This is a genomic window from Blastopirellula retiformator (assembly GCF_007859755.1).
GTDB classification, from domain to species: domain Bacteria; phylum Planctomycetota; class Planctomycetia; order Pirellulales; family Pirellulaceae; genus Blastopirellula; species Blastopirellula retiformator.
In genome coordinates, this window is the sequence record NZ_SJPF01000001.1 from 1,723,401 (window position 1) to 1,769,121 (window position 45,721).

At 59.6% G+C, this 45,721-nt stretch carries 38 protein-coding genes (1 of these 38 running past the window's edge); 19 read left to right on the forward strand and 19 right to left on the reverse strand.

Going from position 1 to position 45,721, the window contains the following annotated elements; genetic code table 11:
• The 3 genes from xylA to Enr8_RS07220 form a co-directional block, all read right to left on the reverse strand.
• Nucleotides 1–452 carry the beginning of a xylose isomerase gene (gene xylA, locus Enr8_RS07210; RefSeq protein WP_146429890.1) on the reverse strand. 859 nt of this gene lie to the left of the window's left edge, so only the first 452 of its 1,311 coding nucleotides appear in the window; it begins with the start codon at nt 450–452; its stop codon lies beyond the left edge, outside the window.
• 207 nt (nt 453–659) lie between these two features.
• A complete protein-coding gene (locus tag Enr8_RS07215; RefSeq protein WP_146429891.1) occupies nt 660–1,481 on the reverse strand; it encodes an SDR family NAD(P)-dependent oxidoreductase in 822 nt (273 codons plus the stop codon).
• 121 nt (nt 1,482–1,602) lie between these two features.
• The gene (locus Enr8_RS07220) at nt 1,603–3,003 is read right to left on the reverse strand and encodes a Gfo/Idh/MocA family protein (RefSeq protein WP_146429892.1); all 1,401 of its coding nucleotides are present in this window, start codon (nt 3,001–3,003) and stop codon (nt 1,603–1,605) included.
• A 478-nt stretch (nt 3,004–3,481) separates the two neighbouring features.
• On the opposite strand from Enr8_RS07220, the gene pyk reads away from it, so the two are divergent.
• Nucleotides 3,482–4,954 (forward strand): pyruvate kinase, encoded by a 1,473-nt coding sequence (gene pyk, locus Enr8_RS07225; protein ID WP_146429893.1) that lies wholly within the window; start codon nt 3,482–3,484, stop codon nt 4,952–4,954.
• 9 nt (nt 4,955–4,963) lie between these two features.
• Here the strand turns inward: pyk and Enr8_RS07230 are convergent, their stop codons facing one another.
• Nucleotides 4,964–5,413, reverse strand: a complete 450-nt coding sequence (locus Enr8_RS07230) for a hypothetical protein (RefSeq protein WP_146429894.1) — start codon at nt 5,411–5,413, stop codon at nt 4,964–4,966.
• A gap of 334 nt (nt 5,414–5,747) precedes the next feature.
• Here Enr8_RS07230 and Enr8_RS07235 point away from each other — a divergent pair, with 334 nt between their 5' ends.
• The 16 genes from Enr8_RS07235 to Enr8_RS07310 all read left to right on the forward strand — a co-directional run bounded on the left by Enr8_RS07235 (nt 5,748) and on the right by Enr8_RS07310 (nt 27,463).
• Entirely contained in the window at nt 5,748–7,346 is a 1,599-nt protein-coding gene (locus Enr8_RS07235; protein WP_146429895.1) for an FMN-binding glutamate synthase family protein, read from the forward strand.
• 100 nt (nt 7,347–7,446) lie between these two features.
• Nucleotides 7,447–9,918, forward strand: a complete 2,472-nt coding sequence (locus Enr8_RS07240; RefSeq protein WP_146429896.1) for a ComEC/Rec2 family competence protein — start codon at nt 7,447–7,449, stop codon at nt 9,916–9,918.
• Between the two features lie 254 nt (nt 9,919–10,172).
• The gene (gene rpsO / locus Enr8_RS07245) at nt 10,173–10,442 is read left to right on the forward strand and encodes a 30S ribosomal protein S15 (protein ID WP_146430027.1); all 270 of its coding nucleotides are present in this window, start codon (nt 10,173–10,175) and stop codon (nt 10,440–10,442) included.
• A gap of 246 nt (nt 10,443–10,688) precedes the next feature.
• A complete protein-coding gene (gene pnp, locus Enr8_RS07250; protein ID WP_146429897.1) occupies nt 10,689–12,896 on the forward strand; it encodes a polyribonucleotide nucleotidyltransferase in 2,208 nt (735 codons plus the stop codon).
• A gap of 145 nt (nt 12,897–13,041) precedes the next feature.
• Nucleotides 13,042–13,782, forward strand: a complete 741-nt coding sequence (locus Enr8_RS07255; RefSeq protein ID WP_146429898.1) for a two-component system sensor histidine kinase NtrB — start codon at nt 13,042–13,044, stop codon at nt 13,780–13,782.
• A gap of 54 nt (nt 13,783–13,836) precedes the next feature.
• Complete coding sequence (locus Enr8_RS07260) at nt 13,837–15,312, forward strand: sigma-54-dependent transcriptional regulator (RefSeq protein ID WP_146429899.1); 1,476 nt, start codon at nt 13,837–13,839, stop codon at nt 15,310–15,312.
• A gap of 15 nt (nt 15,313–15,327) precedes the next feature.
• The gene (gene mutL, locus Enr8_RS07265) at nt 15,328–17,232 is read left to right on the forward strand and encodes a DNA mismatch repair endonuclease MutL (protein ID WP_146429900.1); all 1,905 of its coding nucleotides are present in this window, start codon (nt 15,328–15,330) and stop codon (nt 17,230–17,232) included.
• Nucleotides 17,233–17,319: 87 nt separating this feature from the next.
• Entirely contained in the window at nt 17,320–18,810 is a 1,491-nt protein-coding gene (gene aroE / locus Enr8_RS07270) for a shikimate dehydrogenase (protein ID WP_146429901.1), read from the forward strand.
• Between the two features lie 3 nt (nt 18,811–18,813).
• On the forward strand, nt 18,814–19,347 hold the full coding sequence (locus Enr8_RS07275; RefSeq protein WP_146429902.1) for a shikimate kinase: 534 nt from the start codon (nt 18,814–18,816) through the stop codon (nt 19,345–19,347).
• A 19-nt stretch (nt 19,348–19,366) separates the two neighbouring features.
• Nucleotides 19,367–20,653: a prepilin peptidase gene (locus Enr8_RS07280; protein WP_186767490.1), complete on the forward strand. Its 1,287-nt coding sequence runs from the start codon at nt 19,367–19,369 to the stop codon at nt 20,651–20,653.
• Nucleotides 20,654–20,796: 143 nt separating this feature from the next.
• Nucleotides 20,797–21,309, forward strand: coding sequence for a hypothetical protein (locus Enr8_RS07285; protein ID WP_146429903.1), 513 nt, complete (start codon nt 20,797–20,799; stop codon nt 21,307–21,309).
• Between the two features lie 90 nt (nt 21,310–21,399).
• Nucleotides 21,400–22,197 (forward strand): OmpA/MotB family protein, encoded by a 798-nt coding sequence (locus tag Enr8_RS07290; protein ID WP_146429904.1) that lies wholly within the window; start codon nt 21,400–21,402, stop codon nt 22,195–22,197.
• Nucleotides 22,198–22,354: 157 nt separating this feature from the next.
• Nucleotides 22,355–22,972, forward strand: a complete 618-nt coding sequence (gene hisH / locus Enr8_RS07295; RefSeq protein ID WP_146429905.1) for an imidazole glycerol phosphate synthase subunit HisH — start codon at nt 22,355–22,357, stop codon at nt 22,970–22,972.
• A gap of 155 nt (nt 22,973–23,127) precedes the next feature.
• Nucleotides 23,128–23,853 (forward strand): 1-(5-phosphoribosyl)-5-[(5-phosphoribosylamino)methylideneamino]imidazole-4-carboxamide isomerase, encoded by a 726-nt coding sequence (gene hisA / locus Enr8_RS07300; RefSeq protein WP_146429906.1) that lies wholly within the window; start codon nt 23,128–23,130, stop codon nt 23,851–23,853.
• A gap of 177 nt (nt 23,854–24,030) precedes the next feature.
• Nucleotides 24,031–26,133: an elongation factor G gene (locus tag Enr8_RS07305; RefSeq protein ID WP_146429907.1), complete on the forward strand. Its 2,103-nt coding sequence runs from the start codon at nt 24,031–24,033 to the stop codon at nt 26,131–26,133.
• 352 nt (nt 26,134–26,485) lie between these two features.
• A complete protein-coding gene (locus Enr8_RS07310; protein ID WP_146429908.1) occupies nt 26,486–27,463 on the forward strand; it encodes a serine O-acetyltransferase in 978 nt (325 codons plus the stop codon).
• 261 nt (nt 27,464–27,724) lie between these two features.
• Here the strand turns inward: Enr8_RS07310 and Enr8_RS07315 are convergent, their stop codons facing one another.
• The 13 genes from Enr8_RS07315 to Enr8_RS07375 form a co-directional block, all read right to left on the reverse strand.
• Nucleotides 27,725–30,418 carry a YfhO family protein gene (locus Enr8_RS07315; protein ID WP_146429909.1) on the reverse strand — a complete coding sequence of 898 codons (2,694 nt, stop codon included), beginning with the start codon at nt 30,416–30,418 and terminating at the stop codon, nt 27,725–27,727.
• Between the two features lie 22 nt (nt 30,419–30,440).
• Nucleotides 30,441–30,674: a hypothetical protein gene (locus Enr8_RS07320; RefSeq protein WP_146429910.1), complete on the reverse strand. Its 234-nt coding sequence runs from the start codon at nt 30,672–30,674 to the stop codon at nt 30,441–30,443.
• Entirely contained in the window at nt 30,671–31,231 is a 561-nt protein-coding gene (locus tag Enr8_RS07325) for an FHA domain-containing protein (RefSeq protein ID WP_186767491.1), read from the reverse strand. Before Enr8_RS07325 ends, Enr8_RS07320 begins: the two co-directional genes overlap by 4 nt.
• 208 nt (nt 31,232–31,439) lie before the next feature.
• Nucleotides 31,440–31,832 (reverse strand): ATP synthase F1 subunit epsilon, encoded by a 393-nt coding sequence (gene atpC, locus Enr8_RS07330; RefSeq protein WP_146429912.1) that lies wholly within the window; start codon nt 31,830–31,832, stop codon nt 31,440–31,442.
• Between the two features lie 3 nt (nt 31,833–31,835).
• On the reverse strand, nt 31,836–33,296 hold the full coding sequence (gene atpD, locus Enr8_RS07335) for a F0F1 ATP synthase subunit beta (RefSeq protein WP_146429913.1): 1,461 nt from the start codon (nt 33,294–33,296) through the stop codon (nt 31,836–31,838).
• Between the two features lie 60 nt (nt 33,297–33,356).
• Nucleotides 33,357–34,238, reverse strand: coding sequence for an ATP synthase F1 subunit gamma (gene atpG / locus Enr8_RS07340; RefSeq protein WP_146429914.1), 882 nt, complete (start codon nt 34,236–34,238; stop codon nt 33,357–33,359).
• A gap of 60 nt (nt 34,239–34,298) precedes the next feature.
• Nucleotides 34,299–35,825: a F0F1 ATP synthase subunit alpha gene (gene atpA, locus Enr8_RS07345; protein ID WP_146429915.1), complete on the reverse strand. Its 1,527-nt coding sequence runs from the start codon at nt 35,823–35,825 to the stop codon at nt 34,299–34,301.
• Nucleotides 35,826–35,893: 68 nt separating this feature from the next.
• Complete coding sequence (locus Enr8_RS07350; RefSeq protein ID WP_146429916.1) at nt 35,894–36,514, reverse strand: F0F1 ATP synthase subunit delta; 621 nt, start codon at nt 36,512–36,514, stop codon at nt 35,894–35,896.
• 18 nt (nt 36,515–36,532) lie between these two features.
• Nucleotides 36,533–37,282, reverse strand: a complete 750-nt coding sequence (locus Enr8_RS07355) for a F0F1 ATP synthase subunit B family protein (RefSeq protein ID WP_146429917.1) — start codon at nt 37,280–37,282, stop codon at nt 36,533–36,535.
• Between the two features lie 58 nt (nt 37,283–37,340).
• Complete coding sequence (gene atpE, locus Enr8_RS07360) at nt 37,341–37,571, reverse strand: ATP synthase F0 subunit C (RefSeq protein WP_105338511.1); 231 nt, start codon at nt 37,569–37,571, stop codon at nt 37,341–37,343.
• Nucleotides 37,572–37,691: 120 nt separating this feature from the next.
• On the reverse strand, nt 37,692–38,882 hold the full coding sequence (atpB, locus tag Enr8_RS07365; protein ID WP_146429918.1) for a F0F1 ATP synthase subunit A: 1,191 nt from the start codon (nt 38,880–38,882) through the stop codon (nt 37,692–37,694).
• A 6-nt stretch (nt 38,883–38,888) separates the two neighbouring features.
• Entirely contained in the window at nt 38,889–39,332 is a 444-nt protein-coding gene (locus tag Enr8_RS07370; protein ID WP_146429919.1) for a hypothetical protein, read from the reverse strand.
• Between the two features lie 59 nt (nt 39,333–39,391).
• A complete protein-coding gene (locus tag Enr8_RS07375) occupies nt 39,392–39,634 on the reverse strand; it encodes an AtpZ/AtpI family protein (protein WP_146429920.1) in 243 nt (80 codons plus the stop codon).
• Nucleotides 39,635–40,386: 752 nt separating this feature from the next.
• Between Enr8_RS07375 and Enr8_RS07380 the strand changes: the two genes are divergently transcribed.
• Together Enr8_RS07380 and Enr8_RS07385 are read left to right on the forward strand one after the other, a co-directional pair.
• Nucleotides 40,387–41,556 carry a DUF4912 domain-containing protein gene (locus Enr8_RS07380; protein ID WP_261342426.1) on the forward strand — a complete coding sequence of 390 codons (1,170 nt, stop codon included), beginning with the start codon at nt 40,387–40,389 and terminating at the stop codon, nt 41,554–41,556.
• 176 nt (nt 41,557–41,732) lie between these two features.
• Nucleotides 41,733–42,614, forward strand: coding sequence for a sugar phosphate isomerase/epimerase family protein (locus Enr8_RS07385; RefSeq protein ID WP_246119967.1), 882 nt, complete (start codon nt 41,733–41,735; stop codon nt 42,612–42,614).
• 115 nt (nt 42,615–42,729) lie between these two features.
• Here Enr8_RS07385 and larE read toward each other — a convergent pair whose 3' ends face one another.
• Nucleotides 42,730–43,560 (reverse strand): ATP-dependent sacrificial sulfur transferase LarE, encoded by an 831-nt coding sequence (larE, locus tag Enr8_RS07390; RefSeq protein WP_146429922.1) that lies wholly within the window; start codon nt 43,558–43,560, stop codon nt 42,730–42,732.
• Between the two features lie 147 nt (nt 43,561–43,707).
• Nucleotides 43,708–44,913 carry a 2,3-bisphosphoglycerate-independent phosphoglycerate mutase gene (locus Enr8_RS07395; RefSeq protein ID WP_146429923.1) on the reverse strand — a complete coding sequence of 402 codons (1,206 nt, stop codon included), beginning with the start codon at nt 44,911–44,913 and terminating at the stop codon, nt 43,708–43,710.
• Nucleotides 44,914–45,721 lie beyond the last annotated feature (808 nt).

Here is a 45,721-nt window from a genome sequence, read left to right on the forward strand (position 1 = left end):
TGCATGTACCGCGGATTGCTGAATAGGTTACAGGTGCCCCACAGCAGTTTTACGCCGGTCCGCTCTTGCTCTTCCTTCAGCGCGGCGGCGACCTGATCGAAGATCTTGTTGGTTTCGCTCAGCGAGGCGCCTTCCGGAGCGACGTCGCGATCATGAAACGCGTAGTACGGCGCCCCCAGCTTCTCAATGAACTCAAAAGCGACCCGCGTGCGCTTTACCGCGTTTTCGACGCTGTCGCTGCCGTCATCCCACGGACGAACGGCGGTGCCGGGTCCAAACGGGTCGGCGCCGGTTCCGCGAAACGTGTGCCAGTAGACGACGCTGAAGCGAAGGTGATCGCGCATCGTCTTGCCTTCGATCACTTCGTCTGGGTTATACCAGCGGTAGGCCAACGGGTTTTTCGAGTCAGGACCTTCGTACTGGATCTTGTCGACTTCGGGGAACGCAGACATGTCGGTGCTTCGCTCAAAGATGAAAAGGGCGGGGCGAGTGGTTAGCGTCACGCCAGAGGCGAAACGACGTAGATTTTCCACGCGACGAATCGACTAGAGTGGAAGTGTGCATCATAAAGCGCGATGTAGCGGCGTACAACCGACAGGGGTTCCGCGAACCTAAGATATTTTACAAACGCGATACAAGCACTTGCTTATTGAGCCCGGTTACTCACCGCGACGCCGAGACGAGAATTTGGCCTGCAACCAGTCTCCTAGGCGTGGAGAAATCTGGGCGACGGCAAACAGAATCCGCGCTTTCCAAGGGAGGATGAGATCTTGTTTACGTTGCTCACAACTTTGCAGGATCGAACTTGCCAACCTGTCGGGATCGAGCGCCTTCAGTTTCACCCCAGCGCCGGGCTTCCGCGCTTCCGCGGGCAGATTGTCCATCTGGTGGTCATAGCGGTTGCCGGCGTCCTCGCGAGCGATCGGGCCGGGGCAGACCAGCATCACGTGAACCCCATCGTCGGCCAGTTCTAAACGCAGCTGTTGCGTAAACCCGGCCAGAGCGAACTTGGTGGTGGCGTAAGGGCCGATAAAGCGAGCGGCCTGTTTCGAGGCGAGCGAGCCGATATTGACGATATGCCCCTGGCGACCAGTCAGCAGCGGGGCGAACGCCTGAACGCAACGAATCGCCGTCATCACGTTCAGTTCCCATTGGTGGCGAAAATCGGCCAGTTGGGTTTCGAGCAACTTGCCGCGGGATGAGACGCCAACATTGTTGACCAGCAGATCGATTCCGCCAAACCGCGACTCGATTTCCCGTTCGAGACGTTTGACGTCCTCGTCCGAGGTAACGTCGGCCGTCAGCGGGATCGCCTGGCCGGGCAGCGACGTTAGCTCTTCGGCGGCGGCCGACAGCGCCGCTTCCTCACGCGCGACCAGAACGACGGTCGCTCCCTGGCGGACAAGCTGACGGGCGATCGCCAGGCCTAAACCACGCGATGCGCCGGTGACCAGGGCGACTTTTTCATTCCAATACGGCATCCGGTCGCTGTTTCGCTAAGAGATTCTGGGAGGAGAAACCTTCGCGATGATAACGAAAAAGCCTCGGCAGGCAATTGCCCAACCGAGGCCCGGGGTGTTGCGAGAACGGGGCGTTCTCTCACTACGCAGTGACTTCGTATCCCTTGCGGGCTTCGCGAGCCAACCAGCCGTTGGCTTGCTCGTCTCCTACAATTTGCTCCGATTTTTCGTCCCACTTCACCGTCCGGTCGAACCGCAGCGCGATGTTGGCCAGATGACAGGTCGTCATGGCGCGATGGTGCGAGTAGACGTCGGAGATTGGCTCTTTCCGCGATTTGACGCATTCAAAGAAGTTCGTCATGTGGGCGTTGCCCCGGGCTGGGGTCGATCCCTTGTAGACCTTCTGTATCGCATCTTCCGGCAGCGGGTTCGTCTTGAACTCTTCGACCGGGGCGCCGACCAGCTTGCCGCGGTTAACCATGAAGCGGCCCTTGGTTCCCTCGAACATCACACCGTTGCCAAACCCGAGATCGTTGCACTCGTTGCGAATGACGACTTCGATATCGCGGGGGAAGGTCGCTTTGACGTGAAATTCGGTCGGCGTGTTGTAACGATCGTCCTGCGTCGGCATGCCGTCCTCGAACGGGGTCGGGAACTTCGCCATGATCGGCTCTAGGCTGAGCGGACCGCCGACGCCTTGTTGATCGAGACCCCACTGGGCGATGTCGACATGATGGGCCCCCCAGTCGGTCATCTTGCCGCCAGAGTATTCAAACCACCAGCGAAATTCGTAGTGGCAACGCGAGTTGCCCCAGCCTCCGCCCGGCTTAAAGCGATAGTCGACCAGCGGAGCTTGGCCCAGCCATTTTTCCCAGTTGAGCTGTTTGGGAACTTCGGCGATCGGAATCGGACCGCTGGTGGGCGAGCCGCCGATGGCGACATGCACTTTTTGGATGTCGCCAATGCGGCCCTCATTGATCAGGGCGATCGCCTTCAGGAAAAGCTGCCCCATTTCGCTGCGCTGTTGGGTGCCAACCTGGAAGACGCGGCCGGTCTCTTTGGCGACCTTGCAGATCTTTTTGCCTTCGTCGATCGTCAGCGTCAGCGGTTTTTCGCAGTAGACGTCCTTCCCGGCCTTCATCGCTTCGATCGCGATTTTTGAGTGCCAGTGGTCGGGCGTCACGATCGTCACAATCTCGACATCGTTGCGATCGAGGATCTTGCGGTAGTCTTCGTAGACGTCGACTTTCCGCTCGCGCCCCTGCTTCTTCATTTCGGCTTCGCACCGCTGACGAGCTTTGTCGGCGTGATCGGCGTCGACATCGCAGACAGCGACGACGTCGCCCAACTTCATCGCGTTGGGGCCCACAGCATTCCACCGCGAGCCAGTTCCGATGCAACCAACCAGCGGCCGATCATTGGCCGCGTCCGCTTTTTGTTCGTCGGCGATGACCGGACTGCTGGTCAGAAAATAAGGAACGCTCGCTCCGGCAGTGGCGATGGCGCTCTGTTTCAGAAAGTCGCGTCGGCTTGAGTTACTCACTTGGGAATCTCCGTAGGTGGTCGGATAGACGTAGGCTCATGAGTCTAAGCCGGGGCCGGGCGAGTCTCTAGTTTGGCGGGAAAGTCCTTGCGTCTGTTTGCGCATTTATGGCGAGGCTTCGCTCAGTCTAACCCTTCGGGAACCCGCAATCCAGTTCTTTGCAGGGAATGGCAGATAAAAGTTGTTGAAAAAGCAAATTTCCGCAATTTGCCTTCGTGAAAACGTGAAGCGATTTTCATTTTGAAACCCAGTGCCCTCATTGGGCCGGGGTGATGTAGAAACGGGACGCGTTAAGCCGGGACAATGATCGCCTAAATTCCGTTAACAGCGGGCAGGTGATACTATCCGCTAGTTATGCCGAGAAGAGGGGGATTACGGGGGCTGGAAGCGGCGGTATCCCTAGTCGTCACTTTCTTAGGAATGAACTAGAGTACATCGAATTGATAGGCAACGGTTTCGCATTTTGAAGGTCGTCGATATGTCCGCAGCCCGCTTACTTCCTCAGCGTGCCCGCACCAAAATTGTTGCGACGGTTGGTCCCGCGTGTAACACCCCCGAAATGCTGGAGCAGATGATGCTCGCAGGGGTCGATGTGTTCCGGCTGAACCTCGCTCACGGCGAACTGACCGAACATTCTCGCATCGTCACGACGATTCGCGAGATCAGCGAACGTCTGAAGAAGCCGGTCGCGGCGTTGGCCGACTTGTCGGGCCCGAAGATCCGGCTGGGCACGCTCGTCGAAGATCCGATCTACTGCCAAGAAGAGCAGATGTTCCGCTTCGTGCGCGGCGACGCCGCTAGTGATCCGTACGAACTGGTCTGCAATTACGAACCGCTGATTGACGAAGTCAAAGTTGGCGACGACGTGATGCTGGCCGACGGTACGATCACGATGGAGGTGGTCGAAAAGACCGACGACACGCTGACCTGTGTGGTCGTCGCTGGCGGCATCCTGCGGAGTCGCCAGGGCATCAACCTTCCGGGGACGAAGCTGGGCGTCGAGACGATCACGCCCCGAGATCGCGATCACGTTCGTTGGGCCGCCGAAACCGACCTCGACTACGTCAGCCTGAGCTTTGTTCGCGAAGCGGATGACATTCGCCAATTGCGCGATCTGCTGCAGGCGCACGAGTCGCGGGCCATGGTGATCGCCAAGATTGAAAAACGAGAAGCGCTGGAGAACCTCGAAGAAATCGTCGAGGTTTCCAATGGCGTGATGGTCGCTCGCGGCGATCTTGGCGTCGAAATCGACGTTGCGGAAGTCGCCGCCGCCCAAAAGCGAATTGTCAAAACCTGCACGCGAATCGGTCGTCCGGTGATCGTGGCGACGCAGATGCTCGACAGCATGACCAAGAACTCGCGTCCGACCCGTGCCGAAGCGACCGACGTTGCGAACGCGATTTTGGATGGCGCCGACGCTTGTATGTTGTCGCAGGAAACGGCGGTTGGCGAGCACCCGGTTACCGTCATCAAGATGATGAACCGCATCATGTTGGCGACCGAGAAGATGTTGTGCGACGACCTGTCGCAAATGCATCGCCCCGAAGAAATCGGTCTGGTTCATCCGGTCACGCAAGCGGTCGTTTCCGGCGCCACCCGTACTGCGGATCTGCTGAACGCCAAGCTGATGGTGATGGCGACCCGCACCGGCGGCACCGCCCTGACCAAGGCGAAGATTCGCGACTGCATTCCGACAATCGGCGTCAGCGACTCGAAAGCGGCCCTCCGCCGAATGTGTCTCTACTGGGGCATTATTCCGATCGAAGGGGCGCCGGTGCACAACGGCATCCAACTCCGCCGCTTTATCGACAAATGGGGCGCTGACTTTGGTTTGCTGAAGCCGAATGATCGCGTCATCTTTGTGACCGGCGGCGGCATCATGCAGTCGGCCGAGTACATCGTCGTGGTGCACAAGGTCGAAGCGCCCGAAGGTACCGGCACGTCCGAGTAGCCAAATCGTCTATCGGCGCGTCGTCGTCGAACTGGAATGTCGCATCGCCTGGCGCCAACTTTGAAACAGCTGCCAAGCGAAATGGAAAATCGTCAGACCGCCGATGCCGCCCAGCGCCGCGCCGCTGGCCAGGCAGAGGGCGAAGACGTTGGGTTTCCAGATCTCCTGGGGCGACCAATAGCTGCCGGCGATGACGACGGCGATCGCTCCCAAGATTGCCATGACGGCGGTAACCCCATAACCGAACCTGCTGATGCGGGTCGTCTCTCCCAGTTGCATTCGCGGCGCGTATTCGTCGTCTGACAGCGGATCTTCCTCGGCCTGGGGTAGAGGTTTGGGGCTGCCGGTCCCTCGCCGCTTGAGCCGCGTGCCGACATAATTGCCCGCGACATGGCCAAAAACGGTCAGCGAAAATAGGATCAAAGCCGCTGAGGCGATCGGGCTGACCAATTTCGCCACAGCAAAGGCCGCTCCGAGCAGCGCAATGACAATCCCTAGACCGCGGAGCGAAAACCGCGGCGGCGGCAAATCGGGTTCAGGATCAGTCGCCTGATCAGGAGGTGTACGCGGGCGGATCAAAAATTGGCCATTCCAACGAAGGTGAAAGCATGTCCGGAACTGCTATTGCCGGAATTCTTTCCGTTTGAGAGGTTTAGTGCGAGAAATTTTGTCGTAGAAGCCGCAGAATGTCGATTTTTACGAACAATCGCCGTCGCGATACGTCTAATCATTGTAAGGTTTTGCAGGTCGACGATTTTCGTCGTTGTCAGGCAAGTGAAGAGGCGAGAGAAAAATGTGGACCCTCACTATTTTGGGCGTGATTGTCGTCGTGGCCATTGCCATGACGGTTCATGACCTCTGGCAGACGAAACATGCAATTCTAAAGAATTTTCCGGTCATTGGTCACTTTCGCTACTGGCTTGAGGCGATCGGCCCCGAACTGCGCCAGTACATCGTGACCAGCAACAACGAAGAGCGGCCGTTCAGCCGTGACCAGCGAACCTGGGTCTACGCCTCGTCGAAGCGAGAAAACAACTACTTTGGCTTCGGCACCGATGATGATCTGGAGTCGTCGACCAACCATCTGATTATCAAGCACGCGGCGTTTCCGATTCACGATCCGCATCCTGGCGAGCGCGACTTCGATCAAGAGTTCCGCATTCCCTGTGCGAAAGTGATGGGCGCTTATCGCGGACGTCGTCATGCGTTTCGGCCGAAGAGCGTCGTCAACGTGTCGGGCATGAGCTTCGGTTCGCTCAGCGGTCCCGCGATTGAAGCGCTCAACATCGGCAGCAAGTTGGCTGGCTGTTGGCATAATACCGGCGAAGGGGGAATCAGCCCGTACCATCGTCGCGGCGGCGACTTGATGCTGCAGATCGGTACCGGCTACTTCGGCTGTCGTGATTCCAACGGCAACTTCGATCTCGGCAAGTTCAAAGAGGTCGTGGCCGCGAACCCGGTGCGCGCCGTCGAAATCAAGCTGAGCCAAGGCGCCAAGCCGGGGGTCGGCGGCTTCTTGCCTTCGGCCAAGATTACCGAAGAGATTTCGCGAATCCGCGGCATCCCCCGGGGTCGCGACTGCGCCAGTCCCTCGAACCACACCGCCTTTGGCGACGTCGACCAGATGCTCGACTTTGTCGAGATGTTGGCCGATGCGACCGGCGTGCCGGTTGGCATCAAGGCAGCCGTTGGTGAGATGCACTTCTGGACCGATCTGGCCGAACAGATGGCCCGCACGCATCGCGGCGTCGACTTCATCACGATCGACGGCGGCGAAGGGGGGACCGGCGCCGCACCGCTGGTCTTCGCCGATCACGTGGCGTTGCCGTTCAAGATTGGGTTTGGTCGCGTCTATCGCGAGTTTGTGAAATTTGACGTTCATCACCATGTGGTCTTTAACGGCTCGGGCAAGCTCGGCTTTCCCGAGACCGGCTTGTTTGCGATGGCGCTGGGCTGCGATACGATCTCGGTCGCGCGCGAAGCGATGCTCTCGATCGGCTGCATTCAAGCTCAGCGATGCCATACCGGACATTGCCCCGCCGGAGTCGCGACGCAAAACTGGTGGCTGAAGCGGGGGCTCGATCCGACGCTCAAGTCTTTCCGTGTGGCGAACTACGTGGCGACCTTGCGAAAAGAGCTGTTGCGTTTGAGCCGGGCCTGCGGCGCGGTTCATCCTTCGCTGGTGACGCTGGATCACTTTGACGTGCTGGACGATCGACTGCAGGCGATCGCGGCGACGACGCTGTTTGATCATCGGGCCGAATGGGGACTTCCCTCGGCGGAGGACCAGGCGACGATCCGGCAGATCATGACCGCTCCGCTGAGCGATCGCGATTCGCTGGTCAAGGTGAACGGCAAGCGGCATCGCACGCTCGTCGAATCGGGCGCATAAAAAGATCGCTGTTGAAATGCGGAATTCATTGGCGGCGCTCCCCGTCTTCCGACTACATTGAACGACTTCGTATCCCCCGCTTGGGCCACGGGACGTTCACGTGGAGTCGCCAGAAGTTTCGCCGCCGCGCCAGATCGAATTGAATCAACCGCTGGTGTTGATTGCGGCGGCGCTATGCGCGGGAATGGTGGCGGACCGGGTTTGTTCGTTCGGTCTCTCTTCGCCGCTGGCTCTGATGGCGACCGCGCTGGTGGCCTGGGTTTTCTGTTGGCGAAAGCGATGGGAGATCGCCGGCTCTTGTTGCGTGTTGATTGCGGTAGCGGCGTTTGGCGCTCGCCTGCATGACGCCGCCTGGAATCGGTTCGCCGCCAGCGACATTGCTATGAGCGTCACTGACGTCTCGCAGCCCTTGGCGATAGAAGGGGTCGCGCTTGACTATCCCACTGCGATTCCGGCGACGGCCCATAGTCCGCTACAGAACTTTCAGCAGGATGGCGCCGTTCGGTTGCGATTGCAGATTTCAGCGATTCGAGATGGTCGCAATTGGAGGCCCGCCGTCGGCAGAGCGTCGCTTCTGGTGCAGGCCGAATCGCTGGAGGTCGGGGCAGGGGAGCGGGTCCGCGTTTTTTGTCAGGCGATGCGAATCGAGCAACCGTCGAACCCCGGCGAGTTCGACTTCGCCGCGCATGGCCGCGCTGACCGGACCTTGGTCTCGCTGCGAACCAGCTATGGCGACTGCGTCGAGCGACTGGAAGTGTCGCAGTTTTCGCTCTGGAACCTGATGGCCGAAATCCGCCGGCGAGTCTCGCAGGACCTGGCGGCGCAGTTGTCTCCGCAAGCGGCGCCGTTGGCCAACGCCCTGTTGCTGGGGAACCGGACCGAGGTCGATCGCCGCTTGTCGGACGAATTTGTGCAGACGGGGCTGGTGCATTTGCTGGCGATCTCTGGGTTACATCTTGGGGTTTTGGTCGGCGTCGTTTATGGCGTGTTGCGGCTTTGTCTGTTTTCTCCGCGGACCATCGCGGCGTTCGTGATTCTGTTTGCGGTCAGCTACATGTTGTTGGTCGACATGCGGCCGCCGGTCGTACGAGCGACGGTTCTGGTCGTCGTGTTCTCGTTGGGCGTCCTGTCGGAGCGGCGCGTCTTGCCGTGGAATACGTTGGCGGCGGCGCTGATTGTGGTGATTGTTTGGAATCCAGCGGATCTTTTTCGCGTGGGGCCTCAACTGTCGTTCTTGGCGGTTGCGGTGTTGATTTGGATCGCGCCGTTGATGGACTACCGAATCGAGGATCCGCTCGATCGGCTGATTGCCGAGAGTCGCCCCTGGCCGGTGCGGATCATGCGCGGCGGGCTGCGCTGGGTCGGCGCCGCCTATCTGGCCGGGTTTGCCATTTGGATCGTCGCGTTGCCGCTGATCGCTGCCCGCTTTCATCTGATCTCGCCGGCAGCCCTCCTGTTTTCACCGCCGCTGATGTTGGTAACGTCGGTGGCGCTGGCTTCGGGGTTGGCGGTCAGTTTGATCGCCCCGTGGTCCAGTTGGTTGGCGGCGCCGGCGGCGGCTTTGTGCAACGGAAGTCTCGATTGGCTGGCGCGCGGCGTTGCGACGGCTGACGCGCTGCCGGCGGGCAGTTTCTGGGTCGGTGGTCCAGGCGACTGGTGGACGTATGGTTTTTACGTCCTGCTTGCCGTGACAGCCGTTGCGACGCGACAGTTAGACTGGCCATTGGTTCGCGGCGGCATCGCCATGGGCGGATGGTGTGCGGTCGGATTGCTGGCGGGGCTGGTTCCGCTGGGCGGTGGAAGCGGCGAAGAGCTGCGGTGCACGTTCGTCTCGGTCGGGCATGGAACGGCGGTCTTCGTCGAGTTTCCGGATGGCTCGAATCTGCTATACGATTGCGGCCGGCTTGGATCTCCGACTCGCGCAACCGAATCAACTTCCGCCTTGCTCTGGTCACGGGGCGTGACCCATATCGACGCGGTCCTCATTTCGCACGCCGACGGCGATCACTACAACGGCGTGCCGGGACTGATCGAGCGTTTCTCGGTTGGACAGGTTTACGTCTCGCCGGTGATGTTTGAGCGGGAGACCGAGGGGCTGCGATTTTTGCGCAACTCGTTAGAAGCGGCAGGAATTCCCCTGGCGACCTTGAAGGCGGGGGATCGCCTGGCGGTTGGTCCAGAAGCGAGCGTAACCGTTCTCCATCCGACGTCCCGGGGCGTTTTGGGAAGTGACAACGCGAATAGCCTGGTCCTGCTGCTGGAGGCGTTTGGCCAGCGGATCTTGTTGCCGGGCGATCTGGAGACCCCTGGAATGGAGGGTGTGTTGCGGGAAGAGCCGATTGACTGCGACTTGGTGATGGCCCCCCATCATGGTAGCGCCGGCAGCGAACCGGCCCTGTTTCTGGCCTGGTCGACGCCGGAAATCGTGGTGGTCAGCGGCTCTGTGGCGGATCGACGGTCCGGGTTGGCTAAACGAGTCGAATTTTCGGGGTCGATTTTGCATACGGCCGAGCAGGGCGCCATTGAGGTTCGGGCCGACCGAGCTGGACTTCGCGTGATCCCCTATAAATAGCGGTGTCGCTGTAAGTGCAAACGGCAGTAAGTCTTGCGGAATTTGCAGCTTTGGTGAAATGGGGGCCAATCGCATCTGCGGTTGCAAACGACGCTAGTACTGATACATTAACGGACTTATCCACACACAGTCGGCGAAAATAGACCGGACGTGCGTGTCGTCTGCCCCGGCCTCCCAGTCGTTTGGAGAGGTGTTGGTCGAGTTGACCGGGATAGACGCTCGTGTTGGCCAAGCTACGGAAACAGTCGCAACCGATGTCGATCACGAAAGAAAAGAAACAAGAGGTCATTCAAGGGTTCCAACGTTCCGGCGAAGATACCGGATCGCCAGAAGTGCAGATCGCGGTGTTGACGACGCGGATCAACAACCTGACCGAGCACATGCGGGCCCACAAGCACGACTACGCGACTCGCCGCGGGCTGCTGATGATGGTTAGCCGTCGTCGCCGCTTGCTCGATTACGTGAAGCGTCACGATCCGGAAAAGTACTTGGAACTGCTGGCGCAGCTCAACATCCGGAAGTAGTCGTTCGACTTACGACGAGACGGCTCGTCTTGTCATCGTTTTTGTTTCGCCAGGGCGCAGCAGCGGTCTGTCCGCCCGGCGAAGGCGCGCGTGTCGGCAGTTCGGCCGCGCGCTGAGGCCGAAGAAGAAGTAAATAGCTAAAAGCATTTTTGGAACAATGATTCTCGTCGCCCAAGGTCGTTCTTCTCATATGACCGAGCGGATAGTGCGCCGCGGGGATCGCAATGTATTGTTAGGAAACGGAAAGTGGAAACTACTCGCGTTGAAAAGCAAATTGGTAAACTGACCCTCTCCTTTGAGACGGGCTATCTAGCGAAACAAGCGGCGGGCGCCTGCCTCACGCAATACGGCGACACGACTGTCTTAACGGCCACGGTTTCCGGCCCTTCTCGACCCGGCACTGATTTCTTCCCCCTTACCTGCGATTATCGCGAGCGTACAGCGGCGGCCGGTAAGTTCCCAGGCGGCTTCATCAAGCGTGAAGGACGTCCGACCACCAAAGAAATTCTGACCTCGCGTCTGATCGATCGTCCGATCCGCCCGATGTTCCCGAAGGGTTTCCGCGACGAAGTCCAGGTCATGGCCACCGTCCTCTCCAGCGATCGTCAGAATGACGGCGACGTGCTGGCGATGAACGGCGCCTCGGCCGCGCTGGGCGTTTCGGGGTTGCCGTTCCAAGGTCCGCTGGCTGCGGTCCGTCTGGCCTACGTCAACGAAGAGTTCATCGTCTTCCCGACCCATGAAGAGCTGGAAGAAAGCGAACTCGACCTGATCATCTCGGGCAACAAGGAATCGGTCCTGATGATCGAAGGCTTCTCTCGCGAGATGCCGGAAGATCTGATGCTGAAGGCGATCGAAACCTGCCACGGCTACATCCGCGAAATCTGCGACCTGCAGATGGAGTTCTTCGAGAAGGCCGGCGTCAAGCCGTGCACTTGGGAAGAGCCCGCGCCGAACGCCGTCTATCAGCCGCTGGTCGATCGTTACTACAACGACTTCAAGTCGGCCAAGCAGACCGAAGGCAAGCAGAACCGCGCCGAAGCGGTCAAGGCGTTGAAGGAACGCGTCAAAGCGGAAATGATCCCCGATCCGGCTGCCGAAGGCGCCATCTGCGAAGACGACTTCAAAGAAGCCTGGCATGACCTGGAAGAACGCGTCGTCCGCGACCTGATCCTGTCGGGAACTCGCCCGGACGGTCGTGACGGCAACACCCTGCGTAACATTGAATGTCACGTTGACGTGCTGCCGCGCGTTCACGGTTCGGCTGTGTTCCAGCGTGGCGAAACGCAGTCGCTGGTCACGATCACCCTCGGCACCTCGCGTGACGAACAACGGGTCGACGGCCTGCAGGAAGAATACGCCAAGAAGTTCATGCTGGACTACAACTTCCCCTCGTTCTCGGTCGGCGAATGCCGCCCGATCCGTGGTCCGGGCCGTCGCGAGATCGGTCACGGCGCCTTGGCTGAACGCAGCGTGAAGCCGGTTTTGCCGGGGCCGGAAGAATTCCCCTACACGATCCGCGTGATCTCGGACATTCTGGAATCGAACGGTTCTAGCTCGATGGCCAGCGTCTGCGGCGCGACCCTCGGCTTGATGGCGGCCGGCGTGCCGATCAGCAACCCGGTGGCCGGCATCTCGGTCGGTCTGGTCCAAGAAGGGGACGACTTCATCTTGTTGACCGACATCCTCGGCGACGAAGATCACTTTGGCGACATGGACTTCAAGATCGCCGGTACGCAAAACGGCATCACCGGCATTCAGCTCGACCTGAAGATCAAGGGCATTAGCGCCGAGATCATCAAGGCGACCCTGGAGCAGTCGCGTGAAGCTCGTATCGAGATCCTGCGCACGATGCTGACCACGATTTCGGCGCCGAAAGACGAGCCGTCGGCGTGGGCTCCGCGTTTGATGTCCACCAAGATCAACCCCGAGAAGATCGGCCTACTGATCGGTCCCGGCGGCAAGACGATCCGCAGCATCCAGGAAGAAACTGGCGCCACGATCGACGTGCAAGAAGACGGTACCGTGTTGGTCGCCAGTGCGACGCTGGAATGGGCCGAAGCGGCCATGGCCCGCGTTCAGGCGATCACCGGCGAAGTCGAAGTCGGCAAGATCTATGAAGGTCGCGTGACCAGCGTGAAGGACTTCGGCGCCTTTGTCGAAATCCTGCCGGGTCGCGACGGTCTCTGCCACATCAGCGAACTGTCGAACGAATACGTCGGCAACGTCAACGACGTTGTCAAAGTCGGCGACATGCTGAAGGTCAAGGTTCTGCTGGTCGACGAACATGACCGCGTCAAGCTGAGCCATAAGGCGATCGACGCCCCGGCTGGCGACGACAATGGCGAACCGCAACCGGCCGGCGCTGGCGAAGGCGGCGGTGGTGATCGCGGCGGCCGTGGTGGTCGCGGCGGACGCGGCGGTCGCGGTGGACGTGGACGTCGTGACGACTAGTCGCAGCGTCTAGCGTCGCCCAGTCGACAACGGAATCATGGGCTAACGCCTGCAGATCATTCGCCCGGCTTCGCGCTTGCGTCGCCGGGCGTTTTCGTCGTATGTAACAGCGTTTCGCTTGATAAGGCTTGCGGAGTATCGACCGTTGGACGGCCAGACGACTTCTGCCGAAAACCAGACGATCAACCAGAGGTTGCTCGAGCAGTACAACGAGATCGCGCAATTGGCGGGCTCGCTGGCGCACGAGATCAAGAATCCTCTCTCGGTGATTCGCATGAACATGGATCTGCTCTCCGAAGAGCTCGATCCGCCGCAGACCTCGGCCGAACGCCGCGCCCTGCAAAAGACGAAGATCGTACAAGAGCAGTGCATGCGTTTGCAGAACCTGCTGGACGACTTTCTGCGTTTCGCCCGACTGCGGCAGTTGAACCTGTTGCCGGGCAGCCTGAACGAGCAGGTCGATCGCGTGCTCGATTTCGTCGCCACCCAGGCCGAGAAGCAAGGGATTGAGATCGTCCGCTATCTCGACCCCGACTTGCCGAGCATCAACCTGGACGCCGAGACCCTCTATTCGGCTCTCTTGAACCTCGTGATCAACGCGATTCAGGCAATGCCCGATGGCGGGACGCTGATGGTGCGCTCGCAGGAGACGCGGCATGGAGTCGCTCTCGGGCTGATTGATACCGGTTGCGGAATGAACGAGGAGACGGCGCTCCATATGTTCGACGCGTTCTATTCCACCAAGGATGGCGGCTCGGGCCTTGGTCTCCCCTTGGCTCGCAAGATTATCGACGCCCATCACGCGCGAATCGACGTGCAAAGCGAGATCGGCCGGGGAACGAAATTTACCCTGGAATTCCCGAAGCCGGCGCGGATTGGCCATTAGTCGACTGCCGCTTGGTTCTAGTGAGTTTCGCCCGCTTCCGTTAAATTAACAGGCATGTCTGGAGTTCCATCCAAGTCCGATTCGACGGAGATCGCGCCGATCAATTACGGTGCGTTTCGGGTCCTGATTGTCGACAACGACAAAGCGCACGCGATGACGATGTGCGAGAGCCTGGAGCGCGTCGGCTATCCCTGCACGGTCGCCACCAGCGGCCCGGAAGGGATTGAGCGGATCGAGCGGGACGATTTTGAGATAGTCATCACCGACCTAGTGATGAATGAGGTCGATGGCATCGGCGTCCTGAAGAAAGCGAAGAGCGACCTGCCGGAGTGTGAGGTGATCGTCGTCACCGGGCACGGCACGATTTCGATCGCTGTCGAAGCGATGCAGCAAGGCGCGTTCAACTTCCTCGAGAAGCCGCTGACGCCCGACAAGTTGCGCGCCGCCGTGGCTCGGGCTGCGGAGACGGTTCAGCTGCGGCAGACCAACATCGATCTCTTGCAGCGTCTGGACGAACGGTTTGGTTATGAAGGGCTGATCTTCGCCGATGCGCGGATGGGACACGTCATCGATCGCCTGAAACGCATCTCGCCAACCGACGCCAGCATCTTGATCCAGGGCGAGACAGGCGTAGGTAAAGAGCTGGTCGCCCAAGCGATCCACCAGAACAGTCCGCGGAAGAACAAGCCGTTCGTACCGCTTAACTGCGCCGAGCTAAGCGAACATCTGCTTGAGAGCGAACTGTTTGGTCATGCCAAAGGCGCCTACACCGACGCCGCGACCGAGCGGGTCGGCCGGTTCGAATATGCCAACGGCGGCACGCTTTTCCTGGACGAAGTCGGCGACATGCCGATGGCGACGCAGGTGAAGTTGCTGCGGGTGCTGGAGTCGGGCGAGATCACCCGCGTCGGTGAGAATAAACCGATCAAGATCAACGTCCGCTTGCTCTCGGCGACCAACTGCAACCTGGAAGAGGCGATCAACCGCGGGGCGTTCCGCAGCGACCTTTATTATCGTCTGCGCATTGTGACGGTGATGGTGCCGCCGCTGCGAGAACGTCGCGACGATATCATTCCGCTGATGGATCACTTTCGCCGGCAGTTCGCCAAACGGCATGGCAAAGGGGTGAAGGGGATCGATAAGGCGGTCGTCAAACGCTTCTACCAATTCGACTGGCCGGGCAACGTGCGGCAGCTGCGGAACCTGGTCGAAAGCATGGTTGTGTTGGACCTGGACGGCGTGCTTGGGATCGATGACTTGCCGGAAGAGCTGATGGACGAAGCCGACTACGTGGTTCACCCGGTGGCGCTGCCGCCTCCGTCGTCCACCTCAACGGGGGTTTCGGCCGATGGGCACGTTGGCTTGCTGGATCTGGTCGGTCAGCCGATGAACGAGCTGGAAAAGCGGTTCATCGCCGAAACGCTGAAGTTTACCAATCAAAATCGCGAAGAGGCGGCCAAGATGTTGCAGATCGGCGAGCGGACGCTGTATCGCAAGATCAAGGAATACAATCTTCGCGGCGAGAATTAATCGCAGGGGGCTTGGATGCCGACGATACGACAATTGCCGACGAGCGTGGTCAACAAGATCGCCGCGGGCGAGGTGATCGAACGCCCGGCCAGCGTCGTCAAAGAACTGATGGAGAACTCGGTCGACGCCGGTGCGACGCGGGTCGACGTGACGATCGAGCATGGCGGCAGCGAACTGGTGCGGATCACCGACAACGGCTGCGGCATCGCCGAAGAGCAGCTGCAGCTTTCGATCGCATCGCATGCGACCAGTAAGATCGTCGACGCTGACGATCTATTTCATGTCGGCACTTTGGGGTTCCGCGGCGAAGCGTTGGCGTCGATCGCCGAGGTGAGCCAGTTTCGGCTCCGCAGCCGCACGCCCGATTCCGACTCCGCTTCCGAGATGTACGTCAACGGCGGGCAACTGGTCGAAGTGACTCCCTGCGGCGCCGCGGTTGGGACGACGATCGAAGTCCGTAATCTGTTTTTCAATACGCCGGTTCGCAAGAAGTTCTTACGGACGACGCAGACCGAGTTCGGGCATCTCAGCGAAGCGTTCACCCGTATCGCGCTCGCCTTTCCGCATGTCCATTTCACGCTGAAGCATGGGGCCCGGCAGATTTACGACCTGCCGCCGAGCGACAATTGGCGCGAGCGTTTGGCTGCGTTTTTCGGCGATGAGATCGCGACCCACCTGATTCCGGTCAACAACGCTGACGACGCGATTCGCTTGACCGGCTACGTGGCCGATCCCAAGTTCAATCGCGCCAACAACAAGATGCAGTTCCTGTTTTTGAACGGGCGGCACATCAAAGATCGGGCGCTGCAGCACGCCTTGTCCGAGGCGTATCGCGGCTTGCTGCTGACTGGTCGATATCCGATCGCTTTCCTCCGCCTGCAAATGCCGCCGGAGATGGTCGACGTTAATGTCCATCCGACCAAATTGGAAGTTCGCTTTCAGGACAGCGGTCGCATCTACAGTCAGCTGTTGGGGACGCTACGGACCAAATTCCTGTCGACCGACCTGACCGCCACCTACAAGCCGATCGAATCCGACGACCTGCATGGCGCCGCCAGCGGTGGCGGAAACATCAACGGGCAAGACGTCGAGACGGCCGCCAAGATGCGGGAAGAGTTGGTCGCGTGGGCCAAGGGGCAATTGCCGTCCGATACCGAGTCGACCAGCGGGCAGCGTGAGGTCCAGGAGTCGCTCGATCTCGATTTTCGCTCAGCTCAGCGTCAGCCGCTGGAACTGAGTCGTTTTGACCGGGATGCCCTACAGAGCGGCCCCTCGGCTCGCGGCTATGCAGAGTCGGCGGTCGAATCGGCCCGCCTTGATGAGCCGCACGAAACCCCGGCAGGACCGACGCCCGGTCGCGCACTACAATTACATCGTCGCTATTTGGTGACAGAGACGCCGGAAGGGATGGTCGTGATCGATCAACATGCCCTGCACGAGCGGATCCTGTACGAAGAATTTCGAGAAAAGGCGCTCGCCGGCCGGCTGGAAACGCAGAACCTGCTGACGCCGGAAACGATGCACCTGTCGCCGTCGGAGTTCTCGGCCGTCATGGAAGCCCAAGAGACGCTGGCGAAACTGGGGTTCCAGGTCGAGTCCTTTGGGGGGGATACGATCCTGATTAGCAGCTACCCTGCGATTCTCGATCGGCGCAAACCAAGCGACACGTTGCGAGAAATGATCGATCATTTAGTAGGAGACGGAAAACGGCCCGATCGCCGAGATTTGCTGGACGAATTACTTCACATGATGTCCTGCAAAGCGGCCATTAAGTCGGGCGACCGCCTGTCGGCCGAAGAAATTGACGCGTTACTAGAACTGCGGCACCTGTGCCAAGACGCCCATCATTGCCCGCACGGGCGCCCCACTTCGCTGGTTTTTACGAAAGAAGAGCTTGATCGGCGCTTCGAGAGGATTTGATCCGAACTCGCGTCCAAGCCAGAATATAGGATTCGACAAATGCCGGTGGAACAGCCCCCTATCAAATCAGTAAGCACTTCTCCCTCTATGATCTGCGTCAGCATCGGCCGCGGCCGACATAAGCACGTTATCGCCGAGCATCGCCATCTGGTCGATCTGGGCGTCAAGCTAGTCGAGTTACGGCTCGACTACATCAACGGCACGATCAAGCTCAAGCGATTGCTCAATGATCGTCCCGGCCCGGTATTGGTAACCGTGCGGCGCGAACAGGATGGCGGACGCTGGGCGCCGGGGATGGAGTCGGAACGCCAGATGGTGCTGCGAACGGCAATCGTCGAAGGCGCCGACTACGTCGATATCGAAGAAGACATCGCCGCCAACATCCCGCGGTACGGCTCGACCAAGCGAATCATCAGCTACCACAACTTCCGCGAGACGCCGGCCGATATCGAAGAGATCCATGAGCGGATTCGCCAACTCGATCCCGATATCGTCAAGCTGGCGACGATGGCCAACTCGCCTCACGACAACATCCGCATGTTGCGCCTAGCGCAGCGGTCTGAAGTGCCGACCATCGCGCTCTGCATGGGCGACATGGGAACGCCGACGCGGATCCTCGGCGCCAAGTATGGCGTGCCGATCACGTACTCGACCTACTCCAACGAGCGGACGCTCGCTCCGGGGCAGATCGGCTTTCAGCAGATGCGCGAGATCTACGGCTACGAAGACATCAACGCCGATACCGAGATCTATGGCGTGATCGCCGATCCGATCGGGCATAGCTTAAGCCCGCAGTTGCATAACGCCTGTTTCCGCGAACAGGGGATGAATCGCTGCTACCTGCCGTTCCGCGTTCCCCGCGAACACCTGGCGACGTTCATTCAAGAAGATTGTCCAGCGCTAGATATCAAAGGTCTCAGCGTCACGATCCCGCACAAAGAGTCGATCGTCAAACTGCTAAAGAAGCCGGACGCCACTGTCGCCGGCATCGGCGCCGCCAATACGATCTTGTTTGGCGAAGAAGGTCCGGCCGGTTTCAACTCCGACTGCGACGCCGCCTTGGCGAGTCTGGCGACCGCATTTCCCAAACAGGAAGAGAACCCGCTGGCCAACCGTTCGGCCTTGGTGCTTGGCGCCGGCGGCGTCGCCAAGGCGATCGCCTGGGGACTAAAGAACCACGGGGTCGATGTGATCATCTCTAGCCGCACCGACGAGAGTGCGGCGGAATTGGCCGAGAGTCTCGGTTGCCGCACGGTGACTTGGGAAGACCGCGGCTTGGAGCGGGTCGACATCTTGATCAACGGTACGCCGGTCGGCATGCACCCGAACGTCAACGAGTCGCCGATCGACAAGGTGCGATTGCGGCCCGGCATGATCGTCTTCGATACGGTCTACAATCCGGAACAGACGCTGCTGATCAAAGAAGCGCGGAAGCGCGACTGCAAGGTCGTAACTGGCGTCGAAATGTTCGTGCGTCAGGCCGCGATGCAGTATCAGCGTTTTACCGGCGTCCAGCCGTCGCGCGATCTGATGCGGGACACGCTGAAGAAAATCACCGGCGCCGCCAAAGCGAGTTAGCGAATGAACCTGGCGCTGGTAGGTTTTCGCGGAGTCGGCAAGTCGCACGTCGCCCGGCTGTTGGCGGAACGACTCGATTGGCCGGCCATCGACGCGGATGTCGAACTGCAGCGGCGTGCGCAGCGTACCATCGCCGAGATCTTCGCCGCCGACGGCGAACAGGCGTTTCGCGATCTGGAAACCGACCTGCTGCTCGATCTGACGCAGCACGATCGCCAGATCCTTGCCCTCGGCGGCGGTGCAATTTTGCGGCCTGAGAATCGTCAGGCGATCCGCGAGCGCTGCTTCACCGTCTGGCTGACCGCCGACGCCGAGACGATTTTTTCCCGCATCTCCGCCGATGACGCAACGGCGGCCCAGCGTCCCGGTTTGACCGACAAGTCGCCGCAGGACGAGATCCAGCATCTGCTTGAGCTTCGCGATCCTCTCTATCGCGAAGCGGCCGATGCCATTGTCGATACGCAAGCGCGCACGCCGGTCGAAGCGGCCGACGCCATCTACCAACTCTTCGCACCGAAAATCGAGTCGGCGTCTTAAGCCGCAAGGAAATAGAGACGTGAACGCCTGGCTCGCACTATCGATCGAACTGCGGATGTTTTTGCTGATGGTAGTCGGGGCGATCGCCGGCGGGCAGATCAATCGCGCCATCTATCGTTTGCGCTCGACGCCGGCGAGCATCGATCCCTGGACCAAGAAGCTCGACAATGCGCCTTCAAGATCGTGGTTCGATCGGATCCCGGTCTTCGGTTGGCTCTCGCTCAGTCGCGAGGTTCCGCTGCATGGCGGATACTACTGGGTGCGTCCCTTATCGATCGATCTCTTTTTCGCCCTCTTCACGCCGTACTACTACTGGATGATGGTCCAAGGCGATCTGCTGCCGGAGATCATCATGACGCCGGCTGCACAAATGCAGTGGGCGCTGCACGCCACGTTCCTCAGCCACATGACATTGATCGGGTTCATGGCGGTCGCCACGTTCATCGACTTTGACGAACGACTGATTCCCGATGAGATTACGATCCCGGGATTTCTACTTGGATTGATCTTCGCCGCTGCGATGCCGATGTCGCTGTTGACCGTGCCCGATCCGCCGGTCACGTTCATACCGCTCAACTTCAATGGTCCGATCGAAGCGACGTTCCTGCGTCTGACGACCGGAGATCAACCATGGCCCGACGTCTTGAATGGCGTCGCCGGACTGGTGCTGGGACTGGTCTTGTACTTTGGCTGGTGGTTGGCGATCACGCCCAAGATCATCTGGTGGCGGAAGGGAATCAAGCGAGGTTGTGATTTTCTGGTCGGCAGTTTTCGGCGGTACGCGCTGACGCCGTTTTACCTCGGCTTGTTAGCGATTGGTCTGATCGGCATCTCGACCGTGTGGCTGCTCGCCGGCGGCAACGACTCTTGGCAAGGCTTACTGACTTCGCTCTGCGGGATGGCGTTTGCGGGAGCGCTGATCTGGCTGGTGCGCATCTTCGCCGGCGCCGCGCTCGGGCGCGAGGCGATGGGCTTCGGCGACGTGACGCTGATGTTTATGATCGGCGCCTATGTCGGTTGGCAGCCGGCGATTGCAATCTTCTTTCTCGCGCCAATGATCGCCTGTCTGTTTGCGGTTGGACGTTGGCTGCTGACCGGCGATGTGGCGCTCGCTTTCGGTCCCTACCTTTGCTTTGGCACGATGGTGGTCTTTCTCTGTTGGCCCAGCTTCTGGTATCAGTATTCGCCGATGCTAGTATTGGGTTGGATTCTGCCGGCGATCTTCTTGGCGCTGCCGATTTGTGTTGGGATGATCCTGTGGCCCTGGCAGGTCTTCAAAGAGCGGGTTCTCTTTCGCGATTCGTAGGCGTCGTTTTTCGCTCGCGACCGCATTTCCCTCGCTCGCGCTTCGGGCTACTATTTGCGTTTCCCCCCCCCCGGTTTTTCGGGCGTAAAAATCGTCCGGCACGTTCTCTAGAAAAAGCTATTCTTGCCCAGGAGAACTGTCTGATGCTGCGCCCACCTTTCGAAACCATCACCGACCTGACGGCCGACGCCGATGTCGTTCGCGCGCGCCGGTATGGGCTGATCGTGGCGCGGAAGTCGCAGTTGGAAGCGATTCACTTTCGCCCCTGGCCGAAGATGATCTCGCGTTTGGAGGTCATGACGATCGGCAGGTACGTCCACCGTCGATCGCGCGGCGACTGCTGCTGGCTCTATTACAATGCACCCGCCTCGGCGCCTGATTTCTTGTCGCTGGTCTATGTCGTCTCGGGCAAAGAAACCACCTGGCGGACGTTTCGCACGGCGCTGAAGACGCTCGACGGCATCGCCCAGATTCGTGGGGCGGCGGCGATCGTGACCGACGTCTCGAATCCGCTAATCACCGAGCGGAACCTTTGCCGCAACGGTTGGCAGCCGCATTGCGAGCACCTGCCGGGGCGGAACTATATCAAGCGATTCTATGGCGACTATCCCCGTCTGGCGGCTGAGACGACCAAGCGGGAAGTGCTAGCGTCGTAAGAAAGCGACCTTGTCGTCATCAACGGCGCTTGCTACGATCCGCCCCGCTGGCCAGATTGTCTCAAGTTTCGAACCCGATTTGCCGACACGATGTTCCGCTTTGTCGCCGCCATTCTGTTGTTTGCGTTTGCCGCTGGGTGCAAGAGCGACGCTGCGCTGCGCCAACAGGTGCAAGACGCTCAGCAACAGCAACAGGCCCAAATCGCCGAATTCCAACGCCGCGCTTCCGGGCTCGACGCCAACAATCAAGATCTGCACGCTCAGATCGCCCAGTCGCAACAACAAGCCAAGATCCTGCAGGACGAAGTCGGCCTGCTGAAGAAACAGCTTCGCGACGCTGGCGAACAACTCTCGATGGCTCAGCAGCAAATCGCTTCGGCCAAACAAGAGAACACGACGCTGTTGGCGTCGACGCGACAGCGGGGCGGGGCGATTATCACCCCCAACAACAGTTTGCAGCAAAGCGTCTCGCAGATTCAGATTCCCGGCGCCCAGGTGCGCGTCGATGGCGATTTGATCCGGATCGAGATTCCGGCCGACATGGTCTTCATGACCGGCAGCAATCAACTGCATCAGAACGCCTACGCCACGCTTGACCAGGTCGCCGTGACGATCCGGCAGCAGTTTCCCCGCAATCTAATTGGGGTCGAAGGGCATACCGACAATTCACCCGCCTCGCCGCCGTTCGCCTCGCAGCATCAGCTGTCGGCCAGCATGGCGCAGGCCACCTTCGATCAACTGGTCGCTCGCGGTCAGGTGCCGGCCAATCGGATGTTCGTCGTCGGCCACGGCGGCAATCATCCGGTCGTCTCCAATGCGACCCCGGCCGGTCAGGCCCGCAACCGCCGCATTGATATTGTGATCTACCCGGACGACGTCGGCTCTTAAAGCGGCGTTAACGTCCGAATCTCGCCCCTTTCGGGGCGCCTGACGATTTCGGCCGATCCCAATTACAATGGATCGCTCTACCGCTGAACTTTTCCCCTGCCGGGGCGTCCATTGGGCGGAGCAAGTCCGACCCTGCTAGATCCAAAAGCGAGCCGAGATGATCACGATTATTGACTACCAGATGGGCAACCTTCGCAGTGTGCAAAAAGCGATCGAGAAGGTTGGGCACTCGGCGGTCATCAGCAGCGACCCCAAGGAGATCGCCCAGGCCGATCACTTGATCTTGCCCGGCGTTGGCGCCTTTGAGGATGCGATCACCGAGCTTCGTCGCCGCGACATGGTAGGCGTGATCAAGGATCATATCGACGCAGGCAAGCCGTTCTTGGGGATTTGCCTCGGGCTGCAGTTGCTCTTCGACGTCGGATACGAAGGGGGCGAGTTTGAAGGTCTGGGGATCGTCCCCGGCAAGGTGGTTCGCTTTGAAGTTCCGCCCGAACTGAAGGTCCCCCACATGGGTTGGAACCAGGTGACGTTCCGGCACAAGCCGCCGATCTTTGAGGGGATCGAGCCGCAGACTCACTTCTACTTCGTCCACTCTTACTACGTTGTTCCCAATGATGAGGCGGTCATCGCCGTCGAAGCGACGTATGACAAGCCGTTTTGTGCGGCGATCTGGCGCGACAATCTGGTCGCCACGCAGTTCCATCCTGAAAAGAGCCAAGCGAGCGGACTGCACGTGTTGAAGAATTTCGCCGAGTGGACTCCTGCGGCCTAGGCCGAATTCTCGCCTCCTTGGCGGCGTTAAACTCCTTGCGGCAAGTAGCAAATACTTGTCGCTGGGACCTTTATGTGGGATATTTGAAGTAGCGGAACCACCGCGTATCCGCTTTGTTCTTTGCAAGCAGCTCGCAGTTAGAAAGATCTGACGTCATGCAGATTTGGCCCGCCATTGATCTTCGGGGCGGTAAATGCGTTCGCCTTCAACAAGGCGATTACAACCGAGAAACTGTCTTCGGCGATGACCCGGCCGACATGGCCAAGCGGTGGGTCGAGCAAGGCGCCGAGTGTCTGCATCTGGTTGATCTCGACGGCGCCAAAGATGGCCAGGTCAGCAACCGCGACGCGATCGCCCAAATCTTGAAGGCGGTCGACATTCCGTGCGAACTGGGTGGCGGCATCCGCGACGAAGAAACGATCAAGACGCTGCTTGATCTCGGCATGTCTCGCCTGGTGATCGGCAGCAAGGCGGTGCGCGAGCCTGACTGGTTTGAAGAGATGTGCACGCGTTATCCCGACAAGTTGGCGCTTGGCATCGATGCCCGCGACGGTTTGGCGGCGACCGATGGTTGGCTTGAAACGAGCAACGTCTCGGCGATCACGCTGGCCCAAAAATACGAACATCTGCCGATTGCGGCAGTGATTTATACCGATATCGCGACCGACGGCATGATGGCCGGTCCCAACGTCCCGGCGATGGCGGAAATGAAAGCGTCGATTCGCTTTCCGGTCGTCGCCTCCGGCGGCGTGACCACCGTCGAAGACGTCACGCAATTGGCGGCCGCCGGCCTCGACGGCGCGATCGTCGGACGAACTTTGTATGAAGGAAAAATGACCGTATCGGCCGCTGTGGAAGCGGCTCGAGCGGCCCTTTTATAGCCCGTGGAACGTTACGTCATCCCCATTCGCAACACGCGACGTAAGCAAAGGAGCGATTCAACCGCCGCCCTCACCAAGTAGACGCAGCATTCCCAGGCCGACCGTGGCGAGTTTATGACCGCACCGGCGATCGGCGACTCGCCAAGTCTTCCAACCCCGTTTTTAGGAGTCTTGGTTATGTCTACCCGTCTTGAGGCAAGCGTCCGCGATATTGTACTGTGCGGTCATGGCTCAACTGGAAAAACGAGCCTGGTTGACCGCATTCTCGAGTCGACCCACGAAGTCGAAGGTCGTCACAGCGTCGACGACGGCACCAGCGTCACCGACTTTGAGCCCGAAGAAAGACTGCATCACTACTCGGTCGATGCGGCGCTGGCTCACTTCCGCCACCGCGGCGTCCGCTTTAATTGCATCGACGCTCCTGGCTATCCCGATTTCATCGGCCAAACGATCTCGGCCATGCGCGGCGCTGATACCGCCGTGATCGTCATCGACGCCCATGCCGGCATCGCCGTCAACACCCGCCGCGTCTACGCCGAAGCGGAGCGAGCCGGGCTCGGACGAATCATCGTCATTAACAAGATGGACATCGAAAACGTCGACTATCCGTCCCTGCTCGACTCGATTCGCCAGACGTTCGGCGCCCAGTGTATTCCGTTCAACGTCCCCTGCGCCCAAGGTGGTCACTTTGATCGCGTCGTCGGCGTGATGGATGATTCCGCCGACCGTAGCGGAGCGTTGGTCGATCCCGGCGAATTCCGGCAACCGCTGATCGAAGCGGCGATCGAAGCGGATGAGGCCTGGATGGAACGCTATTTTGATGGCGAAATCCCGAGTCGGGCTGAGCTGGCCGACTTGATCCCGCATGCCGTCGCCGCCGGGGCATTGGTTCCGATCGTCAGCTGCTCGATCAAGTCAGGCGTCGGTTTTCCGGAGTTGCTTGATGCGCTCGCCGTCTGCTCGGTGCCGCCGTCGATGATGCATCGCAGCGCTCTGGGCCCCGATGGTCAGCCGGTTGAAATCGATGGCGATCCTGATGGACCGCTGGCCGCGCAGGTCTTCAAAACGCGGATTGATCCGTTCGTTCAGAAGCTGTCGTACATTCGCGTCTATAACGGCACGCTCCACAAGGACGAGTTGATTCATCTGACCAACGGCAGTCGCAAAGGGGTGAAGATCGGTCAATTGCTGGAAGTGCAGGGCGCCGAACTTCGTCCGGTCGACGAAGCGCATCCCGGCGATATCGTCGCGGTCGCCAAGATCGAATATCTGCATACCGGCGTTAACGAAGGCGAATTGAAACTGCCGGAGATCGACTTTCCCGAACCGATGGTCGGCGTCGCGATCCGTCCGAAAAGCCGCAACGACGAAGCGAAGCTCGCCGCGGCGCTGCATAAGCTGGTCGAAGAAGATCCGACTGTGCGAATCGAGCATGATCCGCAAACGCATGAAGTGGTCTTGCGCGGCATGAGCGATTTGCATCTCTGTCTGTTGCAAGAGCGACTCTTGCGGCGCGATCATGTCGAGATCGAAACGCACGAGCCGCAGATTCCGTATCACGAGACCATTCAAAGCGAAGCGGAAGGTTCGTTCCGGCACAAGAAGCAGACGGGCGGGCGAGGCCAGTTCGCCGAAGTCCACGTGCGGGTCTTCCCGTTACCGCGCGGTACCGACATCGAGCAGTTCGCCACCAAGAGTCGCTTTCCCCACATGAAGCATCGGCGCTACCTGCCGGAGTACAACTTCCTGTGGATCGATTCCATTGTTGGCGGATCGATCCCTGGCAACTTCCTGCCGGCGATTGAGAAGGGTTTTCTGGAACGGCTGAACCAAGGGGTGTTGGCCGGTTGTCAGATTCAGAACCTGTGCGTTGAAGTCTTCTTTGGTAAGTACCATCCGGTCGACAGTTCGGAAGCGGCGTTCAAGATCGCCGGCTCGAAGGTGCTGCGAGACGTGTTCAAGAAGGCGAATCCGGTGCTGCTAGAGCCAATGGCCGAACTGGAGATCACGGTGCCTGAGGGGATGATGGGAGACGTTTACAGCGATCTCTCGACCCGCCGCGGTCAGGTGCTGGGCGCCCAGAGCGACAGTCCCGGATATCAAACGATTTGCGCGACCGTGCCGCTGGCCGAGGTCATGACCTACGCTAGAACGCTGTCGAGTATGACCGGCGGCCAGGGATCGTACTCGATGCGATTTAGCCATTACGACGCTGCTCCGCCGAACGTCCAAATGGCCGTTCTGCGTCAGTCGGGACAGGTCGAGGAAGACGATTCGTAACCGCATCGTCTCGCGGGGCATCAAAAAGAGAAGGTCGCCGGCCAAACAGGTCACGGGCCAATCCGCCGGCCGGCGACTGGCGGTTACAAATCGGACTAAACTTCGCTTTCGGAAAAAGACGAAGAAAAGTGCGCCCCTTTGTATTGCAGGGGGGCGAAGCGTAAGATAAAGGCTCACCTGGGTGGTAAACTTGCCCTGTTTTACCTAGATTGGTACGTCATCATGTGCCCTGCTATGCATCGTTTCTGTTGTCGCTGTTGTTGTTTGTGCTAAACGCCTCGCCGATCGGGACGTTCTCGATCGCCGCCGTCTCGCCCACAACGCACTCTCGCCGACGCAGGAAACCGCAGCCATGGCCTCTGACGCAAAGCTTAAAGAAGATCTTCCTTCGCTGACCGACCGCATTGTCTCCACCTACAAGCAGGTAGGTGGGATCAACTATCTCGGTCATTGCCCGCTGCCGAACTACGACATCGTCGTTTCGACCCTGGAAGATCTGAAGGAAATCATTTATCCAGGCTATCGCCGTCGCGAAGGCCTGCACATGGGCAACATCACGTACCATGTCGGCGACCTGATCGACGGGTTGCATGACAAGTTAACGACGCAGATTGCCCGGGCCTTGGAGCACGACGAACGCTTACAGCGAGAAAGGGGCGAGTGCGACCCCGATGCGTCGATCGACTACGAAGCCAAAGGTCAGGCGATGGCGATCGAAATGCTCAATCGTCTGCCGAAATTGCGTGAGCAATTGGCGACCGACGTGCAGGCCGCCTACGACGGCGACCCCGCCTGTCGCAGTTTAGACGAAGTGATCTTCTGCTATCCTGGGCTAGAAGCGATCACGGTCTATCGGATTGCTCACGAACTGTATGTCTTGGGCGTGCCGTTCATCCCGCGGATGATGACCGAGTGGGCCCACAAGCAAACCGGTATCGATATTCACCCCGGCGCCACGATCGGCAACTACTTCTTTATCGACCACGGCACCGGCGTGGTGATCGGGCAGACGTGCGAGATCGGCGAACATGTGAAGCTCTACCAGGGCGTGACCTTGGGCGCCTTGTCGTTTGACACCGATTCGGACGGCAACCTGGTTCGCGGCATGAAGCGTCATCCGACGATTCAGGATCACGTCGTTATTTACGCCAATGCGACGGTTTTGGGAGGACGCACGGTTGTTGGTCACGACTCGGTGATCGCTTCGAGCGTCTGGCTGACCCGCAGTGTCGAAGCGCATACGACGGTCCTGCTCGAAAAGCCGCGACTCCGCCTCCGTAGCGAAGCGCCGGAAGAAGAGCTGACCGAAGAAGTCAACTTCCAGATCTAGAGCGTTTTTCTGATAGCTGTAGCGTTTCTGGCGTTGGTGAGGCAAGCTGGTCAAGGCGGCCGCAACCAGCCAGAACGCTAATGATTGAAGAAAACCGCTCTAAAGCCGACGATAGTAGCCCGAAGCGCGAGCGAGGGAAATGCGGCCACAAGCAAACGGCGAATATCGAAGCTCGAATGACGAAACCATCACAATTCGTCATTCTGGTTTCGACATTCGTCATTTAGTCCAACGCATTTCCCTCGCTCGCGCTTCGGGCTATTATTTGCGCGGGCGACATGCGAAGGCTGCCCAGAGTGCGAGCGCTAGTACGCTTGCCAGCGAAATGGACGCTCCCCAGTAGAACGACGGCGGAGCGTACCTGAGCGTCACCTGATGTCTGCCGGCGGGCAGCGCAATCGCTTGGAAGACGACGTTGGCCCGCTCGGTTGGCGCGGTGATCGTCTGGCCATCTTCGAGTTCAATTTCCGCCACCCAACCGGCGTCGTAGTATTCCTGCACGACCACATAGGAGGGCTTGGCGAGGGAGACGTCGAGCTCGATGACGTCGTCATGGACGCGGTCGTAGACGATCTGATCAATGATCTCGTTCCGCGACGGTCCCGAGAGTTGTGGCGCCGTTTCCTCGTCGTGTAACAGGACCAGTCTTCCTTGTCGCTGATTGAGGGCGTCAGCCGCTTCCCGCCAAATGGCGCCGCTACGTAGGTCATCTAGCGGGAACGACCGTTGTCCATCGGCGATCCACGCCATCGGAATCGCCTTGGGGCGTGGACCATGGAGCATCATCTGGCCGCTCGGGTAATCGCGATCAAGTCGAATCACCCCGGCGGCGGACAATAATTCGGCCATCTCAAAGTCGGTCCGTTCCGCACGAAGCGTATCGAGCAGCAGCGTGTAGTCGGCCGGCGCGAGCGAGTTCGATGGAACGATCGAGCCAACCTTCTCTAGCAAATAGTACCGCGGAAAGAGACTTCGCCGATCGAAGCGGAGTCCTTCAACCTGGCGATCGGCCGACGTTTTGTCAGCGAACTCCGGCGGATAGTCATTGGCCGAGAGACGGCGATACCAACGGTTGGCGGTTTGGTATTCGGCCGAGTACGCGCACGACTCCCATAGCGAGTCAGGCGCCGTGGCGATGGTCCATGATAAGCCGACGTACAGGTCGGCGACCATCAACGCGACCAGCAGCGGTGCGATGATCGCTGGTCGACTCCTTCCTAAAAACGTCACCGCGATGACGATCACGGCGGCAACGATCGAAAGCGAAATGCCCAGCTGCAAATCGACGGCGGCTGCCGCACCGTCAAGCGGCCCGAACAACAAGTCCGGAGGTAGGTCGGAGGCCGCCGCAATGATCTTTGCTTTTAGCAGCGTCGCGCTGCTTAGTGCGATGCAAGAAATGGCGGCCAACACCAACATCAATCGCGTTAGCCAGCGAAAGCCACGCTCTCGTTCGGCGTCGAAACCAAAACCGGTAAGCAAGCTTCCGGCCAGGGCCGCCAGTAGCCAGAGCTTCGCCGGATAGCGAAACGAAGCGTAGCCGGGCAGGCCGCAGTTGAGCAGCCAATAGAGACCGCCAAACGGCTCGCCGACGCCAAGGCTCTCTTTGCTCCACAGCCGAAGGTCATGCCCCAGTTCGATCAGCAGCCAACCGATTCCGTACCAGCCAAGCGAGCCGATCACGCCGATCGCAGTCAGTGCCATGAGGAGTTTGCCAAGCGTCTGCCGACGGAGCGTCCACCCGCCGATCATCGCGAGTACGATCGACGTACCGCCAACGTAAAGCGAAGGCGCCCAGACGCGCCCTTCGGCCGGTATCGCGTTCGTCCAACGCTGATTCCGGGGATACATCTTGCCGCCGAAGTTGGCCCAGATCAGCTCGGGCCACCGCCACGGCCCCAGGCTGAATTGATACGCTTCCCGTTCATGCGTTCCCTGTTCGACTTTACCGAGTAGAACGTCGGCCGAAACTTCTTCGCCCAGTAGTGCACGTTGGGCGTAGCTGTAGATGGTTCGCGGCTGATTGACCAGCGATCGTCGACTGCGGGCCGCCCACTGCATGGTTGGGAGGATCTGCACCGCTGCAAGACCCGCCGCCAACAGAATGGCCGCGGCCAAGGGAACGCCGCGCCGCACAAAGAGCAGGGGAGTGCGGAGCGATCGCCAATGTCTGCAAAGGAAGAAGCAGCCGGCGACCAACGCCAGGTGAAAAGCCGCTTGCGGATCGCCTCCCAAGATCATCATCGCCAGGCTCAGGGCAAGCAACGGGGCCGCGGACTTCTTAGCTGCCTGTTGAAAAATGCCATCGTGGCATTTTCCAACCTCGCCAGGCTCAGAGCATAGCTCTTCGCGGCTCGCCAAATAACGACTTACGTCGTTATTTTGGGATCGCATCCGTGCGATCACGCAGTCCGTCGAGAAAATCAACGGACTGTTAGGAACGTCGCTGGCCAGGCGCACTCCGGCCAATAGGGCGAGCGGCGCCCAAGCGGCGCCGACTAGAAAGATCACATTGGCATGCGTCGCCACGACATACCCGCCAAAGCTATAGCTAATCGCCGTTAGGATCGCGCCGGACCGAGATATTCCAAGCCGCCGAGCGGCGTTGTACGACGTGAGGTAGGCGAGGCCGAAGTGACCGATCACGTAGAGACGAAGCGCCGTCGGGAACGCGATCGGCAGCGCGAACAACAGTTTGCCTGGATAAAAGACGCTGGCCGACGGTTCGGCCAAGAGCGGCATGCCGACGCCGTCGTACGGATTCCACATCGGGATCCGACCTTCGCCCCAAACCGACTGCGTGAACGCGAACAGCGGGTAATAGAAATGGGCTGCGTCGCGAAAGACGAAACTGGCGCTGCCGAAGATGGCCGGGCCGAAGAATAGAACGAGCAGCGCCGTCAGCGGGATCAGCGGAACGAAGGCGTGACGTAAGCGGCGAGCTCGATTGGACATGCCGCTAGTTTAGCACGCCGGCTTAGACGACAAGAAGTCGGGCGTATTCTTCCCGCAGTTGATTGCGCAGCAAGTCGACGCGGGCCGAGACGACCGCGGTTGCAGTCGGCCCTTTGACGGTTGCGCCGCCGCGAAAGTCGGTGGCGCGTACGCCCGGCGAAGCGTAAGGACGATCGACGTCGATCCAGCCGGCAAATTTTCGCTCCTTCGCGACCGACGAAGCGAAAGGGCGCTCTGCAGCGATACGAGGTTTCATGCGGTAGCGCGTCTCCAAGAGGAGGAAGTTTCTTCTGTTACGTTGGGGCCGCCAAAAAGGTTCCGTTTGACCTGGCTGATCAGGTCTTTAACCGCTTCGCGAGCGGTCTCTTCGGTCGCCTGGGCGTTGCCGATCGTTTGTTGCAGCGAGCCGCGATTGTCTTTGGCGCCGCCGCCGCTGGTGACGGCGAGTTGAAACTCGTAAGGACCGCAGCGAATCCGGTCGCCATCGACCAGTTTGCCGCTCTCGAACGTCTCGCCATTGACGGTCAGTTCGGGGCCTTCGCCGAGCCAACGCAGCGTCAGCTGCGAGCCGCGATTGAAAATGTAGGCGTACGAGCCGGGGAATTGCGGATCGCCCAGGACCAGATCGCACTCAGCGTCCGACCCGATCAAAAACAGCGGCCCGTCCAAGGGGCGGCTTGGCCGATCGGCTCGTCCACGACGAATCAATAGTTCAGCCGACAGGGGGGCAGGCCGACGGTGGGCGCCTTGGGGCGACTGTGCGGCGTGCAGTTCGTGTTTCGCGGTCATGTTGCGTCCGATCATCCAGCTCATCATCGCAGCCAGCGTTACCACCAAACGGGGCGGTGATTAGCTGTCTACCTAGAAACTTGATCGGACGGCGACTGGGCCGCAAATTACCGAGAATTCGCGCAGAAGCGAATCTTGCCGACCGGCGCAGCGTCGAACTGCCGGTTGGCGAAACTAGCGAGAGTTTGCGGGGCGGCTGCTAGCAGAATTGGAGGGCGCCAGCAGCGAGGCGTTAGTTTTGCGAGACGCGGATTTGGGCGCGGGCCTGATCAACCATGCGATCGCGAATCGCCAGCAGCTCGTCGGTGACGGTCGGCTGCTTCATCGCTTCGGCCAGTTGCTTCTCGGCCTCTTCACGCGAGACTTCGTCAACCGGCAAAGCTTTGCCGGTCAGGACGTTGACTTCATCGCCGGCGACTTGGACAAAGCCGCCGTCGATGTAGTAGCGGGTCGTCTCGCCGCCGCTCTTGATTCGCATTTCGCCGAAGCCCAGACGACCGATCATCGGGCTGTGCGACGGCGCAATCCCGAGTTCCCCGTCGAACAACGGCAACGCCACAAAGTCGGCCGTCGTTTCGAGGGCCGTCTCTTCGGGCGTGACGACGATGCATTTGAGCTGCGCCATCGGTTACTTCTTTCCCTTCTTGGCCATTTCTTTGGCCTGCTCTTCGGCTTGCTCGATCGGGCCGACGTACATGAAGGCCGATTCGGGCAGGTGATCCCACTTGCCGTCGCAGATTTCCTCAAAGCTGCGGATCGTGTCGTCGAGCGAGGTGATTTCACCCGCCTTGCCGGTGAAGACTTCCGCCACGAGGAACGGCTGCGACAGGAAGCGTTCGATGCGGCGAGCGCGGTGAACGATCAACTTGTCCGATTCGCTCAATTCGTCGACGCCGAGAATCGCGATGATGTCTTGCAGTTCGCGGTAACGCTGGAGCGTGGTTTGCACGCGACGGGCAATCGTGTAGTGACGATCGCCGACGTACTGCGGATCGAGAATCCGGCTGGACGAAGCCAACGGATCGACCGCCGGGTAGATGCCCTTTTCCGAAATCGAACGTTCGAGGTAAATGAACGCGTCGAGCTGACCGAACGCCGTGGCCGGAGCCGGGTCAGTCGGGTCGTCCGCCGGAACGTACACGGCTTGCACCGAGGTAATGGCGCCTGACTTGGTCGAGGCGATCCGTTCCTGCAGACCGCCCATTTCGGTCGCCAGCGTCGGCTGGTAACCCACGGCCGAAGGCATACGACCCAGAAGGGCCGACACTTCCGAACCCGCTTGCGAGAAGCGGAAAATGTTGTCGACGAACAGCAGGGTATCGGCGCCGGTGGCGTCGCGGAAGTGTTCCGCCATCGTCAGGGCCGACAGGGCGACGCGAAGACGGGCGCCCGGCGGTTCGTTCATCTGGCCGAACACCATGCAGGTTTGTTCGATAACCATGCGACCGGTCGAACCGATCGCCGTGTCCTGCATTTCGAGCCAGAGGTCGGTACCTTCACGGGTACGTTCGCCAACGCCTGCGAAGACTGAGTAACCGCCGTGAGCCGACGCGATACGAGCGATCAGTTCGGTCAGAATAACGGTCTTACCGAGACCGGCGCCGCCGAACAGGCCCGCTTTACCACCGCGAACGAACGGGGTCAGCAGGTCGATCACCTTAATACCGGTTTCAAACACCTCGGTGCTGGTCGACAGTTCGGCGACCGGCGGAGCAGGGCGGTGAATCGGCAGATAGTCGTCCGCTTCGACCGGGCCGCGACCGTCGATCGTGTCGCCCAGCACGTTGAAGACGCGTCCCAAGGTCGCTTTGCCGACCGGAACCGAAACCGGCTTGCCGAGGTCGACGCAGTCTTGCCCTCGCATCATCCCTTCGGTGCTGCCGAGCGCGACGCAGCGAACGCGACCGCCGCCCAGGTGCTGTTGCACTTCGCCGGTCAGGTTGAGGGTCACTCCTTTCTGCTCGCTGCTGATCTTCACGGCGTTGTAAATCGCCGGCAGGCTCGATTCAGGGAATTCAGCGTCGAAGGTAGAGCCGATCACCTGGGTAACGCGGCCGACATTTTGACCCGGTTCGATTGCAGTCGCCATATCGCTGTCTTTTGCTTGTTAGTTGCGGTTGCAGTTATCACGACGTCATGAGGCTTCAACTTAGTTGTTGAGCGCTTCGACGCCGCCGATGATTTCCATGATTTCGTTGGTAATCCGACCCTGGCGGGCGCGGTTGTATTCTCGCGACAGTTGCTTGATCAAGTCCGACGCGTTTTCGGTCGCCGACTTCATCGCCACCATGCGGGCGATCTGTTCGCTGACCGCGGCGTCGAGGAAGCACTTGAACAACTTCACCTTGAAGCTGGTCGGCACGACCTCTTCCAAGATGCTCTCGGCCGACGGCATAAACTCGTACATCGATTCGCCGGTCGCCTCTTCTTCGCCGGCGCCTTCCAGCGAGCTGAGCGGCAACAGCGTTTCGATCACTGGGATCTGCTTGCTGCTGGAGATGAACTTGGTGTAGGAGACGTCCAGCCGATCAAGCTTGCCGGAGACGTACTCTTGCAAGTATCGGTTGGCGATCACTTCCACTTCTTCGTAGCGCGGCTTGTCTTCAAAATGCGTGAAGGTCTCGTCCGCTTCCAACTTCCGCTGCGAGCGGAACAGGCCGATCCCCTTCTTGCCGGCAATCTCCAAGCGAAGATTGCCATACTCTTTTTTCAGGTCGATGACGTGCGGAAAGGTGGCCCGGCAGAGACCGCCGTTATAGCCGCCGCACAAACCGCGATTGGAGGTCAGCACGAGCAGCGTCGCGTTGTCGTGCGATGCGTGTTGCTCCAGCAGCGGATGTGTAAAGTCCAGGCTCGACGACGTCAGGTCCTTCACAATCTGCGTGATGCGATCGGTGTAGGCGGTCGCCGCCGCGGCACGATCCATCGCCTGCTTGTATCGCGCAGTCGCGATCAATTCCATCGTCCGAGTAATCTTGCGAATGTTGCGGACCGACTTGCGGCGTTTATCGAGTGCTCGTGGGTTAGCCATATCGCTTCTATTTCGTCAGCAGGCTCGTTCGGAAGTGTCCCAGGGATACGTGCGGGAAGCTTAGATATCTTCCTGCTTGGTCGGCACGAAGGTCGACTGGAACGACGCGATCGCCGCTTCAATTCCTTCAGTGACTTCCGAAGTCAGGTCTTTCGCTTCCGCCAGCTTGTCCCACAGGTCGTTATGCTTGGCGTGGATGAAGTCGAGGAACTCTCGCTCCCAGCGGAGGACGTCGACGGTCGGAATTTCGTCCAAGTGACCGCGGGTACCAGCATAGATGCTGAAGACCTGGTCAATGACGTTCATCGGGGCGTACTGGCCTTGCTTCAGCAACTCGACCATGCGGTAACCGCGATCCAGACGAGCCTGGGTGTCGGGATCCAGTTCGGTACCGAGCTGGGCGAACGCTTCCAGTTCGCGGAACGCGGCCAGGTCCAAGCGGAGACCGCCGGCGACCTTCTTCATCGCTTTGATCTGAGCGTTACCGCCGACGCGCGACACCGAAATACCAGCGTTCATGGCCGGACGTTGACCGGCGAAGAACAAGTCAGGCTGCAGATAGATCTGACCGTCCGTAATCGAGATCACGTTGGTCGGAATGTAGGCCGACACTTCGCCTTCGAGCGTCTCGATGATCGGCAGCGAGGTCAGCGACCCGGCGCCCAACTCATCGCTCAGCTTCGACGAACGTTCCAGCAAGCGACTGTGGCAGTAGAACACGTCGCCCGGGTAGGCTTCGCGGCCCGGCGGACGTCGCATCAGTAGCGACAGTTCGCGGTAGGCCGACGCTTGCTTCGACAAGTCGTCATAGACGATCAAAGCGTGTTGGCTGTTGAACATGAAGTACTCGGCCATTGCGGTGCCGGAGTACGGAGCGATGTACTGTAGCGGCGCCGGGGCGCTGGCGCCGGCGACGATGACGGTGGTGTATTCCATCGCGCCATGCTGACGCAAGATTTCGACCACCGCGGCGACCGACGAGTCTTTCTGGCCGACTGCGACGTAGAAGCACTTCACGCCGGTGTTTTTCTGATTCAGGATCGCATCGATGGCGATGGCAGTCTTACCGGTCTTGCGGTCGCCAATGATCAGTTCGCGTTGACCGCGACCGATCGGCGTCATCGCGTCGACCGCTTTAATGCCGGTCTGCATCGGCTCGGTGACCGGCTTACGCTCCGACACGCCAGGCGCCAGGAATTCGACCGGCCGGCTGTCGCCGGTTTGAATCGGGCCCATGCCGTCGAGCGGGTTACCGAGCGGATCGACCACGCGGCCCAAGACCGCTTCGCCGACCGGCGTCGACAACAGCTTGCCGAGCGCCTTGACCTCGTCTCCCTCTTTAATCGAGAGGTAGTCGCCGAGGATGATCACACCGACGCTGTTTTCTTCCAGGTTGAACGCCAGGCCGGTGATGCCGCCGGGGAACTCGACCATTTCGCCGGCCATGATTCCGGACAGGCCGTAGACCCGAGCGATACCGTCGCCCACTTCCAGCACCGTACCGACTTCGCGGATGTCGATATGCGATTCGTACTGCTGGATCTCTTGCTGGATGATCGAGGCGATCTCGTCCGCGTTAAATTTCATGGAACTACCGTTTAGTTTCGAAGGCGTCTATTTCTTAGTTGGCGAATATATAAATGGAACGTTTACGCTTAGGCGGGAGCCGTAAACCGATCCAAAGCGTCTTTCGCCTGCTGCGCCGCAGCTTCCAGCGTTTGACGACGAATGTTTTCCAGTTGGTTGGCCACGCTGCCGTCGATGACCGTGTCGCCGACGCGAATGACCAGTCCGCCGATCAGCGCCGGATTGACCGTAGCCAAAACTTCCACTTCCTTGCCAAGCGTTTCCTGCAAGCGAGCGGTGACTGATTGAAGCGACTGTTCGCTCAGCGGCTGGGCTGAGGTCACCTTCACGTCAACGCGTCCACGCTTTTCGCCCACCAGTTGGCGGAACGCCCGCTGGATCTCCCGGATGCAGTAGAGTCGATTGTGATTCGACAGCACCTTCAGGAAGGTGAGCAGCGTCGGGTTCATCCTGCCCGTAAACGCCTTGTCGAGGATCACGATTCGCTCATCATGCGAAATCCGCGGCGAGATCACCGCGTTGGCGAGCGCCGGATGCTCGAGCACGTCGTGCACGAGCGAGGCGAGTTCCGCCACGATCTCGTCGAGCGATCCGGCCGCCTCGGCGGCGCCGTAAAGCGCTTTCGCATAGATCGTGCCGACCCGTTCGCTACCGAGGTCGAATCGTGGATGTTGGCTGGTCTCGGCCATCGAGCTTGCGCTTTCCGCTTAGTTGCTGCTCGGCAGTTTCGCGAGCGTGTCGTTAATCAGGTTCTGGTGATCTTCCGGCGTCAGTTGCCGCCGAGTGATCTTGCCGGCCAGGTCGACCGCCAGGTTAACGCTCTTCTGCGTCAGTTCGGAGATCGCCTGCGATTTGGCGGCTTCGATTTCTTGCTGGGCCCGTTGGCGTTCGGCGTTGCCGGCCGCTTGGGCGTCAGCCAGAATCTGCTGCCGCTTCTCTTCCGCGTCTTTCATCATCTGATCGCGCGACTTCTGGATTTCCTGCTGGGCGTCGGCCAACTTGCGGTTGTACTCGGCCAGCTTCGCTTCCGCGTCGGCGAACATCTTTTGCGCCTCGGCCAACTTGCCGTCCATCGCCGCTTCGCGGCTATCGAGGGCGGCGACGATCGGCTTCCAAGCGAAGATCGTCAACAAGGCGGCCAGGCCAATGAAGATGAAGAAGTTGAAGGTCGCCAGGTCGAACGACAACGCTTCCGGGTTGTGAAGTCCCGGGGCAGGGTCGTTGTGCGACAAGTCATTCGGATTCTCTTCATGACCCTCGGCGCCATGCTGTAGGATATGCTCTTCCGCATTGACGATATTTTCGATCCCCTTCTCCACCTCATTTTCAAAGGCTTCCACCTTAGCTTGGATGGGGTTCTCCGCTTTCGGCTTCTCTTCTTCTTGGGCGAAGAGAGAAGTGGAGCAGACCAACAAAGCGACGGCCGTTAAGGCGAACAAAAAATGCTTGCAGCGCATGGTTCTTCGAACCTGTCGAAAATGCGAAAGTGGCGACGAGGGACGCAAGAGCGTCAACTTAGCTCATGCAAAGGAACAACGCAAAGAACGTGAAACCTTCGATAAGAGCAGCCGCGATGATCATCGCGGTTTGGATGTTACCGGCGACTTCCGGTTGACGAGCCATCCCTTCGAGGGCGCTGCCGGCCAACTTACCGATGCCGTACGAGGCGCCGATGACGGTCAGACCAATACCGAAGTAGCGGGTCAGGTCGATCATGACGTGGGGGGCGTCCCCTTCGGCGGCCATCGCCGGAGCGGCGCAGATCAGGATAGCGGCAAAGCTGTACAAGCAAAGCTTAGCGATTTTGGACACGGACTCTATCTCCTCAACCAATAGGTGAAAACGGTGTATTCGCAGGCAATCGACTTAGTGATGGTGGGTCGAAGCGCCGATGAACAACGAAGACAAAAAGGTAAAAATGTACGCCTGCAAAAATGCGACGAACAGTTCCAAGCAACTGAATAGGACCGCGGCGCCGACAATCACCGGCAAGGCGACGACCAGGCTCCAGCCCGACATGTCGACGCCCAGGGCGACGATGCCTAGCAGCACCAAGTGACCGGCGACCATATTCGCCAAGAGACGAACGCCGAGCACCGCATGCTTGATGAACAAGCCCATCAGTTCGATGACGAACAGCATGCACTTGATCGGAATGCCGATCAAAAGCGGCAGGTCCATGTGAGGTACGAGATTGAGCCACACGCCGACCGGGCCAAATTTCAGGGCGCCGGCGCCAATGCCAATTACCAGCGTGGCGAAGGCGAGCGACAGCGTAACGCTAAACGACGCGGTCGGAGCTCCCAGCCAGGGTATCATCCCCAGCAAGTTGCAGCCGAGCACGAAGAAAAACATCGTCAGCAACACCGGTACGAATTTGTCAGCGCCATGTCCGATTCCCGGTCGAATCACCTGATCGCGGAGATAGCAGACGAACGCGTCGATCATGTGCGTGAAGCGTCCCTTGGGGACGACGTTTCGCTTGAGTCGGCCGGCGAACCAGGTGAAGACCACCAGCATCAGCAGGGCGATGAAGAATTCCAGCACCATGAAGCGAGAGATGCAGAACCCCGAATCTTTTTGATACAGGTTGCGCAACTCGCCAAAGGGTTGCGGAATGATGATCTTGCCGGAGAGGACTTTGTTGTAAGCTTCAATCTTATCGGGCGACCATGGCTTGGCGGTCTCGCGATACTCCTGGACGCTGACCAGCTTCTGGGCTTCGGGCCAGCTTTCGGCCCACGGATTTACGAGCTGGCCTTCGTCGTTTTTCTCTGCGGCCAAGACTTGCAAGTAGCGGCGAACCGGCTTGCCATGGTTGCCAGGCTCATGTTGCCAATGCTCCCAATCGTGCAGGAAATCCTCTTCGCTCGGCGTCCCATTGTTTTGTTCGGCGAGCTGCTTAAAAACGAGCTTCGCTTCCCACAGTTGAAAGTCAGGGTCAAGCCGGATCCAGACCTTCGGAAAGTCCGCAATCGACTCTCGGTGAGACGGCGCAAGGCGCGCTGGGACCTCGAAGTAGTAGCTGTCCTTGATGTGCAGGATTGGATCAGACATCGGAGTTTAGGAAGCCTTCGAAACGTTCGCGGCGGATTGAAGAAGACGTGCGGCCAAGACTGTTTCGACCAGAAGCGTCAGCAGGTAATAGACCATAATCATCCCGAATACGCCGGCTTCTGCAAGCGGGCCTTCGGACTGTTTTAAAAACGCGCCAATCGCCAACGGGATGCCTGTGCGAAGGGCGATTCCGGCCATCGCCGCATGGAGTCCATACGGCGTTTGTTTGGACATCACGACGAGCGTCAGCGCGCCGATCGAACTGCCCCAACAGAGGAACGCGGCGAATAGGACGGCTTGGATGCCGACGGCGCCATGTTGAGTTTGCGCGTACCAAGCGAGCAGCGGAGTCGGCAAGGCGACGGCGATCGTCAAGGCGATCGCGGGACGCCATAGCTGCTGTAGCGATGGTGGTGATTTCGGCGCGTTGTCCGCAGGTTCCGTGTTCACGGCGACGACAGTTGTATTGGTGCGAAAGGAAGAGGGGCTTGGTCGCGACGGGGCCGCGTCTACTCGTCAGGTTTGTTTCGTTGCCGCTGATCCGCTTTGGAGAACTGCAGCAAGTGGTAAATGGCGAGCGTTATTCCTAATGCAAGCCCCAGAATGACCAGGCCGCGGATGCCGAACTTCTCGTCCAACCAATGGCCAACTAGCCCTGGAGCGATCATCTCTATACATACTGCGAAGATCCGGCCTACCCACTCGTAGGCGATCGCCATCGGAGGTCGATCGTCAGTAGGTTGGTCGCTCACGAGGTTCCCTTGTCGCTACCTATAGCCGCGTCAATGAAAAAGTGAGGCATCATCGCAGAATTGCGACTCAATGTAGAGGAAGGGGTGGGGGTGGTCAATGAGCTGGCGGCGAGATCGTGCAAAAATTCACGAACTTTTTCGTCCGCCGTAATTTATTGCCGTGAAAAGAGTTGCAATTCTCCTGGCAAGTCTGGGATTTGCTGCGGAGGGGCCGCGTGAGAATAGCTAGCTTTTATAAAGGTTCCCCTTTGTCGGCCATCTGGGGGAGTTTTTGATTGCGTTGAAGCCGCAAATTCGATAGACTGGTTCTTGGAGATGACTATTGTTAATACCTCTGAGTGGGTGTAGGAAGTTACCTCGGTTAGGTTGGTTTTTGGGCCCTGCCAAGAGGCTGGCCAGTATCCCTAATTCCCTAAACCTCCGAGTCCCATCAACGGATCTGATCCTCGCCACGACCAGCGGTCCTACCTACAAGACGCGCAAGCGAGTCTCTCTACGGACAAACAGAGAAGTTGCTCCCCAAGGTAAAGGTTGCGTAGCCGTTAAATCTCAAGACCCTTGGATTTACGTAAACGCGGCCGCTGCACTCCTTTTCGTGAACTGAACCGACGCCGAACGTTGCCCAATCAAACGGAATTGGGGCAATGCGGTTCAAGACATTTCTTTCACGGACGAAATAACCGGGACAAACCAATCCGCACCAAGCGTGCATAACAGCGGCAGAAGTGCGCCGCTCGCTTGGTCGGGCCGACGTGTGGAGGACTAGTCTGTTGATTACCGCAGCGTCTCTTAAAGAGTATACCGCGAAAGATCTTGCTCAAATGGCGAAGAGCCGTGGAGTAAGCGGCTGGCATTCGATGCGAAAAGATGAGCTTGTCAAAGCGATCTTGAAGCTCAATCGAACCCAAACGGGCCGCAAGACCTCAACTGCCGCCAGGGCGAGCAAGGGAGCAGCCGCAACGACCAAATCCAATGGCGTCAAGCGAAGCCGTTCGGCCGCTTCGCCAAAGCCGGCTTCCGCCAAGAACGGCGCCGCACGGGTCGAGAAATCGAATCCCAAGGTCGTACGCGAAATCCAGGATGCACACCAGCGACGAGAGCAACTCAAAGATATTTCGCATACCGATCACGAAGCGGGCCAAGATCGCGTTGTGCTGATGGTTCGTGATTCTTTCTGGCTGCACGCCTACTGGGAAATTTCGCGCAAGTCGATCCAGCGGGCCAAAGCCGCGCTGGCCGAACATTGGCACACCGCTCGTCCCGTGTTGCGGTTGATGGAAGTCGATGGCGGCGCCGCGGAGCGGGTCGTGCGCCAGATCGATATCCATGGCGGCGTTCGCAATTGGTACATCGACGTCAACGATCCGCCGAAGAGCTTTCGCGCGATCATCGGCTACGTCTCGGCCTCGGGCAAGTTCCACGCCTTGTCGCGCAGCAACCTGGTCACGACGCCGGAGCCAGGCGCTTGCGACGATGTCGACGCTAACTGGAGCGACGTCGCCGAAAACGTCGATCGCATCTACGCCCTCAGCGGCGGTAATGACGACGAGAACGTCAGCCGCGAACTGAAGGAGTTGCTCGAAGAGCGCTTTAGCCGCCCGATCGGCGAACCGCTGGGCGCTCAGTTGGGCAAAGTGGCCGAGCGTCTGCATCGTCGACGCCCTGAGTTTGAGTTGGATGTCGATGTCGAGATGATCGTCTACGGTCGGACTCGCACCGGCGCCTACGTCACGCTCTCAGGCGACCCGGTGAAGGTCCACGAAGATGGCGCCTTCCTGGTGAAGATGAACCTGCCCGACAAGCGGCAGATCTTCCCGATTGTCGCCCGCAGCCACGATGGCTTGGAGCAACGCACCATCGCCTTGGCGATCGAGCGGAACACCAAGGTCATGGACCCGGTTTCGCACGACGGCAACGACTAAGCGAACCGCGTCTGACAGGGGGGGCTTCGAGCAGTCCTGTCGCCAGCGCGCCTCCTTGGCGGCATCACCGCGAAGAAACGCACGTTGGGCGAACACCAGCGAGTGGAAACATGACAGCCGGTGGACTTCAATAAGAAGTTCACCGGTTTTTTATCTCCCGCCTAGAAAGCCTCCCGATGCCTACTCGTCGTCAATTCATGGTTCAGTCTGCGGCCCTGACCGCTGGAGCGATGGGACTTTCCGCGATGTCGGCTCAAGCGGCCGAGCCAACCCCCAACGGCTTCAAGAAGGCTGTGAAGATCGGCATGGTTGGCGTGCCGGACTCGTTGGAAGAGAAGTTTCGCGTGTTGAAGGAGCTCGGTTACGACGGCGTCGAACTCAACTCGCCCGGCGGGCCTTCCGCGGATGTCGTCAAAGCGGCGATTGACGCCACTGGCTTGCCGGTGCATGGCGTTGTCGATTCGGTCCACTGGAACGACACCCTCTCAGACCCCAATCCAGAAGTCCGGGCCAAGGGCCTAGCTGGTCTGACGGAAGCGCTGCAAGCTTCCAAGGATTACGGCGGAACCAGCGTGCTGCTTGTGCCTGGCGTCGTCAAGGGAGAAGTCACCTACGACGAGTGCTGGGAACGTTCGATCGCCGAGATCCGCAAGGCGTTGCCGCTGGCTGAAAAATTGAACATCCAGATCCTGATGGAAAACGTCTGGAACAACTTCCTGACCGATCCCAACGAAACCGCTCGCTTCATCGATGAACTCGATTCGGAACTGGTCGGCGCCTACTTTGACGTCGGCAACACCGTCCGTTACTCGCCTCCGCACGAATGGGTGCCGATCCTTGGCAAGCGAATCAAAAAGCTCGACATCAAGGACTATGCCGCGAAGCCTGGTCCTGGTTTTGGCGCTCCGCTGATGGAGGGCGACGTTGACTGGCCGAAGGTCATGGACGAGTTGGAAAAGGTTGGCTACGTCGGTTGGGGAACCGCCGAAATCCAAGGAGGCGACAAAGAGCGTCTCACCTGGATCGCCGATCGCATGAACAAGATCTTCGCCAGCTAAGGCCGTTGCTTCCACTGGTGTTTGGCGCCATGCTCTTGCGGCGTCTTCGCCGGATGAGCATGTCCTTACCTGTGCAAAATCAACTCAAGCGGACGCCCTTCACGGCGTCCGTTTTTCATTGAATCCGTACTGCCGCCAAGTCGACAAACCCGTTCAAGTTGCCAGAGCGAAACCCTTCCAGGTCCAACGTCACCGCGCGAAAACCCAGCTCGCGCAGCTTGCTCGCCAGATCACTCCGGAGCGGCTCGCTCGCCAGCTCCGCGATCCGATCCGGCGTCACTTCAATCCGGGCAATGTCGCCGCGGTGGTAGCGGACGCGAAACTCGCGCAGGCCATTCGCTCGCAGGTACGCTTCCGCCGCTTCGATCATCGCCAGTCGCTCCGGCGTCGCCTCTTCGCCATAGGCGATCCGGCTGGCTAGGCACGGCGACGCCGGTTTGTCGTGAACCGAAAGGTTCCAGTGCTTGGCCAATGCGCGCACGTCCGCTTTGGTTCGCCCGCACTCGATCAGCGGCGAGCGAACCTCATGATTCTTGGCGGCGATCATGCCGGGGCGATGGTCGCCTTGGTCGTCGACGTTGGCGCCGTTCAAGATTAGCGGCGCATCGATCTTGCCGACCAGCAGCTCAATCTGCGAGTAAAGTTCCGTCTTGCAGTGGAAGCAACGATCGGGCGCGTTCTGCACATAGAGCGGGTTCGTCGTTTCCTGCGTCTCGACGATCTCATGGCGAATGCCAATCTCGGCCGCTACCCGCTTCGCCTCTTCGATCTCGCTGCGGGGAACGCTCGGGCTGCTGGCCGTCACGGCGACCGCGTCATCGCCCAAGGCGAGCAGCGCCGCCTTCGCCACCACGGCGCTATCGACGCCGCCCGAGAAGGCGACCGCGCAGCGCTCAAGCAGCGCGATGTGGTTGACCAGTTGTTCCGCTTTGTCGACGGTGTTCACGCTCGTTCAATTCGAAAGGTGGAAAGCCAGCAGTGGCACACGTGGGATAGCTCTTTAATTGTATGCTTTGATCGGCCCAGGCACAGAAAGAGCCCGCCTGATTCTCGGGCGAGCTCCTTCGCTTTTCGTCTTGGCTGACCTGGTCGCTTAGGCGCCGTACTTGCCCAAGCGGCCGGCGTTGGCCATCGCCAGCGTCATCAGGTACTGCGCTTCAAACTGGCCCAGGCCGCCGGTCAGCGTCGTCTTTTCGCCAAAGCTGGTGTGCCCGTCGTAGCGGCAGCAGTCCGACACCAGCAGCGTCGGCACTGGGTGCCAACTGTGGCTGGCCAAAAACGACGGCGTGCTGTGGTCGCCGGTCACGATCGTGACGGTCGGCTTCAGGGCGTTGATCCGCGGCACCTGGGCGTCGAACTCTTCGGTCCGCTGCACCTTCAGGTCGAAGTTGCCATCTTCGCCGCTCGAGTCGGTGTATTTGAAGTGGACGAAGAAGAAGTCGTATTCTTCCCAATGCTTTTCCAGCAGGTCAATCTCTTCTTCCAGCGTTTGCGGCTCGCCGATGATGTCCATGCCGACCAGGCTGGCCAGACCTTTGTACATCGGATAAACGGCGATCGCGGCCGCCTTCAGGCCGTACACTTCTTCAAACGACGGGATGCTCGGCTTGGCCGAGAAACCCCGCATCGTCAGCGAGTTCGCTTTCTTCTCGCCCGCCAACAACTTGCTCGCCTGGTTGAAGAACTCGAGCGCCACCTTGGCCGTCTTTTCGCTGCCGGCGTCGGTCGCCTTTGGGTCGAGCGGCTTCACGCCGGTCGCTTGCGGGTCGGTGTCATGAACGTCGCCACCCAGACCTTCGCCGCGGAACAGCACAACGAAGCGGTGCTCTTTGACCGGCTCGACGATGATCTCGATGCCGTCGATCTTTACTTCCCGCAGCTTGATCGCCAGCGGAGCGCTTTCTTCGGTCGGGATACGGCCGGCGCGACGATCGGTGATCAAACCGTCGCTATCAACCGTGCAGAAGTTGCAGCGGACCGCGACGTCCCCTTCCTGCATGATCAGCCCAATGCCGGTCGCTTCCAGGGCGCCGCGGCCGATCAGGTACTTCAGCGGGTCATAGCCAAACAGCCCCAAGTGGCCCGGGCCGCTGCCCGGGGCGATGCCCGGCTTCACCGGAATGCTGCCCCCTTGCACGCCGCGAGCCGCCAACGCGTCCAGATTCGGCGTCTTGGCCGCTTCCAATTCGGTCGGTCCGCCCGGCTCTTTGGGCAGGCCGCCCAGCCCATCGCCGACATACATGACGATCTTCGAGTCGTTTTTGGCTTTCAGACTGCGAACGAGTTCAATTTGGTCCATGAGGCGGTCTTTCGGTCGGCGATTGTGGGAGGCTACGGAGTGTTAAGGAATCTTCGCCGCCCAGGCGGTCAGGAAAAACCACCGGCGACAGCGCTGATTATCGACTTTTCCGCGGCGATCACAACCGGGCACGACAGCCATGGAAGGGAGAAATAGGGACCTTACGGGGTTGGAAACCGGAAATACCGCCGGAGCAGTTGCCGCCGCCGCGACCGGACCGGACTGTTTTACGAAAATGGCGAAGGTCGAAGCCCGAATGTCGAATCAAGCACGAAGTCCCGAAGGACGAACCGGGAAACTGGACCGTCGCCCCCGTTTTTTCCTCCACTGCCAACCCATCCACGCCCGTTGATTTCCACTGGACTCGCCCGCGAATTTTTTTCGCATGCCTAGCGCCACGCTCTTATCGCGTCTTCGCGCGATTGAAGCATGTCTTCGAGCCGCCGGACTGGACCACCGCGCGCCATTTTTTTACCACCACCGCCGAACCACCAAAAACAGACCCGCATTGCTCTAACCCAAGCCCGTTCCAAACGATACGGCAAACCCAGAAAGCTGCTTAGCCGACTGGACCGCCGATTCGACTTTTCTCGCAGGACGACTGGACCGGACCGCGACGTTTTTTTCGCGCGTCGTCCTGTTGGCGACCCCATTCCCTCGGCTTGCGCACTCAAACCTGCTTGGCGCCACCTATAGGAAGTCCCCTGTCAAGGCAGACCCTCTCCGGGCCTTCGCCCTTCTTTCTTTTTTGCAGGGGAAGGGGCTTGTAGGTTAACGGTTGATCTTGGGACGCTGCTGGTTCGGTTGA

Coding starts and splice junctions, on each gene's coding strand:
- Enr8_RS07215 (WP_146429891.1), bottom strand. CDS start 1,481: ATGCCGTATTGGAATGAAAAAGTCGCCCTGGTCACCGGCGCATCGCGT.
- pyk (WP_146429893.1), top strand. CDS start 3,482: ATGTCCGCAGCCCGCTTACTTCCTCAGCGTGCCCGCACCAAAATTGTT.
- Enr8_RS07235 (WP_146429895.1), top strand. CDS start 5,748: ATGTGGACCCTCACTATTTTGGGCGTGATTGTCGTCGTGGCCATTGCC.
- rpsO (WP_146430027.1), top strand. CDS start 10,173: ATGTCGATCACGAAAGAAAAGAAACAAGAGGTCATTCAAGGGTTCCAA.
- Enr8_RS07260 (WP_146429899.1), top strand. CDS start 13,837: ATGTCTGGAGTTCCATCCAAGTCCGATTCGACGGAGATCGCGCCGATC.
- mutL (WP_146429900.1), top strand. CDS start 15,328: ATGCCGACGATACGACAATTGCCGACGAGCGTGGTCAACAAGATCGCC.
- aroE (WP_146429901.1), top strand. CDS start 17,320: ATGATCTGCGTCAGCATCGGCCGCGGCCGACATAAGCACGTTATCGCC.
- Enr8_RS07275 (WP_146429902.1), top strand. CDS start 18,814: ATGAACCTGGCGCTGGTAGGTTTTCGCGGAGTCGGCAAGTCGCACGTC.
- Enr8_RS07285 (WP_146429903.1), top strand. CDS start 20,797: ATGCTGCGCCCACCTTTCGAAACCATCACCGACCTGACGGCCGACGCC.
- Enr8_RS07290 (WP_146429904.1), top strand. CDS start 21,400: ATGTTCCGCTTTGTCGCCGCCATTCTGTTGTTTGCGTTTGCCGCTGGG.
- hisH (WP_146429905.1), top strand. CDS start 22,355: ATGATCACGATTATTGACTACCAGATGGGCAACCTTCGCAGTGTGCAA.
- hisA (WP_146429906.1), top strand. CDS start 23,128: ATGCAGATTTGGCCCGCCATTGATCTTCGGGGCGGTAAATGCGTTCGC.
- Enr8_RS07305 (WP_146429907.1), top strand. CDS start 24,031: ATGTCTACCCGTCTTGAGGCAAGCGTCCGCGATATTGTACTGTGCGGT.
- Enr8_RS07310 (WP_146429908.1), top strand. CDS start 26,486: ATGGCCTCTGACGCAAAGCTTAAAGAAGATCTTCCTTCGCTGACCGAC.
- Enr8_RS07315 (WP_146429909.1), bottom strand. CDS start 30,418: ATGTCCAATCGAGCTCGCCGCTTACGTCACGCCTTCGTTCCGCTGATC.
- Enr8_RS07320 (WP_146429910.1), bottom strand. CDS start 30,674: ATGAAACCTCGTATCGCTGCAGAGCGCCCTTTCGCTTCGTCGGTCGCG.
- Enr8_RS07325 (WP_186767491.1), bottom strand. CDS start 31,231: ATGAGCTGGATGATCGGACGCAACATGACCGCGAAACACGAACTGCAC.
- atpC (WP_146429912.1), bottom strand. CDS start 31,832: ATGGCGCAGCTCAAATGCATCGTCGTCACGCCCGAAGAGACGGCCCTC.
- atpD (WP_146429913.1), bottom strand. CDS start 33,296: ATGGCGACTGCAATCGAACCGGGTCAAAATGTCGGCCGCGTTACCCAG.
- atpG (WP_146429914.1), bottom strand. CDS start 34,238: ATGGCTAACCCACGAGCACTCGATAAACGCCGCAAGTCGGTCCGCAAC.
- atpA (WP_146429915.1), bottom strand. CDS start 35,825: ATGAAATTTAACGCGGACGAGATCGCCTCGATCATCCAGCAAGAGATC.
- Enr8_RS07350 (WP_146429916.1), bottom strand. CDS start 36,514: ATGGCCGAGACCAGCCAACATCCACGATTCGACCTCGGTAGCGAACGG.
- Enr8_RS07355 (WP_146429917.1), bottom strand. CDS start 37,282: ATGCGCTGCAAGCATTTTTTGTTCGCCTTAACGGCCGTCGCTTTGTTG.
- atpE (WP_105338511.1), bottom strand. CDS start 37,571: ATGGCCGCCGAAGGGGACGCCCCCCACGTCATGATCGACCTGACCCGC.
- atpB (WP_146429918.1), bottom strand. CDS start 38,882: ATGTCTGATCCAATCCTGCACATCAAGGACAGCTACTACTTCGAGGTC.
- Enr8_RS07385 (WP_246119967.1), top strand. CDS start 41,733: ATGCCTACTCGTCGTCAATTCATGGTTCAGTCTGCGGCCCTGACCGCT.
- Enr8_RS07395 (WP_146429923.1), bottom strand. CDS start 44,913: ATGGACCAAATTGAACTCGTTCGCAGTCTGAAAGCCAAAAACGACTCG.